Raw genomic sequence first — 54,675 nt, 5'->3', positions numbered from 1 at the left:
AAAAAGAGCGAAGAAACTAGCAATACCTGTTAAGAGAACTGGGATAGCCAAGAGTCTGCTATGTGCTTGAAAGGATCTTTCTAATGTCCAATCACTGTCCTGGTCGACAAAACGTTTGACTACGAATCCACCCATAAGAATTGAAAAGAAGAAGAGACTTGTCGCTACTAGGATGGAGAAGACCGAGAAGAGATTGAGAGACGGGAATTGTTCCATGAAGTGAGCATCGATGCTTGCCATACGACCATAGTAGCCTTGTTTGGCGTGATAAACTATAAAGAGAAAACTTGTAGCAGAAAAGATAGTTAGTAGTGCAAATGCGTTATAACTATGTTTTTTATCTGAACCAATGCTTGCTGTTGGCTCTTTGAGAGCACCTTGTAACCAGACCCAAAAATCAGCCAATTCTTCTTTGAAGATTGCAGTTTTTGTAGGGACAGGATCTGGGACAAATGGACTTTCCAAAGATTTGCTAGGCTGAGGTGCTTCCTTAACGGGTTTTTCTGCTTGGTCTGTCTTTGTTGCCAGTTCTTCTTGTTTTTCAGTCTCTACAGGTTCTTCTGACTTGTCTGTCTTTGCAACGATTTCTTCGTGTTCGTCACTCTCTACTTTCTCTAGGTCAGCTTCTTGTTCTTCAGGATTGGCTTGAAGGCTTTCTTCAACCACTGGCAATTCTTCTTTTTCTTTTAACTCTTCTTGGGGAATGACTGGGTCAGATGGGTTATCTTTTTTCTCATTGTTGGCTGTTTTCTCGAAATCAGCACTTTCGAACCATTCTTGAGTCATGATGGGACCTCCTTTTTATTTCTTGTTTGAGTAGTAATGATTAACTATTATTCATGATCTCTCGAATTAGGTGAGCGATCCGGTTCGTCTGGAATGTTGATATCTTGACCTGCCTTTGCAACGAGGAGATCTTGCGTATCTTTTTTCTCTACTTTGTAAGGATTGGAGAATTCTTCGTCATGATTTACATGATTCCCCTGGACATGATTCACTCCTTCTCGAGTTCGATGATAAATAGCTCCGTATTCTGATGAGAGATTGAGATTGATTCGTTCAAGCTCTTTTCTTGATAACATGAGCGATATGTCATTTTCTGCCTCGAGTTCTACCTTACCGTGCACTTGGATGTCGTCAGCAGAGATATGTTCATGTTCTGCTTGGATACGGCTATCTGTTAGACTTGTTCCAAATACATTGACAATTCCAGTTGTGGTCAGTTGGCTATTTTTAATCTCGCTATTAGTGATACGAAGAAGAAAGCCATTTGACTGAATTTTGGCATTGCTGAGTTTTACATCGGCAATCGAAAGGACACCGTGGTCGACCTGAGCAGTTATGTTTTTTAATTCTCTTCCTTTTGGTAGTGATAGAACGACTTCGTCATTACGTCTAGAGACTCCGTTTGCGATAAATAGGATTCCCTCGATACTAGAACCCACAGAACGACGTGTAGTTGACTTGGTGTCTGAAATCTCAAGAGTTTTTTCTTTGATAGAATTTTGAAGATTTTCTTTTTCAGAGAAGGTTGGATGATACTGGATGTGGATCTTGTCATCGCTAGATTCTCTAATGACTAACGAATGTTCTGTCAGTGACATGTTAAGATTTTCAATATCTTGATCAAAAACGAGCTCTTCCATTCGGCTCTCAAAGACTGGTTTTTGTGACATTGCAAGGAGGCTTCTGACACCATCGGTTTGGATGCCGATGATCATCATGGCAAAACCGATGATACTAGTAACAACACCAAAGATAAGAAATCCTTTTGTTAATTTACGCATGACTTTCACCTCTCTTTCCTCTATTAAGAATCCATTGAATAAGTCGAAGGATTAGTAATCCAAAGAAACGGGTTACATAGGACGTTGCCAGCAGAACTAAAGATGAAGCTCCAATAGCTAGTAAACCTCCACCAAAAATCAGCATAAAAGCAGATGTCGATTCAGCCAGAACGTAGAAGCTTTCAAATAGGAGAACGCCTCCTAGGATTAGTCCAGCTGCTGATATAGCAAAGAAGGCTAAAAGTACACTAACCGCAGCGATAAAAATCCCGATGATAGCCATGAGAAGACCAATCCCGACTGGAATCCCAATAGGTGCAGCCAGAAGTGCGAGGATTGCGATTTGTAAAACCTGACGGTTGTTCTTATTGGAATTTTCTTCGTTGATTTTCTTATCAAGAAGTGTAGTCAGGATGTCATGCGCAGCCTCTTTTGGACTACCGAGGCTAGCTATGAGTTCTTCCTCACCTTCTGGACCGGCATCATCAAAGAGTTCTTTGAAGTAGTCCATGGCTTCGATACGATCAGATTGAGGAAGCTTCATCAGATAGGCTTCAAGCTGATTCAAATATTCAGTTCTTGTCATGGCGAACGCTCCCTTCTATGATGCCGTTGATAGTGTCAGTGTAGAGTGTCCACTCTTCTCTGAGTACAAATAGTTGCTCCTCCCCAATCTCTGTTAAGGAGTAGTATTTCCGCTTCCGACCTTGGTATTCGCGAGAGTATGTAGTCAGATAGCGGTTGGTATCCAGTTTTTTCAAGATGGGGTAGAGGGTAGATTCCTTGATTTTGGCAATGAGTTTAATGGTTTGGCTAATCTCATAACCGTAGGAATCCCCTTGTTCTAGAATGGCCAAGATGAGAAATTCAATCAAAGCCGCTGATATCGGAAAATACATGGGGCACCTCCTTTTTAGTATATAAAAATTTTATATATAATTATTCTACACATACATCATACATCTAAATGGAAACGCTGTCAAGTAATATGTATAAAATTTTTACATATAAAAAATCTTCTAGTGAAAACTAGAAGATTAGAGGATTTTATCTGCTCGATCCACCATAAAGAGGGCGACTGTCATGATGATATCAATAACTAGAAGAGCCAGTACAGCTGGGATCCAGGAATGGAACATGTCAAAGCTGTAACCAAAGAGGGCTGGGCCAATGGCTGCCAAAATGTAGCCGCCGGTCTGGGCAAGTCCAGACAATTGGGCTGTCTTTTCAGGGGAGCTTGTTTTGATGGAGAAGCAAACCATGAGATAAGGGAAAAGAGCGCTACAGGCAGTACCAATCAAGAGATGCGCTACTAACCAGTAGAGGAAACTCTTGCTCGGGTATAAAAGCATGGCAATTCCAAGCAATCCAGCGATAGAGATGACTGTCAGCATGATTTGACGGTGACGATTGGACAAACGAGTCGTTAAACTTGGAATAGTCATCGAGAAGGGGATACTAGTCAGAGAAAAGATAGAAGCTAAAAGACCGGCATCTGTGTGAGATAAGCCAGCACTGATTGCCATGGTAGGTAACCAGGTCATACTGGTATAGAAGAGTAAGGACTGAAGCCCACCGAATACAATAATAGCCCAAACTTCCTTGTTTTTTAAGATATTCTCTTTTTTTTGTTTTTTCTCACTTCCTTTTAGAAAATGATTGTGACGATGATTGGGGAACCAGACAACTAAAGTTAGTAAGCAGACCAAGGATAAACAGAGAATCAAGCCTTTCCAGGATGTTGCCTGAGTAATGGGGACTGAGAGATAGGAAGCAAGAGCCGTTGTAATCCCCATAGAGGTCACATAGATGGTTGTCAGAAAGCCAATTTTTTGTGGGTGATTGGCCTGAATGGCGCTAGGAAGGAGCACGTTAAAGATTGCAATACTTGCTCCGATGAGTAAAGTCCCTAGATAGAGTAGAGGAAGATTAAAGATACGAATCACTGAACCGATGGTCAATACGATAAGACTATAGGTGAAAAGGTGCTCGAGTTCAATTTTTTGAGCCAAACGAGTCGCAAAAGAGGAGAAGAGGGCAAACATCAAGAGAGGGAGACTGGTCAAAACACCAAGTGAACTAACTTCCACGCCTAAACCTTGGGCAATATCTCCCAAAATAGTTGGTAAAGCTGTGAAAGGAGCTCTTAAGATCGCTCCAATTAAGATAATTCCTAGAATAAAAAAGAGTGATCGTTTTTTCATGTGAACCTCAATAAGCTGATTTTGATAACAGCTTATTTTAATTTTTTTTCCTAAAGATGTCAAGTTGACCTGACGTGATTCGCTACGTAGTCGATAGAAATCATAGTAAGGAAGGACAATATATTTACTAGTTTTTTTCTGGGATTCAAATAAAAATAGGAAAGTCTGAAAAATTGTGATAAAATAGTGAAAGAAAATCTATACATTGGAGAACTACTGTGTCTGAAAATCGTAAATTTAGCGTCCTGATGTCAGTCTATGTTAAAGAAAATCCAGTCTTTCTAGAAGAGGCGGTAGAGAGTATCTTACATCAAACGCTCAAACCTAGCGAAGTGGTAATCGTCGAAGATGGTCCGCTGACACCTGAACTGTATCAAGTTTTGGAGAAATTGGAAGCACAGTCAAGTATTCCAATCAAACGTTGCCCACTTGAGCAAAATCGTGGCTTAGGTTTAGCGCTTCAGTACGGTGTCTTACAGTGCCAATATGACGTCATTGCTCGTATGGATACAGATGATATTGCTGTTGAAGACCGTTTCGAACAACAGTTCGAATTGATGGAAAAAGAAAACTTGGACCTGCTAGGTGGTCATATCGCAGAGTTTATCGACCAACCTGACGAGATTGTGTCTTACCGTCGTGTACCGACTAAGCATGAGGATATCATTGTCTACCAACGTATGAGAAGTGCCTTTAATCATATGACTGTTATGTTCAAAAAAGATATGGTTCTCAAAGCTGGTAACTACGAGGATGGCCTTTATATGGAAGATGATCTTCTCTGGCTCAATATGATTAGCGCTGGAGCTCGAACTGGAAATGTGGATCAAATTCTATGTAAGGTGCGCGTGGGAGCAGGGATGTTTGAACGCCGTGGAGGTCTTCGCTATCTCAAACTCTATCGCCAAGCGCGAAAGAGAATGCACGCTCGTGGACAGATTTCTTATGGCGAATATCTGAAAAGTGTTTTAATCCAAGTTGTCGTTGCCCTATGTCCAGGATTTGTGCGACAGTTTATATTTTTGAAACTTCTAAGAAAAAGCAAGTAATGTCTAGCTGATAGGCTTTTAAAACTATATCTTATCACTGCTAGAAAATGTGATTCTGTGTAGGAGGATACCATTCACATGAATAAAAAAATAACAGATTACGTAATTGATCTGGTTGAAGTATTAAATAAACAACAGAAACAAATATTTTGGGGATTTTTTGATATTGCCAGTATGGTCTTATCAATTATTGTTTCCTATATTCTATTTTATGGCTTGATTAATCCAGCCCCGGTAGACTATGTCATTTACACAGGTCTAACCTTCCTTTTCTACCAACTGATGATTGGATTCTGGGGGCTTAATGCTAGCATTAGTCGATATAGCAAAATAACAGATTTTATGAAGATTTTCTTCGGAGTAACTATCAGTAGTATCTTATCTTATGTAATCTGCTATGCTTTCTTGCCACTCTTTTCTATCCGCTTTATCGTACTCTTTATCCTATTAACAACATTCTTGATTTTACTTCCTCGTATCACTTGGCAGTTGATTTACTCAAGACGTAAAAAGGGAAATGGAGCTGGAGAACACCGTCGTACCTTCTTGATTGGTGCTGGTGATGGTGGCGCGCTCTTTATGAACAGCTACCAACATCCTACTAGTGACCTTGAACTAGTTGGGATTTTGGATAATGATGAAAAGAAAAAAGGACAAAAACTTGGGAAAATCCCAGTTTTGGGTTCTTATGATGATCTACCAGAATTGGCTAAACGCTACAGAGTTGAAAAAGTTATCGTTGCGATTCCGTCTCTAGATCCATCTGAATACGAACGAATCCTGCAAATGTGTAACAGTATCGGTGTAAAATGCTTTAAGATGCCGATGATTGAATCAGTTGTGCAAGGTATCCAGCCTCAAGCAGGTGGTTTCCAGAAAATTGATATCACGGACCTGTTGGGACGTAAAGAGATTCAGCTTGATGAATCACGTCTGGGTTCTGAAATCACTGGCAAAACAATCTTGGTGACTGGAGCAGGAGGTTCGATTGGTTCAGAAATCTGCCGTCAAGTTAGTCGATTCAATCCCGAACGTGTCATTTTGCTCGGTCATGGAGAAAACTCTATTTATCTGATTTACCATGAATTGATTCGCAAGTTCCAGGAAATTGACTTTGTTCCTGTCATTGCTGATATTCAAGATTACGATCGTTTGCTTCAAGTTTTTGAACAGTACGAACCAGCGATTGTTTACCATGCTGCAGCCCATAAACATGTTCCGATGATGGAGCGTAATCCAAAAGAAGCCTTCAAGAATAACATCCTCGGAACTTATAATGTTGCTAAGGCAGTTGACGCTGCTCGAGTTCCAAAAATGGTCATGATTTCGACAGATAAGGCCGTTAATCCACCAAACGTAATGGGAGCAACTAAACGTGTGGCTGAGTTGATTGTCACTGGATTTAATCAACGTAGCCAATCTACCTACTGTGCGGTTCGTTTTGGTAATGTACTCGGTAGCCGTGGTAGTGTAATTCCTGTCTTTGAACGTCAGATTGCTGAAGGTGGGCCTGTAACGGTGACAGACTTCCGAATGACTCGTTACTTTATGACCATTCCAGAAGCTAGTCGCTTGGTGATTCATGCGGGCGCTTATGCAAAGGATGGAGAAGTCTTTATCCTTGATATGGGCAAACCAGTACGCATTTACGATTTGGCTAAGAAAATGGTTCTACTCAGTGGTCATACTGAAAATGAAATTCCAATCGTAGAAGTAGGTATTCGCCCAGGTGAAAAACTATACGAAGAGTTGCTTGTATCAACTGAGCTAGTTGACAATCAAGTAATGGACAAAATCTTTGTCGGTAAAGTAAATGTAATGCCTCTTGAGATGATCAATGAGAAGATTGAAGAGTTCCGTACCTTGCAAGGTTCTGAATTGAAGAGAGCAATCATAGCTTTTGCTAATGAAACAACACATGCTGACTAAAAATAGATAAGATACTATCTGCAACTTCTGTTTATGAGAAAGAGCGGATAGTATCTTTTTTCTAGATTTCGAGAGACTTTCAGAGTTTTTTGAACAAACTTGTTATTATTGAACAGATATGGTAAACTATAGTAAATAAAAAAATAGGGAGTAACTTATGATTAACGCAATTAAAAATTTCTTTAAAGGTTATGTAGATTTTTCAGGACGTTCAAGTCGCGCAGATTACTGGTGGATTTGGTTGGCAAACATTATCCTTTCTATTCCTTTCTACATGGTATACGGTGCTGCAATGGCAAATCCGGATAGCGAAGCTGCTGTTATGACTTTGGGTCTTTTCGTATTTATTTATCTCATTTTTGGGCTAGCGGTTTTATTGCCTGGACTTGCATTGACAGTTCGTCGTCTACGCGACGCTGGTTTCCATTGGGCACTCATCTTCGTTGCATTTGTTCCATTTGTTGGAAGTATCGCTCTTTTGGTACTTCTAGCTATGCCAACAAAGGAAACACTATAAGATTAACTATCTGAAGAATGCTACAAGGACGAAGAATTTTCAGCCTTGTCGAATAATTTGCTAACACTCCCAGGTCTTTTACTAGATTTGGGAGTGTTCTATAACTGTACAGTTTAGTATCTACTGATAAAAGTTGGGAGTATCATATGATTAACGCAATTAAAAATTTCTTTAAAGGTTATGTAGATTTCTCTGGACGTTCAACACGTCCTGATTACTGGTGGATTGGGTTGGCAAACATTATCCTTGCTATTCCTTTTGACATAGTCTACGGTAGTGCAATAGCAAATCCAGATAGCGAAGCTGCTATTATGACTTTGGGTCTTTTCATATTTATTTATTTCATTTTTGGTCTGGCACTTTTCTTGCCTCAACTTGCATTAACAGTTCGTCGTCTGCGTGATGCTGGTTTCCATTGGGCACTCATTTTCGTAGCATTTGTTCCATTTGTTGGAGGTATCGCTCTTATGGTACTCCTAGCTATGCCGACAAAGGATTAAATATAAGTTCAACTATCTGAAGAATGCTACAAGGACGAAGAATTTTCAGTCTTGTCGAATAATTGGCTAACACTCCTAGGCCTTTTACTAGATTTGGGAGTGTTCTATAACTGTACAGTTTAGTATCTACTGATAAAATAAAAAATGGGAGTATCATATGATTAACGCGTATAAGAATTTTTTTAAGAATTATGCAGAGTTCACCGGTCGTTCGACGCGTCCAGATTTCTGGTGGGTTTGGTTAGGAAACCTCATCCTTTCTATTCCTTTCTGGATTATCTATTTCTACATTGTATATCTTAGTACTGTGATGGATTCAGTGAGCGATTCAGCCAGCGAAGCTACTTTCATGGCTTTTGGTTTAGTTGCTATTATTTATGCAGTTTTCTACCTAGCAATCTTAGTACCGACTTTGGCTTTATCAGTTCGCCGTTTGCGTGATGCCGGATTCCACTGGGCCTTTATCTTCCTTCGCTTTGCCCCAATGGGAGGGATAGCTCTTTTGATTCTTTTCGCTATGCCGACAAAAGAAACTGAAGTGGTAAACTATAGTGAATCTCAAGCAGTCAAAAATGAAGAAGCCATCGAAGATACACCGTTCGAAGAATCAGATAAGAATTAAGAGATTCTTGTTTTACGGTTGGATCTTGTCTGGTAGTCCTTGCCCTTGTTTAAGATATAATATGGAGTATCCTATGATTAACGCTTATAAAAATTTCTTTAAAGGGTTTTTAGATTTCACAGGCCGTTCAACGCGTCCGGATTTTTGGTGGGTTTGGATAATGAATACTATTTTGTCCATTCCTCTTTATATTACCTATTTTCAGGCTGTCTTCATTGAAGAAGAAGTAGCAGACCCTATCGCAAGTGTGGGAATTCTGAGTTTTTATATCATTTTTTATCTAGTGATATTCATACCGAGTATCGCTCTAAGAGTTCGTCGTTTACGTGACGCAGGCTTTCACTGGGCCTTCATATTTCTCGCTTTCGCTCCAATGGGAGGATTTATTCTTTTAGTTCTGCTGGCAATGCCAACCAAGGAAGTAACTAGCCAATAAATGACAGATCAAAGCAAGAACAAATTAAAAACACTCCAATTTAATTGGAGTGTTTTTTGTTTAGGATTTCAATTATAGTTGACGAAAAATGTCTGCTGGTTGATGTGCAACCCAGTCAGGTTGATAGGTCATGAGATCCTTCTCGTCACCAAATCCCCAAGTAACAGCTAGTTTTTTAATGCCAGTTTCTTGGGCGCCAATCATATCAAACTTAGTATCTCCGATAAGGACCACTTTTTCTGGGTCCAAGTTATGAGTTGCCAAAGCTTGACGAATGACATCTGCCTTATGCACTGCTTGAGGACTTGAACCATAGATGCCGTCAAAGAAATGATCGATTTCAAAATTAGCTGTCATATGGACTGCTGTCGGAGTATTTTTTGTTGTCGTGATATAGAGAGGATATTGTTGAGCTAGTTCAGTGAGTAGTTCCTTGATTTGTGGAAAAAGCTGGGCTTCGTAAACTCCCTTTTCTTTATAATAGGAACGATAAAGTTGGATAGCTGTCTCGATTTGATCTGCAGGGAGACAACTAGCGAAACTAGTTTCCAAAGGAGGTCCCATAAAACCACGGATGGTTTTTGCGTCTGGACTAGGGACTCCCAGTTGTTCAAAAGTATAGGTGAAGCCATTGTGAATACCGATAGAGCTGTCCACAAGGGTTCCATCTAAGTCGAAAAAGATGGCTGATAAGGATGACATTGATTCTCCTAGTAATCTTGAAATTATTCGCCGAAGATTTCTTTTTGAAGGCGACGGCCTGTCGGTGTGGCTGCGAGACCACCTTCGGCAGTTTCACGAAAGGCAGTTGGGAGACTAGAGCCTACTTGATACATGGCATCAATGACTTCATCAACTGGGATTTTTGATTCGATACCGGCTAAAGCCATATCGGCTGCGATGAAGGCGAAGCTTGCTCCCATGGCATTACGCTTAACACATGGGACTTCAACCAAACCTGCAACTGGATCGCAGATAAGACCGAGCATATTTTTGATAACGAAGGCAATAGCCTGGCTCGCTTGGTAAGGAGTTCCACCTGCAGCTAGAGTTAGGGCAGCAGCGCTCATGGCAGAGGCAGATCCAACTTCTGCTTGACAGCCTCCTTCGGCTCCTGAGATAGAAGCGTTATTAGCAATGACGAGCCCAAAAGCACCCGCAGCAAAGAGAAAATCTAGTTGTTGTTCATGCGTTAAATTTAACTTTTGAATAGCAGATGTGAGAACTGCAGGAAGACAACCTGCGCTACCTGCGGTTGGCGTCGCACAGACAAGGCCCATCTTGGCATTGTGCTCATTAACGGCAATGGCGTTACGGGCAGCAGATAAGACAGTGAAGTCTGATAAGGTCTTTCCTTTTTTGATGTAGTGGTCGAGTTTAGCTGCATCACCACCAGTCAAACCGCTACGAGATTTATTCTCATTGAGCCCGAGCTCGACAGAAGCCTTCATGACTTCAAGATTTCGTTCCATGAGGAGGAGAACTTCTTCGCGTTCTCGGCCAGTTAGCTCATACTCAGTAGTAATCATGAGCTCAGCAACATTACCTTGAAAATCTAGTTCAGCTTGTTCAACTAATTCTTTGATAGAGTAAAACATATTTTCTCCTATTGAAAGAAATTGACATTGTGCAAATGAGGAATTTTACGAATTTCTTCGATAGATTCTTCACAGTTGCGACTATCAACTTCTATAATCATGATGGCTTTCTCCCCGGCCTTTTCTCGGGTCACATTCATTTGGGCGATGTTAATGTCAAAGCGAGACAGGGCCTCTGTCACATGAGCAATCATACCCGGGACATCCTGATGAACGATGATAATAGTAGGGGTGTTCATGTTGAGAGATACGGCAAAACCATTTAATTCTGTCACCTGGATATTTCCACCACCGATTGAAATTCCTGTTACGCTGATAGTCTTACGATCGTTCTTAACAGTGATTTTCGTAGTATTTGGGTGGGGAGCATTACTGTCCTTTTGGATGGTCCACACGATTTTAATGCCACGCTTGTGGGCGATTTCTAAACTATTTGGAATTTCAGGGTCATCCGTATCCATTCCCAAGATACCAGCTACAAGGGCAAGGTCTGTCCCGTGTCCACGATAGGTTTTTGCAAAAGAGTTAAAAAGCTGGAATTCAACCTCGGTTGGAGTATCATCAAAGATAGATGACACGATTTTACCGATACGAACAGCTCCTGCCGTGTGACTACTAGATGGCCCAATCATGACTGGTCCAATGATATCAAAGACAGATTGAAAACGAAGTGATTGCATCTGTTTCCCCTTAAAAAGATTCTTACTTCTATTATAGCAAAGATTAGATGTAAGTGCTTAATTACTTTCTGAAATATACAAAAAGATTAAAATGCTTTTATAACAAGGGTTTTGTAACAAAAAGTGGCTTTTTTAAGTAAATAAATCACAGTTCTGTAACATTTCTACACAAATTCGTTAACAAATAGTAACATTAGAAAGGTATCATGGTAGTATAAGAAAAAAGGAGAACTTTTTTAAATGAAATTAAACATTAAATCTAAACTTGCAGGATTTGCAGTTGTACTTGCTTTCCTTGCACCATCACTAACTTTTGCACAAGAAACAAAAACTTACACAGTTAAACCTGGAGACACTCTTTCAGAAATTGCTGAAACTTACAACACAACAGTTGAAAAATTAGCTAAATTGAACAACATTAAAAATGTTGACCTTATCTTTATTGACCAAGTATTGGTTATTGATGGGGCAGCTCCAGTAGCCCAAACTACAACAACAGAAGCTCCTGTAGCAGAAGTTGAAGAAACTCCAGCAGTTGCTGAAACTGTTGTAGAAGAAACTACATATGAAGCTACTTACGAAGCTCCAGCTTCAGCACCTGCAGCAGCAGAAAGCTACTCAGCTCCAGCTGCAACTGTAAGCGGATCTGAAGCAGAAGCGAAAGAATGGATCGCTCAAAAAGAATCAGGCGGTAGCTACACAGCTACAAACGGACGTTACATCGGTCGTTACCAATTGACAGATTCTTACTTGAATGGTGACTACTCAGCTGAAAACCAAGAACGTGTAGCAGACGCTTATGTTGCAGGACGTTACGGTTCATGGACAGCTGCTAAGAACTTCTGGCTTAACAACGGTTGGTACTAAGAAGATATAGAAAAGGAAGTCTCAATGACTTTCTTTTTTGTTTGCAAAGATATCAACTTCTCGCTCTAGTTCTGTTAGTAAGTGTTCATCTTCTACTAGCTTAGCTAAGGAGAGTCCATTTTGTATCAACTGAGCATCATTAGTACAAATGCCTATACGAATATAGGAAAAAGCAAGTGTGTCATACTGTTTGCTTATTTTTGCTTCCCCCAAGAGAGTGTAGCAAAGCTGTTTGCAAAGCAACTTATCACCATTGTAAAGATAAAGAGTTGAGAGATTCAAAAGCAACATCATTTTTTGTCATTTTTATTATATCTAAGCATGTCTACTAGTCCAATAATTGGACTAGTGATTGGACATACTGAAATAAATCCAATAAATTCTATTATTATAGTTCTTAGTACGATATGGGCATTAATTTTGATATTATCAAGGGTGTATAGAAAATATTTTTATAGAGACGAAGATGACTAAAGTTTTTATCAATAATTGGCTCCATAATATCTATAGGGAATTTACTTACTACAAATATCATAGAGCCCTAAAAAAGAGCCGTTTAAGGCTCTTTTTGTGTGTTTACATTTGATGAGAGATCATTATAAACATTGGTGTTGAGGGCTTACAAGTTTATGGGATTTCGCCATCTAGATTATTAATTAGACGAACTGGTTGTAACGCTATTAGACTCTGATTGAGAACCTGAAGAATCAGCAGTTTGACCTCCTGTATTAGCGCTATTATCTCCTCCACTACTAGTACTACCAGATGAAGATTGCTCAGCTGCAGGTGCTTGGGAATTAGATATGCTTCCATTTGTTTCTGGATAGCTTTGAATATAGCTACTATCTTCTGAACGGCTGGCTTCTATTCCGGCATCTCTAGTAGTCGTTTCTGTTTGGGTAGTTTTTTCTTCTTCTTTTTTGGTCAAGACTTCAACTTGTTTTTGGAATTTAGAGATTAGTTCTTGAATTGGTTTTATCTTTTCTTCAAGAGCAACTTGGTCGCTGGCAGAATTAATGTTTTTAATGATGTCTATTATTTTTTGCAAGGAAGTGATGGCTGTCTCAAGTGTTTGTTTATCTTGAAACTGGCTATCAGAATCCTTTATATCTAATTTCAAAGCTTTTTCACTATAGTGATTTGTGACTTTATCGGCTGTAGCAGTAAGAAAGTTTGCTAGTGTCTTTTTGCCTTCATCAGTAGTTGGTTTCAATTCTTGGATTTTTTTCCAATCCTCTATAATGGTTTCAGAATCGATATCGAAGTTTTTAATAGCATTTTTTACTTGTTCAACATCTTGATGATTCTTTTGATGGTTGACGAGAGCAACACTCCCTCTCTCTGCTTGGATCTTTTCTTGATGGAGGACTAAGCCTGTCAAAAGTCCAATACCTGCAATAAGTGTAATAATAAAAATAGTATTTTTTGATTTTAGAATATCTTTGAAGTTGTTCACATTAGTCCTACGCACATGGATGATGGTGTATGTATGGAATCATGTGCGCATTCCTCCTTATTACAGTATATCATTTTTAGTTGATTTTAAAAAATAAGTTTATAAAGAGAATAGAGACTTAGGTATGAATTGATTTCTTTTGTATTCTTATCTTCATGTATTTATAGAAGAGGGTGATAAATTGTCAGCCTCTTTCTTGTCTTCTCTATCTAAGCATGTTATAATGAAAACTGCTCAAACGACCTTCAATCGTGATAGCAAACACGACCTTCAATCGTGAATAAACGAATAGATGGGAGAACTACCATGAGTGATAACTCTAAAACACGTGTTGTCGTGGGGATGAGTGGTGGTGTTGATTCGTCGGTGACGGCTCTCTTGCTCAAGGAACAGGGCTACGATGTGATCGGTATCTTCATGAAGAACTGGGACGACACAGATGAAAATGGCGTCTGTACGGCGACCGAAGATTACAAGGATGTGGCTGCAGTGGCAGACCAGCTTGGCATTCCTTACTACTCTGTCAATTTTGAAAAAGAGTACTGGGACCGTGTTTTTGAGTATTTCCTAGCGGAATACCGTGCAGGACGCACGCCAAATCCAGATGTTATGTGTAACAAGGAAATCAAGTTTAAGGCCTTTTTGGACTATGCTATGACCTTGGGTGCAGACTATGTGGCAACTGGGCACTATGCCCGAGTGGCGCGTGATGAGGATGGCATCGTTCACATGCTTCGTGGCGTGGACAATGGCAAAGACCAGACCTATTTCCTCAGCCAACTTTCACAAGAACAATTACAAAAGACTATGTTCCCATTGGGACATTTGGAAAAGCCTGAAGTTCGCAGACTAGCAGAAGAAGCAGGTCTTGCGACTGCTAAGAAGAAAGATTCAACAGGGATTTGCTTTATTGGAGAAAAGAACTTTAAAGAATTTCTCAGCAACTACTTACCAGCTCAGCCTGGTCGAATGATGACTGTGGATGGTCGCGATATGGGTGAGCATGCTGGTCTGATGTACTATACGATCGGTCAGCGTGGCGGACTCGGTATCGGCGGGCAACACGGCGGGGACAATGCACCTTGGTTCGTTGTTGGAAAAGACCTGAGCAAAAATATCCTCTATGTAGGTCAAGGATTCTACCATGACTCGCTTATGTCAACTAGCTTAGAAGCCAGTCAGGTCCACTTTACTCGTGATATGCCAGAGGAATTTACATTAGAATGTACGGCTAAATTCCGCTACCGTCAGCCTGACTCTAAAGTAACTGTTCATGTCAAAGGGGATAAGGCAGAGGTCATCTTTGCGGAGCCACAGCGCGCCATCACACCAGGACAGGCAGTTGTCTTTTACGACGGTGAAGAGTGTCTCGGTGGTGGTTTGATTGACAATGCCTACCGTGATGGCAAGGTTTGTCAGTACATTTAGATTGACAAATGTTCTCAATTTGCTACAATAATAAAAGCAATAGAAATGATGGTCAAAGCTCATGGATGTTGCAGGCTTTTTTGTCCTGCACTTCTTTGGAGTTTTGACTGTTTTTGTGTCGTTTAAGGGAAAGGAAAAAAATGACTCAACAAGACTTTCGGACAAAAGTGGGAAATACGGTTTTTGGCGTTCGGGCGACAGCTTTGATTCTTCAAAACCGCAAGCTCCTAGTCACCAAAGATAAGGACAAGTATTACACTATTGGCGGTGCGATCCAAGTGAACGAAAAAACGGAAGAAGCCGTAGTCCGCGAAGTGAGGGAAGAACTGGGTATCAGAGCTCAAGCTGGGCAGCTAGCTTTTGTGGTTGAAAATCGTTTTGAACAGGACGGTGTTTCCTATCACAACATCGAATTTCATTATCTGGTGGACTTGCTTGAGGATGCTCCATTGACCATGCAGGAAGATGAGAAAAGGCAACCTTGTGAGTGGATTGACTTGGACAAGCTTGAGGATTTTCACCTAGTTCCATCCTTTTTAAAAACAGCTCTACCAGCTTGGGACGGCCAACTAAGACACATTCATCTTGAAGAATAGGAGAGAAAATGACTTATAATTTTACGGAAGAATACGATATTATTGTAATCGGTGCGGGACATGCGGGGGTCGAAGCTTCCCTAGCTGCGAGCCGTATGGGTTGCAAGGTCTTGCTTGCGACCATCAACATTGAAATGTTGGCTTTCATGCCATGTAATCCGTCTATTGGTGGTTCTGCCAAGGGGATTGTCGTGCGTGAGGTAGATGCCCTTGGTGGCGAAATGGCTAAGACCATTGATAAGACTTACATCCAGATGAAGATGCTCAACACTGGGAAGGGACCAGCTGTCCGTGCCCTTCGTGCGCAGGCTGATAAGGAACTTTACTCTAAGGAAATGCGCAAGACGGTTGAAAATCAAGAGAATCTCACTCTTCGTCAAACTATGATTGATGAGATTTTGGTGGAAGATGGCAAGGTTGTCGGTGTTCGTACAGCTACCCATCAAGAGTATGCTGCCAAGGCTGTTATCGTGACCACAGGGACAGCCCTCCGTGGGGAAATCATCATCGGAGATCTTAAGTATTCATCAGGTCCAAACCACAGTCTGGCTTCGATTAACCTAGCTGATAATCTCAAGGAACTTGGACTTGAAATCGGTCGTTTCAAAACAGGAACGCCTCCACGTGTCAAGGCTTCCTCTATCAACTATGATGTGACAGAGATTCAGCCAGGAGATGAAACACCAAATCACTTCTCTTACACTTCACGTGATGAAGATTATGTTAAAGACCAAGTTCCATGCTGGTTAACCTACACCAATGGTACTAGCCATGAGATTATCCAGAATAACCTCCACCGCGCGCCTATGTTTACAGGTGTGGTTAAGGGAGTGGGACCTCGTTACTGTCCGTCGATTGAGGACAAGATTGTGCGTTTTGCAGACAAGGAACGTCACCAGCTTTTCCTTGAGCCAGAAGGACGAAACACAGAAGAAGTTTATGTCCAAGGACTTTCAACCAGTCTTCCTGAGGATGTCCAACGTGACTTGGTTCATTCTATCAAAGGTTTGGAAAATGCAGAGATGATGCGAACTGGTTATGCTATTGAGTATGACATGGTTTTGCCTCATCAGTTGCGTGCAACGCTTGAAACCAAGAAAATCTCAGGACTTTTCACTGCTGGTCAAACAAATGGTACATCTGGATATGAAGAAGCTGCTGGTCAGGGAATTATCGCGGGTATCAACGCAGCACTGAAAATCCAAGGCAAGCCTGAGTTAATTTTGAAGCGCAGTGACGGTTATATCGGGGTTATGATTGATGACTTGGTGACCAAGGGAACCATTGAACCTTACCGTCTCTTGACCAGTCGTGCAGAATACCGTCTCATTCTCCGTCATGACAATGCCGATATGCGTTTGACTGAGATGGGGCGCGAGATTGGGCTTGTTGACGATGAACGTTGGGCTCGTTTTGAAATCAAGAAAAATCAATTTGAAAATGAAATGAAGCGTTTAGACAGCATCAAACTCAAGCCAGTCAAGGAAACAAATGCTAAGGTTGAGGAGATGGGGTTCAAGCCATTGACAGATGCGGTGACAGCTAAGGAATTCCTTCGTCGCCCAGAAGTCTCTTACCAAGATGTGGTGACTTTCATCGGACCTGCTGCTGAAGAGTTAGATGATAAGATTATCGAATTGATTGAAACAGAAATCAAGTACGAAGGCTATATCTCAAAAGCCATGGATCAGGTTGCCAAGATGAAACGCATGGAAGAAAAACGGATTCCAGCGAATATTGACTGGGATGATATTGACTCTATCGCGACTGAAGCTCGTCAGAAGTTCAAGCTCATCAATCCAGAAACCATCGGCCAAGCCAGCCGTATTTCAGGTGTAAACCCAGCAGATATTTCCATTCTTATGGTGTATCTGGAAGGGAAAAATCGAAGCATTTCTAAAAACTTAGAAAAGAAAGTTGACTAAAAATAAAAAGCTGAATTCTCTTTGGGGATTCAGTTTTTTGATAGATTTTTCCTTATTTTTCGAATAGAGAGAATAGGGGGGAAGGGATGTTAACGATAGAAGAAAAAACTTTTTTAGACACTTATAAAAAGGCTTCCTACCATCGTTTTTATGAGATTGAACGCTTTGTTACCTTGTCTGAAAAGTTGAGCGAACGTCCGCCAAAGGCTGACAAGAACTAGACTTTTTGATATACTAGAACAAATTAAAATATAGGAGAGAGCGAATGAACGTATATGGCAGATTAGAAGACGAACCAACTCCAACTTGGATGGGAAGTCAGGATGCTCCAGTAGAAAATGAGGAGCAACTCGAGGTTGAAACTCGTCAGCCTGCCCGCTTACCATTTTTGAATATCCTCTTTTTGAGTACTCTAGTGGTTCTTGTGTCCGTAATTTTACCCTTCTTCTTAGGGTTAATAAGTCCGGAGCAGTCTCAGGATTTTTATATTGGATGGGCTATGCATCAGAGCGGAGATGTCTACACAGATTATTTTGGAACTAGTGGTCTCCTCTATTACTTTTTACAGTATTTAACCAAGGGCAGTATTTTATTTGCTGTTTTTAATTGGTTGGCCTTAGTAGGCGCGGGATTCTTTCTTTTCCGTTCGGCTTACAATCTGACGGAACAAAACAAGCAATCGCAACAAGTGTTGACGGTCTTTTATGTCCTGGCTAGTGCTCTTAGTTTTGGTGGGGGATATGCAACTATTCTAGCCCTCCCATTCTTGTTCTATGCCTTGAGTTTAGTAACAGCTTATTTGTCAGAACCGAGTCATGACAAAGGGTTTATCCGGATTGGAACTAGCTTGGCTCTAGCATTTTTCTTTGCACCCTTGGTCACAGCTTTGTACGCCTTTGTTTTGCTTTTTGCTCTAACAGCTTTTAATGTTGGTCGCAATAACTTGAATCATGGTCTCTATCAATTTTTTGCAGCGGGCCTTGGTTTTTCAATCTTCTTTTATCCAATTGGATACTACACAGCTTATAAAGGCAGTTTTGGAAATGCCATTAGTCAAATCCTTTATCCATTAGATAGTTTAAACTTTACGTCTAACTCGGGATTACTCGACAATATCCTCTTTTATGGATTGTTAGCAATTGCTCTTGGAGCATTGACGCTAGCATTTACAGGTCTCTTCCAATCTAAACCATTGAAACAGTCAGTCTTATCAATCTCTGCTTCAATAGCTGTCATTTTGGTATTGATTTTAGAGATTTTTTCTACAGATCTTATCCATGGTAGTCGTATGATTGAGTTCCTTCCTTTCTTATCGCTTCTTTTGCTGACACGAATTCCAACAGAGAAAGCGGAAGGAGCGAATCGCCGTAGACGATCTAGAGAAGAAACTTCGGTATGGGGAGCTTTTGTAAAAGGAAATGTCTATCTACCAATTTTAGCTCTTGCTTACCTATTCTTAGCACCTGTAGTATCACGATATTTACTTCATGCAGAACTATATCAAGAACGTACAGCCATCGAAACTAAGGTAAAAGGGGAAACTCAAGCTACAGATCGTATCTATGTTTGGGATAATCTGACAAGTAGTTATAAGGCTAGTGAACGTTTAGCTGCGAGTCAGTTGCTTTCGCCTAGATTGCATACAGGACTTGGTGAAAATCGTACCAAACTTGTTAATGATCTGAGAGATAATCAACCAAAGATGATTGTAGTGAATACAAAAACATCTCTTTGGACAGAAGTTGAGCAGCTTTTAGCTGAAAATTATCAAGTCGTTCCAAGTGAATTCAAAGATTTTAAACTCTATAAATTAAAATAAAAACTATCAATATCTTGTGTAATTTTAAAAAAATTTTATTTTTTGACACAAGATATTGATTTTTATTTTTTTAGTGATATAATACTTTTTAGAATCAATATTATATTTAAGAAAAGGGTATGGATATGATTGTATTGGAAGAGAAGGCTGTCCCTGATCCGACTTTATTTGTCGAAAAACGCGACGGCAGACGTGTAATTTTTGATGTAGACAAGATTGACAAAGCGCTTCATAAGGCTGCTGAAAAGGTTATGGATGTAACTCCTTTGGTTGAAAAACGACTTAGTACCCTAGTTGAACGTATCGTCGAAGAGATTCATAGCCGTTTCCCACAAGGCGTAAAAATCTATGAAATCCAAAACATCGTAGAGCACGAATTGTTGGAAGCTAAAGAATACGCCTTGGCCGAGGAGTACATCACCTATCGAACTCAAAGGGATTTTGAGCGCTCAAAAGCGACAGATATCAACTTTAGTATTCATAAACTTCTCAATAAAGATCAGGCGGTTGTCAATGAAAATGCCAATAAAGACAGTGATGTCTTTAACACTCAGCGTGATTTGACGGCAGGGATTGTTGGAAAATCAATCGGACTTCAAATGCTTCCTAAACATGTGGCTAATGCCCATCAAAAAGGGGATATCCACTATCATGATTTGGACTACAGTCCCTATACCCCGATGACCAACTGCTGTTTGATTGATTTCAAGGGCATGTTGGAAAATGGTTTTAAGATTGGGAATGCTGAGGTAGAGAGTCCCAAGTCTATCCAGACTGCGACAGCGCAGATTTCACAAATCATCGCAAACGTTGCTTCTAGCCAGTACGGGGGCTGTTCAGCTGACCGTATCGATGAAGTATTGGCTCCTTATGCAGAGAAAAATTACCAAAAGCACCTCAAGGATGCGGAAGAATGGGTTTTGCCTGACAAGCGCCAAGAATATGCCTGGAAGAAAACCCAAAAAGACATCTACGATGCCATGCAATCTCTAGAGTACGAGATTAATACCCTCTTTACATCAAATGGACAAACGCCATTTACCTCTCTTGGTTTCGGTCTAGGAACTAGTCGTTTTGAACGTGAAATTCAAAAGGCAATCCTGAACATTCGTATCAAGGGGCTTGGTTCAGAACACCGTACAGCCATCTTCCCTAAACTCATCTTTACTCTTAAAAGAGGTCTTAACTTAGAGGAAGGCTCACCTAACTACGACATCAAGCAGTTGGCTCTTGAGTGTGCAACTAAGCGCATGTACCCGGATGTCTTGTCTTATGATAAGATTGTCGAGTTGACTGGTTCTTTCAAAGTTCCGATGGGATGCCGTTCATTCCTTCAAGGATGGAAGGATGAAAATGGAGTAGAAGTCAATTCGGGCCGTATGAACCTAGGAGTTGTGACGGTCAATCTTCCTCGTATCGCTCTTGAGTCCGAAGGAGACATGAATAAGTTCTGGGAAATCTTCAACGAGCGCATGAACATCGCGGAAGATGCTTTGGTTTACCGTGTGGAAAGAACCAAGGAAGCCACTCCAGCTAATGCACCAATTCTTTATCAATATGGGGCCTTCGGACGTCGTCTTGGAAAAGAAGAAAGTGTTGATCAACTCTTTAAGAATCGTCGTGCAACTATTTCTCTGGGCTATATTGGCTTGTACGAAGTAGCGACAGTCTTCTTTGGTAATAATTGGGAAAATAATCCAGAAGCCAAAGAGTTCACCCTTGATATTATTCGCGATATGAAACGTAGAGTAGAAGAATGGTCTGACCAATATGGTTACCATTTCTCTATCTATTCAACGCCGTCTGAAAGTTTGACAGACCGTTTCTGTCGCTTGGATACGGAGAAATTCGGCTCTATTCCAGACATTACTGATAAAGAATACTACACAAATTCCTTCCATTATGATGTCCGCAAAAATCCAACACCTTTTGAAAAATTGGACTTTGAGAAAGTCTACCCAGAAGCGGGTGCATCTGGTGGCTTTATCCACTACTGCGAGTACCCAGTTCTCCAACAAAATCCAAAGGCTTTGGAAGCTGTTTGGGATTATGCTTATGACCGTGTAGGTTATCTCGGAACCAATACTCCGATCGACCGTTGCTACAAGTGTGATTTTGAAGGAGATTTTGAACCTACTGAGAGAGGATTTGCTTGTCCTAACTGTGGAAATAAGGATCCTAAAACAGTAGATGTGGTTAAACGGACCTGTGGCTATCTTGGGAACCCACAAGCGCGTCCGATGGTTATTGGACGTCATAAGGAAATTGCTGCGCGTGTCAAACACATGAACGGTTCTACTATTAAAACGGCAGGACATGAAGTAAGAAATTAGAAAGAGATAGAATGGGAAAATATCAATTAGATGATAAAGGCAAGGCCTTGGTTCAACGATTCCACGAAAAACATTCAAAGGGTGGAGTCAATAAAAAAGACCGAGTAGCTAGCCTTAGAGAACAATTTTTAAACAAGAACAAGAAAAAGTGAGAGTTGCCTCTCGCTTTTCTTATAGCGGGGAGGGGAATATGGAACTACGCAGACCAAGATTGGCAGATAAAGAAACGGTTTTAGAGATGATGGCAGAGTTTGAACAGACTCAATCAGCCCACGATGGCGGATTTTGGGATGCTGAGAATTTTGTTTATGAAGAGTGGTTAGAAAGTAATCAGGATCAGGAAATGGGGATTAATCTGCCTGAAGGGTGGGTGCCTGCTATTCAATTAGTCGCTTTTGCAAAAGATGGACAAGCCGTAGGGTTCCTCAATCTGAGATTGCGTCTTAGTGACTATTTGCTGGAGGTAGGTGGTCATATTGGCTATTCCATTCGTCCATCTGAAAGAGGTAAGGGTTATGCGAAAGAATCCCTCCAACAAGGTCTACAAGTTGCTAAGGGAAAGAATATCAAACGAGCTTTAGTGACTTGTAGCACAGAAAACCCAGAAAGTCGAGCTGTTATCTTAGCTAATGGTGGGGAGTTGAAGGATGTTCGAAACGGAACGGAGCGCTATTGGATAGACTTGGAGTAGACAGCATGACATGGAATACACCAAAACCAGGCGAGTGGAAAAGTGAAGAACTCAGTCAGGGGCGCATCATTGACTATAAGGCTTTTAACTTTGTCGATGGAGAAGGGGTGCGCAACTCCCTTTACGTAGCAGGTTGTATGTTTCACTGTGAGGGCTGTTACAACGTAGCGACCTGGTCCTTTAATGCAGGCATACCTTATACCCCAGAGTTGGAAGAGCAAATCATAGCAGACCTAGCCCACCCCTATGTTCAAGGCTTGACTTTATTAGGAGGAGAACCCTTCCTCAATACGGGTATTCTCTTGCCTCTCGTAAAACGCATTCGGAAGGAATTACCAGATAAAGACATCTGGTCCTGGACAGGTTATACTTGGGAAGAAATGATGTTGGAGACTCCAGACAAACTGGAACTCTTGTCACTGATTGATATCTTGGTTGATGGACGGTATGATAAAAGCAAGCGTAATCTCATGCTTCAATTCCGTGGCTCTTCCAATCAACGAATTATCGATGTACAAAAATCACTTAAAGAAGGCAAAGTCATCATCTGGGATAAATTGAATGACGGGAAAGAAAGTTACGAGCAAGTGAAGAGAGAATAAAAAAACAATTGCAGAAACTGTATCTATAATAAACTGTATCTATAATATAGAAGAAAAAATAAAAATTCGTTCTTCATTTTTGCTTTTTTGCTTTTTTGAGATAAGGAGCGATAAGAAAACAGTTTCATTCGAAAAATTAAAAAAATCCTGTCAAATCCCTTGCAATCGCAGGGGCTTTGTGTTATTCTATTATGGTGCTGTAAATTACAGCCTTAGCTTTGATGCAAGAGGTTGCGACACGCTCGGTTGCATTGCCACGCAACGCGCGTCGGTTTTCTTGTGGAGCTAGCCTATTATCTTAAATAGACGAAAAGGAGAAAAAGATGGCAAACAAAAAAATCCGTATCCGTTTGAAAGCTTACGAACACCGTACGCTTGACACAGCGGCTGCTAAAATCGTAGAATCAGCTACTCGTACAGGTGCAGAAGTTGCAGGTCCAATCCCACTTCCAACTGAACGTAGCCTCTACACAATTATTCGTGCGACTCACAAATATAAAGACTCTCGCGAACAATTCGAAATGCGTACACACAAACGTTTGATCGATATCATCAACCCAACTCAAAAAACAGTTGACGCTTTGATGAAATTGGATCTTCCAAGTGGTGTAAACGTAGAAATCAAACTTTAATTTAAAGCTTGATACCTTGAGCATAAAAAACGCTCGTTAAAAACTTTTTGAATAAAAAATATAGAAAAGGAACTATTTTCTCATGACAAAAGGAATCTTAGGGAAAAAAGTGGGAATGACTCAAATCTTCACTGAAGCTGGCGAATTGATCCCTGTAACAGTTATCGAAGCAACTCCAAACGTTGTTCTTCAAGTTAAAACTGTTGAAACAGATGGTTACAACGCTATCCAAGTTGGTTTCGATGACAAACGCGAAGTATTGAGCAACAAACCTGCTAAAGGACATGTAGCAAAAGCTAACACGGCTCCTAAGCGCTTCATTCGTGAATTCAAAAACGTTGAAGGCTTGGAAGTTGGTGCTGAAATCACAGTTGAAACTTTCGCAGCTGGAGACATTGTTGATGTAACTGGTACATCTAAAGGTAAAGGTTTCCAAGGTGTTATCAAACGCCACGGACAATCACGTGGACCTATGGCTCACGGTTCTCGTTACCACCGTCGTCCAGGTTCTATGGGACCTGTTGCACCTAACCGCGTATTCAAAGGTAAAAACCTTGCAGGACGTATGGGTGGCGACCGTGTAACAATTCAAAACCTTGAAGTTGTACAAGTTGTTCCAGAAAAGAACGTTATCCTTATCAAAGGTAACGTACCAGGTGCTAAGAAATCTCTTATCACTATCAAGTCAGCAGTTAAAGCTGGTAAATAATAAGGAAAGGGGAATACAGTCAAAATGGCAAATGTAACATTATTCGACCAAACTGGTAAACAAGCGGGCGAAGTTGTTCTTAACGATGCAATCTTTGGTATCGAACCAAACCAATCTGTTGTGTTTGATGTGATCATCAGCCAACGTGCTAGCCTTCGTCAAGGAACTCACGCAGTTAAAAACCGCTCAGCTGTTTCAGGTGGCGGACGCAAACCATGGCGTCAAAAAGGAACTGGACGTGCTCGTCAAGGTTCTATCCGCTCTCCACAATGGCGTGGTGGTGGAATCGTCTTCGGACCAACTCCACGTAGCTATGCGTACAAACTTCCTCAAAAAGTTCGTCGCCTTGCGCTTAAATCTGTTTACTCAGAAAAAGTTGCTGAAAACAAATTTGTAGCCGTTGATTCTCTTGAATTTACAGCTCCAAAAACTGCTGAATTTGCAAAAGTTCTTGCAGCTTTGAGCATCGATTCTAAAGTCCTTGTTATTCTTGAAGAAGGAAACGAATTCGCAGCTCTCTCAGCTCGTAACCTTCCAAATGTGAAAGTTGCGACTGCTACAACTGCAAGTGTTCTTGACATCGCAAATAGTGACAAACTTCTTGTTACTCAAGCAGCTATCTCTAAAATCGAGGAGGTTCTTGCATAATGAATTTGTATGATGTTATCAAAAAACCTGTTATCACTGAAAGCTCAATGGCTCAACTTGAAGCAGGCAAATATGTATTTGAAGTTGACACTCGTGCACACAAACTTTTGATCAAGCAAGCCGTTGAAGCTGCTTTCGAAGGTGTTAAAGTTGCAAATGTTAACACAATCAACGTAAAACCTAAAGCTAAACGTGTTGGACGTTACACTGGTTTTACTAACAAAACTAAAAAAGCTATCATCACTCTTACAGCTGATTCAAAAGCAATCGAGTTGTTTGCAGCTGAAGCTGAATAATCTAAGGAGGAAATATCGTGGGAATTCGTGTTTATAAACCAACAACAAACGGTCGCCGTAATATGACTTCTTTGGATTTCGCTGAAATCACAACAAGCACTCCTGAAAAATCATTGCTTGTTGCATTGAAGAGCAAGGCTGGTCGTAACAACAACGGTCGTATCACAGTTCGTCACCAAGGTGGTGGACACAAACGTTTCTACCGTTTGGTTGACTTCAAACGTAACAAAGACAATGTTGAAGCAGTTGTTAAAACTATCGAGTACGATCCAAACCGTTCTGCAAACATCGCTCTTGTACACTACACTGACGGAGTGAAAGCATACATCATCGCTCCAAAAGGTCTTGAAGTAGGTCAACGTATCGTTTCAGGTCCAGAAGCAGATATCAAAGTCGGAAACGCTCTTCCACTTGCTAACATCCCAGTTGGTACTTTGATCCACAACATCGAATTGAAACCAGGTCGTGGTGGAGAATTGGTACGTGCTGCTGGAGCTTCTGCTCAAGTATTGGGTCAAGAAGGTAAATACGTTCTTGTTCGTCTTCAATCTGGTGAAGTTCGTATGATCCTTGGAACTTGTCGTGCTACAGTTGGTGTTGTCGGAAACGAACAACATGGACTTGTAAACCTTGGTAAAGCAGGACGTAGCCGTTGGAAAGGTATCCGCCCAACAGTTCGTGGTTCTGTAATGAACCCTAACGATCACCCACACGGTGGTGGTGAAGGTAAAGCACCAGTTGGTCGTAAAGCACCATCAACTCCATGGGGCAAACCTGCTCTTGGTCTTAAAACTCGTAACAAGAAAGCGAAATCTGACAAACTTATCGTTCGTCGTCGCAACGAGAAATAATTTAAAATTAGTCGCTTAAGCGCTAGATAATCCGCCAGCTCGGTAGCGCTCGTTGAGAGCGCAAGCCGCTGTGGTACTATATTTAAAGGAGAAAATATAAAAATGGGACGCAGTCTTAAAAAAGGACCTTTCGTCGATGAGCATTTGATGAAAAAAGTTGAAGCTCAAGCTAACGACGAAAAGAAAAAAGTTATCAAAACTTGGTCACGTCGTTCAACGATCTTCCCAAGTTTCATTGGTTACACTATCGCAGTTTATGATGGACGTAAACACGTACCTGTTTACATCCAAGAAGACATGGTAGGTCACAAGCTTGGTGAATTTGCACCAACTCGTACTTACAAAGGTCACGCCGCAGACGACAAGAAGACACGTAGAAAATAAGGAGAACATAAATGGCAGAAATTACTTCAGCTAAAGCAATGGCTCGCACAGTACGTGTTTCACCTCGTAAATCACGTCTTGTTCTTGACAACATCCGTGGTAAAAGCGTAGCCGATGCAATCGCAATTTTGACATTCACTCCAAACAAAGCTGCTGAAATCATCTTGAAAGTTTTGAACTCAGCTGTAGCTAACGCTGAAAACAACTTTGGTTTGGATAAAGCTAACTTGGTAGTATCTGAAGCATTCGCAAACGAAGGACCAACTATGAAACGTTTCCGTCCACGTGCGAAAGGTTCAGCTTCACCAATCAACAAACGTACAGCTCACATCACTGTAGCTGTTGCAGAAAAATAAGGAGGTAAAATCGTGGGTCAAAAAGTACATCCAATTGGTATGCGTGTCGGCATCATCCGTGATTGGGATGCCAAATGGTATGCTGAAAAAGAATACGCGGATTACCTTCATGAAGATCTTGCAATCCGTAAATTCGTTCAAAAAGAACTTGCTGACGCAGCAGTTTCAACTATTGAAATCGAACGCGCAGTAAACAAAGTTAACGTTTCACTTCACACTGCTAAACCAGGTATGGTTATCGGTAAAGGTGGTGCTAACGTTGATGCACTCCGTGCAAAACTTAACAAATTGACTGGAAAACAAGTACACATCAACATCATCGAAATCAAACAACCTGATTTGGATGCTCACCTTGTTGGTGAAGGAATTGCTCGTCAATTGGAGCAACGTGTTGCTTTCCGTCGTGCACAAAAACAAGCAATCCAACGTGCTATGCGTGCTGGAGCTAAAGGAATTAAAACTCAAGTATCAGGTCGTTTGAACGGTGCAGATATTGCCCGTGCTGAAGGATACTCTGAAGGAACAGTTCCGCTTCACACACTTCGTGCAGATATCGATTACTCTTGGGAAGAAGCAGATACTACATACGGTAAACTTGGTGTTAAAGTATGGATCTACCGTGGTGAAGTTCTTCCAGCTCGTAAAAACACTAAAGGAGGTAAATAACCAATGTTAGTACCTAAACGTGTTAAACACCGTCGTGAATTCCGTGGTAAAATGCGCGGTGAAGCTAAAGGTGGGAAAGAAGTAGCATTCGGTGAATACGGTCTTCAAGCTACAACTAGCCACTGGATCACTAACCGCCAAATCGAAGCTGCTCGTATCGCCATGACTCGTTACATGAAACGTGGTGGTAAAGTTTGGATTAAAATCTTCCCACACAAATCTTACACAGCTAAAGCTATCGGGGTTCGTATGGGATCTGGTAAAGGGGCACCTGAAGGTTGGGTAGCACCAGTTAAACGTGGTAAAGTAATGTTTGAAGTTGCTGGTGTATCTGAAGAGATCGCTCGCGAAGCGCTTCGTCTTGCAAGCCACAAATTGCCAGTTAAATGTAAATTCGTAAAACGTGAAGCAGAATAAGGAGAAGGCATGAAACTTAATGAAGTAAAAGAATTTGTTAAAGAACTTCGTGGTCTTTCTCAAGAAGAACTCGCGAAGCGCGAAAACGAATTGAAAAAAGAATTGTTCGAACTTCGTTTCCAAGCTGCTACTGGTCAATTAGAACAAACAGCTCGCTTGAAAGAAGTTAAAAAACAAATCGCTCGTATCAAAACAGTTCAATCTGAAGCGAAATAATAGACTAGGGAAGGAGAAATTTCAATGGAACGCAATAATCGTAAAGTTCTTGTTGGACGTGTTGTATCTGACAAAATGGACAAGACAATCACAGTTGTAGTTGAAACAAAACGTAACCACCCAGTCTATGGTAAACGTATTAACTACTCTAAAAAATACAAAGCACATGATGAAAACAATGTTGCCAAAGAAGGCGATATCGTACGTATCATGGAAACTCGCCCGCTTTCAGCTACAAAACGTTTCCGTCTTGTAGAAGTTGTTGAAGAAGCGGTAATCATCTAATCAAACCTGAAAGGAGAAAACTGAAATGATTCAAACAGAAACTCGTTTGAAAGTCGCAGACAACAGCGGTGCTCGCGAAATCTTGACTATCAAAGTTCTTGGTGGTTCAGGACGTAAATTTGCAAACATCGGTGATGTTATTGTGGCATCTGTAAAACAAGCTACTCCTGGTGGTGCGGTTAAAAAAGGTGACGTTGTTAAAGCAGTTATCGTTCGTACTAAATCAGGTGCTCGTCGTGCTGATGGTTCATACATCAAATTTGACGAAAACGCAGCAGTTATCATCCGTGACGACAAAACTCCTCGCGGAACACGTATCTTTGGCCCAGTTGCACGTGAATTGCGTGAAGGTGGCTTCATGAAGATCGTGTCACTTGCTCCAGAAGTACTTTAATCAATAAAAACAAACACAGTCCCCTGGCCTAGCCAGGGTGCCCATTGGGCGTAAGAATAAAAGGAGAAAAAAATGTTTGTAAAAAAAGGCGACAAAGTTCGCGTAATCGCTGGTAAAGATAAGGGAACAGAAGCTGTTGTCCTTACTGCCCTTCCAAAAGTAAACAAAGTTATCGTTGAAGGTGTTAACATCGTTAAGAAACACCAACGTCCAACTAACGAACTTCCTCAAGGTGGTATCATCGAGAAGGAAGCAGCTATCCACGTATCAAACGTTCAAGTTTTGGACAAAAATGGTGTAGCTGGTCGTGTTGGTTACAAATTTGTAGACGGTAAAAAAGTTCGCTACAACAAAAAATCAGGCGAAGTGCTTGATTAATCACGAAGGAAAGGAGAAGTATAATGGCAAATCGTTTAAAAGAAAAATATCTTAATGAAGTAGTTCCTGCTTTGACAGAACAATTTAACTACTCATCAGTGATGGCTGTTCCTAAAGTGGATAAGATCGTTTTGAACATGGGTGTTGGTGAAGCAGTATCAAACGCTAAAAGCCTTGAAAAAGCTGCTGAAGAATTGGCGCTTATCTCGGGTCAAAAACCACTTATCACTAAAGCTAAAAAATCTATCGCCGGCTTCCGTCTTCGTGAAGGTGTTGCGATCGGTGCAAAAGTTACCCTTCGTGGTGAACGTATGTACGAATTCTTGGATAAATTGGTTTCAGTATCACTTCCACGTGTACGTGACTTCCACGGTGTTCCAACAAAATCATTTGACGGACGCGGGAACTACACACTTGGTGTGAAAGAGCAATTGATTTTCCCAGAAATCAACTTTGATGACGTTGACAAAACTCGTGGTCTTGACATCGTTATCGTAACTACTGCTAACACTGACGAAGAGTCACGTGCATTGCTTACAGGCCTTGGAATGCCTTTTGCAAAATAATATAGGAGGTATAACTAATGGCTAAAAAATCTATGATTGCTAAGAACAAACGCCCAGCGAAGTTCTCTACTCAAGCATACACTCGCTGTGAACGTTGTGGACGTCCACACTCAGTTTACCGCAAGTTTAAACTTTGCCGTGTTTGCTTCCGTGAATTGGCATATAAAGGTCAAATCCCTGGTGTAACAAAAGCATCTTGGTAATTTAAGATATCAAGGGCGTCAAAACTCCAAGTGAAAATAGGAAACTTGGCGAAGAAACTTTAGTTTCTAGAAAAGTTTATCTTTTTCACACAGAGTTTAGCCCGGGTTCAGTTGGGCTAGCCAATTTGAACACGAGCTACAGCCTTGGCAAAAAAGATCAATTTACTTTGGAGCATGGCTCCTGCATTAAATTGTCTATTTTTGCTTGTGCTGTTACGCTCTCTGTATCATGTATTAACTAGCAAGTGCAACTTGCAAACTACTAGTAAGAGGAGAAAAATAAAATGGTTATGACTGACCCAATCGCAGACTTCCTAACTCGTGTTCGTAACGCTAACCAAGCAAAACACGAAGTACTTGAAGTACCTGCATCAAACATCAAAAAAGGGATTGCTGAAATCCTTAAACGCGAAGGTTTTGTTAAGAACGTAGAAATCATTGAAGATGACAAACAAGGCATCATCCGTGTATTCCTTAAATACGGAGCAAACGGTGAACGAGTTATCACTAACTTGAAACGCGTTTCTAAACCAGGACTTCGTGTCTACAAAAAACGTGAAGATCTTCCAAAAGTACTTAACGGTCTTGGAATTGCTATCCTTTCAACTTCAGAAGGTTTGCTTACTGATAAAGAAGCTCGCCAAAAGAATGTTGGTGGTGAGGTTATCGCTTACGTTTGGTAATATTTAGCTCCCAATTTCTTTGTGACTCTTCGTTATCGTCTCTAGCCTAACCAAAAGTTATGCCTGCGAGACGATGCCTAGATTCACTTTGAAATTGAAATCTAAATATTCCTTTAAATCGAGAAATCGATTTAACCCCGTGAAAACTGGCCTTTATGGCCTGACAATTTAACAGGAGAATAAAAACATGTCACGTATTGGTAATAAAGTTATCGTGTTGCCTGCTGGTGTTGAACTCACTAACAATGACAACGTTGTAACTGTAAAAGGACCTAAAGGAGAACTTACTCGTGAGTTCTCAAAAGATATTGAAATCCGTGTGGAAGGTACTGAAGTAACTCTTCACCGTCCAAACGATTCAAAAGAAATGAAAACTATCCACGGAACTACTCGTGCCCTCTTGAACAACATGGTTATTGGTGTTTCAGAAGGATTCAAGAAAGAACTTGAAATGCGTGGGGTTGGTTACCGTGCTCAACTTCAAGGAAACAAACTTGTTTTGGCTGTTGGTAAATCACATCCAGATGAAGTTGAAGCTCCAGAAGGAATTACTTTTGAACTTCCAAACCCAACGACTATCGTTATCAGCGGAATTTCAAAAGAAAAAGTTGGTCAAACAGCTGCTTACGTACGTAGCCTTCGTTCACCAGAACCATACAAAGGTAAAGGTATCCGTTACGTTGGCGAATATGTTCGTCTTAAAGAAGGTAAAACTGGTAAATAATGTTGAGTGGTTGATTTTCAACCACCAACCTCATTACCAACTTTGTGCATAGCACACGATTTAAAATTAAAGAGGTGAAAACTGTGATTTCTAAACCAGATAAAAACAAACTCCGCCAAAAACGCCACCGTCGCGTTCGCGGAAAACTCTCTGGAACTGCTGATCGCCCACGTTTGAACGTATTCCGTTCTAATACAGGCATCTACGCTCAAGTGATTGATGACGTAGCGGGTGTAACGCTCGCAAGTGCTTCAACTCTTGACAAAGAAGTTTCAAAAGGAACTAAAACTGAACAAGCCGTTGCTGTCGGTAAACTCGTTGCAGAACGTGCAAGTGCTAAAGGTATTTCAGAAGTGGTGTTCGACCGCGGTGGATATCTATATCACGGACGTGTGAAAGCTTTGGCTGATGCAGCTCGTGAAAACGGATTGAAATTCTAATAGGAGGACACTAGAAAATGGCATTTAAAGACAATGCAGTAGAACTTGAAGAACGCGTAGTTGCTGTTAACCGTGTTACAAAAGTTGTTAAAGGTGGACGTCGTCTTCGTTTCGCAGCTCTTGTAGTTGTTGGTGACCGCAACGGTCGTGTAGGATTTGGTACTGGTAAAGCTCAAGAAGTTCCAGAAGCAATCCGCAAAGCAGTAGAAGATGCTAAGAAAAACTTGATCGAAGTTCCTATGGTTGGAACAACAATCCCACATGAAGTTCTTTCAGAATTCGGTGGAGCTAAAGTATTGTTGAAACCAGCTGTAGAAGGTTCTGGAGTTGCCGCAGGTGGTGCAGTTCGTGCCGTTGTGGAATTGGCAGGTGTGGCAGATATTACATCTAAATCACTTGGCTCTAACACTCCAATCAACATTGTTCGTGCAACTGTTGAAGGTTTGAAACAATTGAAACGCGCTGAAGAAGTTGCTGCCCTTCGTGGTATTTCAGTTTCTGATTTGGCATAAGAAAGGGGATAAAATGGCTCAAATTAAAATTACTTTGACTAAGTCTCCAATCGGACGCATTCCATCACAACGTAAAACTGTTGTAGCACTTGGACTTGGCAAATTGAACAGCTCTGTTATTAAAGAAGATAACGCTGCTATCCGTGGTATGATCACTGCAGTATCTCACTTGGTAACAGTTGAAGAAGTAAACTAATAAAATTTTAGGGGATGTGCATAAGACCATCCCCTAAAACTAGATATAGTCATCTTAGATGACTCAGTATAGGCGAGTTGATAGGAGAGACAACCTTTTCTCTCTTATCGGCGCTAGCATTTTACAAAAGAGGAGAAAATATATAATGAAACTTCATGAATTGAAACCTGCAGAAGGTTCTCGTAAAACTCGTAACCGTGTTGGTCGTGGTACTTCATCAGGTAACGGTAAAACATCTGGTCGTGGTCAAAAAGGTCAAAAAGCTCGTAGCGGTGGCGGAGTACGCCTTGGTTTTGAAGGTGGACAAACTCCATTGTTCCGTCGTCTTCCAAAACGTGGATTCACTAACATCAACGCTAAAGAATACGCAATTGTTAACCTTGACCAATTGAACATCTTTGAAGATGGTGCAGAAGTAACTCCAGTTGTTCTTATCGAAGCAGGGATTGTGAAAGCTGAAAAATCAGGTATCAAGATTCTTGGTAACGGTGAGTTGACTAAGAAGTTGACTGTTAAAGCTGCTAAATTCTCTAAATCAGCTGAAGAAGCTATCACTGCTAAAGGTGGTTCAGTTGAAGTCATCTAAGTGAGGTGACCTATGTTTTTTAAATTATTGAGAGAAGCACTCAAAGTTAAGCAGGTTCGATCAAAGATTTTATTCACAATTTTTATCGTATTTGTTTTTCGTATCGGTACTAGTATTACTGTACCGTGGGTAAATGCAAATAGCTTGAATGCTTTGAGTGGACTATCCTTCTTGAATATGTTGAGCTTGGTGTCAGGGAATGCCATGAAAAACTTTTCAGTTTTTGCTCTTGGAGTTAGCCCTTACATTACAGCATCAATCGTCGTCCAACTCTTGCAAATGGATTTATTACCAAAGTTTGTGGAGTGGGGCAAACAAGGGGAAGTTGGTCGTAGAAAGTTAAACCAAGCGACTCGATACATTGCACTAGTGCTTGCATTTGTTCAATCAGTCGGTATTACTGCTGGTTTTAACGCTCTGTCTGGAGCTAAACTTTTGACTGTACCACTTACACCACAAGTTTTCCTTGTGATTGGAGGAATCTTAACAGCAGGTAGCATGATTGTAACCTGGCTGGGAGAGCAAATCACAGATAAGGGATATGGTAATGGTGTTTCAATGATTATCTTTGCAGGGATTGTTGCTTCAATTCCTGATATGGTTAAGGGCATCTACGTGGACTACTTTGTCAATGTACCAAGTAGTCGATTGACATCGTCTCTCATTTTCGTTGCCATCTTAATCATTGCTGTTTTGTTAATTGTATACTTTACAACTTACGTTGAACAAGCTAAATACAAGATTCCAATTCAGTATACAAAGGTAGCTCAAGGTGCGCCGTCAAGCTCCTATCTTCCATTGAAGATTAACCCTGCTGGGGTTATCCCAGTTATCTTTGCTAGCTCTATTACAGCAGCGCCGGCAGCAATTTTACAATTCGTAAGTGCGTCTGGCCTTAATTGGGAATGGGTAAAAACAGCTCAAGAGTTGGTATCTACTTCAACCCCAACAGGTGTTGCTTTGTATGCTCTGTTGATTATTCTCTTTACATTCTTCTATACATTTGTACAGATCAATCCAGAGAAAGCAGCAGAAAATTTACAAAAGAGTGGAGCTTATATCCATGGTGTTCGTCCTGGTAAAGGGACAGAAGAATATATGTCAAAACTTCTTCGTCGTCTCGCAACAGTCGGATCAATCTTCCTAGGTGTGATTTCTATCCTACCTATTGTAGCTAAAGATTTATTTGGTCTTTCAGAAGTTGTCGCTTTTGGGGGAACAAGTTTGCTAATCATTATCTCTACAGGTATCGAAGGAATTAAACAATTGGAAGGTTATCTATTGAAACGTAAGTATGTTGGTTTCTTAGATACAACAGAATAATTGTAATAGAAAATAAAATTCACTATTGCTCAGAGAGTGGAGTGTAAAAATCAAAGACATTGTCAGATTTTTATCTCCTCTCTTCTATTTTGTTTTTAAATAGGAGTTGAAATGAATTTTTGCTTCTATTTAAATACAAAAAAGGAGTTTGAATCATGAATCTTTTGATTATGGGTTTACCTGGTGCAGGTAAAGGGACACAAGCAGCGAAAATTGTTGAACAGTTTCACGTTGCCCACATCTCAACAGGGGACATGTTCCGTGCAGCAATGGCTAACCAAACTGAAATGGGTGTACTAGCTAAGTCATATATTGACAAAGGCGAATTGGTTCCAGATGAAGTAACAAATGGAATTGTTAAAGAACGTCTTTCTCAAGATGATATTAAAGAAACTGGTTTCTTGTTGGATGGATACCCACGTACAATTGAGCAAGCTCATGCCTTAGATAAAACATTGGCTGAACTTGGAATTAAACTTGAAGGTGTTATCAACATCGAAGTAGATCCATCTTGCCTACTTGAACGTTTGAGTGGTCGTATCATTCATCGTGAAACTGGCGAAACTTTCCATAAAGTATTCAACCCACCAGTTGATTACAAAGAGGAAGATTACTACCAACGTGAAGATGATAAACCTGAGACAGTAAAACGTCGTTTGGATGTCAATATTGCTCAAGGTGAACCAATCATTGCTCACTATCGTGCTAAAGGTCTAGTACATGATATCGAAGGCAACCAAGATATCAATGATGTCTTTAAAGATATCGAAAAGGTATTGACAAATTTGGAATAAAAGCGTTTTTCAGACTTGCAAAATGTCTTGACAAATGTTATACTGAGTTAGTCTGACTTATAATTGTTGTCTCTGTGTCTAGAGGCATCAAATCGAAATTTAGGGAGGTACTTTTGCGTGGCAAAAGACGATGTGATTGAAGTTGAAGGCAAAGTAGTCGATACGATGCCGAATGCAATGTTTACGGTTGAACTTGAAAATGGACATCAGATTTTAGCAACAGTTTCTGGTAAAATTCGTAAAAACTATATTCGTATTTTAGCGGGAGATCGTGTTACTGTTGAAATGAGTCCATATGACTTGACACGTGGACGTATCACTTACCGCTTTAAATAATCGAAAAACTTGGAGGGATAAGAAATGAAAGTAAGACCATCGGTCAAACCAATTTGCGAATACTGTAAAGTAATTCGTCGTAATGGTCGTGTTATGGTAATTTGCCCAGCAAATCCAAAACACAAACAACGTCAAGGATAAGATAGAAAGGAGAAAACATGGCTCGTATTGCTGGAGTTGATATTCCAAATGACAAACGCGTAGTTATCTCATTGACTTATGTCTATGGTATCGGACTTGCAACATCTCAAAAGATTTTGGCAGCTGCTGGAGTTTCAGAAGATATTCGTGTTCGTGACCTTACATCAGATCAAGAAGATGCTATCCGTCGTGAAGTGGATGCAATTAAAGTTGAAGGTGACCTTCGTCGTGAAGTGAACTTGAACATCAAACGTTTGATGGAAATCGGTTCATACCGTGGTATCCGTCACCGTCGTGGACTTCCTGTCCGTGGACAAAATACTAAAAACAACGCTCGCACTCGTAAAGGTAAAGCTGTTGCGATTGCTGGTAAGAAAAAATAATATAGGAGGTAAAAGTCTTGGCTAAACCAACACGTAAACGTCGTGTGAAAAAGAATATCGAATCTGGTATTGCTCATATTCACGCTACATTTAATAACACTATTGTTATGATTACTGATGTGCATGGTAATGCAATCGCTTGGTCATCAGCTGGTGCTCTTGGTTTCAAAGGTTCTCGTAAATCTACACCATTTGCTGCTCAAATGGCTTCAGAAGCTGCTGCTAAATCTGCACAAGAACACGGTCTTAAATCAGTTGAAGTTACTGTAAAAGGTCCAGGTTCTGGTCGTGAGTCAGCTATTCGTGCTCTTGCTGCCGCTGGTCTTGAAGTAACAGCAATTCGTGATGTGACTCCAGTGCCACACAATGGTGCTCGTCCTCCAAAACGTCGCCGTGTATAATCATTACCTTTACACTGCTTTTCGTTTAAGAGGGAGTAACTAAATGATCGAGTTTGAAAAACCAAATATAACAAAAATTGATGAAAATAAAGATTATGGCAAGTTTGTAATCGAACCACTAGAACGTGGATACGGTACAACACTTGGTAACTCTCTTCGTCGTGTACTTCTTGCTTCTCTTCCAGGAGCAGCTGTTACATCTATCGATATCGATGGAGTATTACATGAATTTGATACAATTCCTGGTGTTCGCGAAGACGTGATGCAAATCATTCTGAACATTAAAGGTATTGCAGTTAAATCATATGTAAAAGACGAAAAGACTATTGAACTTGATGTTGAAGGTCCTGCTGAAGTGACAGCCGGAGATATTTTAACTGATAGTGATATTGAAATCGTAAATCCAGATCATTATCTTTTTACAATCGGAGAAGGTGCTTCATTTAAAGCAACTATGACTGTAAACACTGGTCGTGGTTATGTACCTGCAGATGAAAATAAAAAAGATAATGCCCCAGTTGGAACACTTGCTGTAGATTCTATTTATACACCAGTTACAAAAGTTAACTATCAAGTTGAACCTGCTCGTGTAGGAAGCAATGATGGTTTCGACAAATTAACCCTTGAAATCTTGACAAATGGAACTATTATTCCAGAAGATGCTTTAGGGCTTTCAGCACGTATTTTGACAGAACATCTTGATTTGTTTACAAATCTTACAGAGATTGCTAAATCTGCAGAAGTGATGAAAGAAGCTGATACTGAATCGGACGACCGTATTTTGGAACGTACGATTGAGGAACTTGACTTGTCTGTACGCTCATATAACTGTTTGAAACGTGCTGGTATCAATACTGTGCATGATTTGACAGAAAAATCTGAAGCAGAGATGATGAAAGTAAGAAATCTTGGACGCAAGAGTTTGGAAGAAGTGAAACTCAAACTCATTGATTTGGGTCTTGGATTAAAAGATAAATAAAGGAGGAATACATGGCTTACCGTAAACTAGGACGCACTAGCTCACAACGTAAAGCAATGCTTCGCGATTTGACAACTGACCTTTTGATCAACGAATCAATCGTGACAACTGAAGCTCGTGCTAAAGAAATCCGTAAAACTGTTGAAAAAATGATTACTCTAGGTAAACGTGGTGATTTGCATGCACGTCGTCAAGCTGCTGCTTTCGTGCGTAATGAAATCGCATCTGAAAACTATGATGAAGCAACTGATAAGTACACTTCTACTACAGCACTTCAAAAATTGTTCTCAGAAATCGCACCTCGTTACGCAGAACGTAACGGTGGATACACTCGTATCCTTAAAACTGAACCACGTCGTGGTGATGCAGCGCCAATGGCGATCATCGAATTAGTATAGAATCATCAATTTTGTTGAGTGTTATGATGATGGAGCCCTGTGCTCTTAGTCTAGCTCTGGTCTACCGCTAGGACTTTTGTCCTAGCGGGAACACTCATCATAAGATGGTAGGGTAGACGCTTGTTTACGAAATTGTTTTTCTTTTAAGAACAATTTCGTAAGCAGGCGTTTTTTAGTTTTTTTGAAGTAAATGTGCTATACTGAGAAAAAAGAAAAATATAGATATGGTTATTTTTCTATGATTTCAAAGATGGAGGACCAATATGAAAGCTATTATAACTGTTGTTGGAAAAGATAAGGGTGGTATTGTTGCAGGTGTTGCGACTAAGATTGCTGAATTAGGATTAAATATTGATGATATTTCACAAACTGTCTTGGATGAGTTCTTCACCATGATGGCTGTAGTATCCAGTGATGAAAAACATGATTTTACTCAACTAAGAAATGAGTTTGAAGCCTTTGGCCAGACCTTGAATGTCAAAATCAATATTCAGAGCGCGGCTATTTTCGATGCTATGTATAATATCTAGGAGGTGCTTATGGATATTAGACAAGTTACCGAAACTATTGCAATGATTGAAGAGCAGAATTTTGATATTCGTACCATTACCATGGGGATTTCTCTACTTGATTGTATTGATCCAGATATTGATAAGGCTGCAGATAAAATATATGAAAAAGTTACGACTAAGGCGGCAAATTTAGTGGCTGTCGGTGATGAAATTGCTGCTGAGTTAGGTATACCTATTGTCAATAAACGTGTATCAGTAACACCGATTTCTCTAATTGGTGCTGCTACAAATGCAAGGGACTATGTACCGTTAGCCAAAGCTTTAGATAGAGCAGCAAAAGAAATTGGTGTCGATTTTATTGGTGGCTTTTCTGCCTTAGTTCAAAAAGGCTACCAAAAAGGAGATGAAATACTCATCAATTCGATTCCACGTGCTTTAGCTGAAACTGATAAAGTTTGCTCTTCAGTAAATATTGGTTCAACCAAGTCAGGAATCAACATGACTGCTGTAGCTGATATGGGTCGAATTATCAAGGAGACAGCTGAGCTTTCAGATATGGGGGCTGCAAAACTTGTCGTTTTTGCCAATGCAGTTGAGGACAATCCTTTTATGGCCGGAGCTTTTCATGGTGTTGGTGAAGCTGATGTTATTATCAACGTAGGTGTTTCAGGGCCTGGTGTAGTCAAACGTGCCCTAGAAAAAGTTCGAGGCCAAAGCTTTGATGTAGTTGCTGAAACTGTTAAAAAGACAGCCTTCAAGATTACTCGGATTGGTCAATTAGTTGGCCAGATGGCTAGTGAAAGACTAGGTGTTGATTTTGGGATTGTTGATTTGAGTTTAGCACCTACTCCTGCAGTGGGGGATTCTGTAGCTCGGGTTTTGGAAGAAATGGGACTGGAAACAGTTGGGACTCATGGGACGACTGCCGCTTTAGCTCTTTTAAATGACCAAGTAAAAAAAGGCGGAGTAATGGCTTGCAACCAAGTCGGTGGTCTGTCAGGTGCTTTCATCCCAGTTTCAGAAGATGAGGGTATGATAGCAGCAGTGCAAAATGGTTCCCTAAATCTTGAGAAATTAGAAGCCATGACTGCTATCTGTTCAGTTGGATTGGATATGATTGCCATTCCAGAAGATACCCCGGCAGAAACGATTGCGGCTATGATTGCGGATGAGGCAGCAATTGGTGTTATTAATATGAAAACCACAGCTGTCCGTATCATTCCAAAGGGTAAAGAAGGCGATATGATTGAGTTTGGTGGCTTGCTAGGAACTGCCCCAGTTATGAAAGTCAATGGAGCTTCTTCGGCTGATTTCATTGCTCGTGGAGGACAGATTCCAGCTCCAATTCATAGTTTTAAAAATTAATAAAAAAATAAAATGATTTAAGTTCAATTTAAGGATAGGTGTGTATACTCTAATCATTAAATAAAGACCTCCTAACTTTATTTAATAGAAATCCTAAACTTTTTCATAATAATCTCCTACAAAAGTCGCTCGTAAGAGTGGCTTTTGTTTTGTATTCTTTAAAAAACTAGTAAAATTTCATTGATTCTGGTCAAATTTTTTAAGAATGGCTACTTTTTTCGAAGTCAAACCAGCCTAAAACCTTGCCATGATTGGTTTTTTGAAAAATTATGGTATAATAGTAGTAGTTTTATTAGATGGAGTAGAATTTTTGAGAAAAAGCTTTCGTGTAAAAAAAGAGAAAGATTTCGACGCCATATTTAAAAAGGGAACAAGTGTAGCTAATCGAAAATTTGTTATTTATCGATTAGAAAACAATGAAACACATTTTCGAGTAGGTTTATCAGTCAGTAAAAAATTAGGAAATGCTGTGACAAGAAACCAAATCAAGAGAAGAATCCGGCATGTTCTCATTCAAAATAGTAATCAACTTGTTGATAATGTCGATTTTGTTGTGATTGCTCGAAAAGGCGTTGAACTACTAGAATATGCAGAAATTGAAAAAAACTTACTTCATGTTTTGAGATTAGCAAAGATTTACCAGGAAGGAAATAAGAGTGAAGAAGAAATTACAATTGACTAGTTTGTTAGGTTTGTCCTTATTGGTAATGACTGCTTGTGCAACTAGTGAAGTGTCTGCAGATTCTGCAGACTTTTGGAGTAAGCTTGTTTATTTTTTTGCTGAAACTATTCGATTTTTGTCATTTGATGTCAGCATTGGTTTAGGGATTATTCTGTTCACAGTCTTGATTAGAACAATACTGTTACCAGTCTTTCAAACACAAATGGTGGCTTCCAGAAAAATGCAAGAGGCGCAACCTCTTATCAAAGAATTGCGCGAACGTTATCCAGGTCGCGATATGGAAAGTCGTACTAAGCTAGATCAGGAAACACGTAAATTATTTAAAGAATTAGGCATTAAGCAATCTGCATCCTTCTGGCCACTTTTGATTCAAATGCCAATTCTATTGGCTCTTTTCCAAGCTTTATCAAACGTAGATTTTTTGAAGACAGGCCACTTCTTATGGTTCAATCTAGGTGGAGCTGATGGCACTTTCGTACTACCTATTTTAGCTGCCCTATTCACCTTCCTCAGTAGCTGGCTTTCAAATAAAGCTTTGCCTGAGAAAAATGGTGCAATGACAGGTATGATGTATGGGATGCCTGTTATAATCTTCTTTTTTGCAATATCTGCTCCAAGTGGGGTCGCTCTTTACTGGGCGGTTTCAAATGCTTATCAAGTATTGCAAACTTACCTTTTGAACAACCCCTTCAAAATCATTGCAGAGCGTGAAGCTGATGTGCAAGCTAAGAAGGATTTAGAAGTTAAGAAAAGAAAAGCTCTAAAGAAAGCACAGAAAAAGAAAAAGTAAGGAGAAATCTGATAATGGTATTATTTACAGGTTCAACAGTTGAAGAAGCAATCCAAAAGGGATTGAATGAATTAAATATTCCGAGAATGAAAGCTCATATCAAAGTTGTTTCGAGAGAGAAAAAGGGATTTTTTGGACTTTTTGGTACAAAACCAGCTCAAGTTGATATCGAAGCAATCAGTGAAACAACTGTTGTAAAAGCAAATCAGCAGGCGATCAAGGGTGTTCCAAAAGAAATTAATGATCAAAATGATCCAGTTAAAACAGTTAGCGAAGCGACCGTTGATTTGGGACATGTAGTTGCAGCTATCAAGAAAATTGAAGAAGAAGGCCAAGAAATTTCTGAAGAAGTCAAGGCTGAAATTCTTAAGAATGATAAAGAAGCCAGCACGATTTTAGAAGAAACAGGCCATATTGAAGTTTTAAAAGAATTGCAACCTGAAGAAACTCAAGATGAAGTTGAGCCTGAAAAAGGCAGCGACTTAGAAAATCTTGGTTTGAAAGTCGAGCCAACATACAACACCGAAAAGGTTGTTGAAGAAGTAACCAATTATGTTCAAGCAATCATCGATGATATGGATGTTGAGGGAACTATTTCTAGCACCTCTAACCGTCGCTCTATCAACATGCAAATCGATACAAATGAGCCAGGTCGTATCATTGGTTACCATGGTAAGGTTTTGAAATCTCTTCAACTTTTGGCACAAAATTACCTCTACAATCGTTATTCAAAAACTTTCTACATTACTATCAACGTGAATGATTATGTAGAACATCGTGCAGAAGTGTTACAGAGTTATGCTCAAAAATTAGCTACACGTGTCTTGGAAGAAGGCCGTAGTCAGATGACAGATCCAATGTCAAGCAGCGAGCGTAAAATTATCCATCGTATCATCTCACGAATGGAAGGTGTTACTAGCTACTCTGAAGGTGACGAACCAAATCGTTACGTTGTTGTTGACACAGAATAAAAAATGAAAAATCAGGGGAAACCTGATTTTTTTCTAACTGAAGAAGGAATAAAATGAAAGAAATCAAGGACTATCTTGCTTATCAAGGGGAACAGTACCGGAATCCTGAAAAAGCAGGAGCTGAAAAGGATAAAATGCTAGACCTGCGTCAAAAAGGGCAGGAAGCGCGAAAGGCATTTACTCACCTAGCGAAATGTTTTCAAGCTAGGCATTCCGATTGGAATTTACACCCAACCAGTCAATGGATGAATCAAGCGCAGAGATTACGACCACATTTCTGGGTATATTTACAGAGAGAGGGGCATGTAACAGAGCCCATGATGGCTCTTCGTTTGTATGGAAATCAGAATAATTGGGGAATCTCTATAGAAGTCAGCTTTGTAGAGAGAAAGAAAGATGAGACTACCTTGTCAAAACAGGCTAAAATATTGGATATCCCAGTGGTTGATGGAATCTATTATTGGGTTCAGAAAAACGATGAAAGCTATAGAGTACAAGCTACTGAGGAGAATAGGCAACTTTTAAGACAACAATTATCCAATCAGGAGATTCGTAAGGTTTTAGTAAAAGTTGATATTCCAGTAGCCGATGAAGATACTATAGATAAGCTTCTAGATAAACTTGATAGAGGTTTTGAAAAACTATCACCTTACTATCAAGTGACTAGAGATTAGTATAATCGGCTGAGTCATTTTATAGTAAATTGTTTTATTGCTATTCTATCTGTTTTTTCATATAATAGTAGAATAGGATATGTGATAAACTTATCACCTTAAATAGAAAGGAAATTCTATGTCAAATCTATCTGTTAATGCTATTCGTTTCTTGGGTATTGACGCTATTAATAAAGCGAATTCAGGTCACCCAGGGGTGGTAATGGGTGCAGCACCGATGGCTTACAGCCTTTTCACTAAAGAACTTCGTATCAATCCAGTTCAACCAAACTGGATCAACCGCGACCGTTTTATTCTTTCAGCGGGTCACGGATCAATGCTTCTCTATGCCCTTCTTCACCTTTCTGGATTTGAAGATGTGAGCATGGATGAAGTGAAGAGCTTCCGTCAATGGGGTTCTAAAACTCCAGGTCACCCAGAATTTGGTCATACAGCAGGGGTTGATGCAACAACAGGTCCTCTAGGACAAGGGATTGCAACTGCGACAGGTTTTGCACAAGCAGAACGTTTCCTTGCAGCCAAGTATAACCGCGAAGGTTATAACATCTTTGATCACTACACATATGTTATCTGTGGAGATGGTGACTTGATGGAAGGTGTATCAAGTGAAGCTGCTTCTTATGCAGGTTTGCAGAAACTTGACAAATTGGTTGTTCTCTATGATTCAAATGATATCAACTTGGACGGTGAGACAAAAGATTCATTCACAGAGAGTGTTCGCGATCGTTACAATGCTTACGGTTGGCATACAGCCTTGGTTGAAGATGGGACAGACTTAGAAGCTATTCAAGCAGCTATTGAAGAAGCTAAGGTTTCAGGGAAACCATCTTTGATTGAAGTAAAAACTGTTATTGGTTATGGTTCCCCAAACAAACAAGGAACTAATGCCGTACATGGTGCTCCTCTTGGTGCAGACGAAACGGCTGCAACTCGTCAAGCCCTTGGTTGGGACTACGAACCATTTGAAATCCCAGCAGAAGTTTATGCTGATTTCAAAGAAAATGTTGCGGACCGAGGTGCATCAGCATATGAAGCATGGACAAAACTAGTTGCAGATTATAAAGAAGCTTACCCAGAGCTTGTTGCAGAAGTGGAAGCCATTATCGACGGACGCGATCCAGTTGAATTGACTCCAGAAGACTTCCCAGCTTTAGAAAATGGCTTCTCTCAAGCAACTCGTAATTCTAGCCAAGATGCTTTGAATGTTATAGCAGAAAAAATGCCAAACTTTTTAGGTGGTTCTGCCGATCTTGCTCATTCAAATATGACTTACATCAAAACGGACGGACTTCAGGACGATGCCAATCGCTTGAACCGTAATATCCAATTTGGTGTTCGTGAATTTGCAATGGGTACAGTTTTGAACGGAATGGCTCTTCACGGTGGACTTCGAGTTTACGGTGGAACTTTCTTCGTATTCTCAGACTATCTTAAAGCAGCAGTTCGTTTGTCAGCCTTACAAGGTCTTCCTGTAACCTATGTCTTTACTCACGATTCAATCGCAGTTGGTGAAGATGGACCAACTCATGAACCGATTGAGCACTTGGCAGGACTTCGCGCGATTCCAAACCTTAATGTTTTCCGTCCAGCAGATGCGCGTGAAACTCAAGCAGCTTGGTATCTTGCAGTGAATAGTGAGAAAACACCAACTGCCCTCGTCTTGACTCGTCAAAACTTGACTGTTGAGGAAGGGACAAACTTTGATAAGGTTGCGAAAGGTGCTTATGTTGTCTATGAAAATGCTACAGACTTTGACACGATTTTGATTGCAACAGGTTCAGAGGTTAATCTAGCTGTTGCAGCTGCTAAAGAATTGGCAAGTCAAGGTGGAAAAGTTCGCGTAGTCAGCATGCCATCTACGGATGTCTTTGATGCACAAGATGCCGCATACAAAGAAGAAATCCTACCAAATGCAGTTCGTCGCCGTGTGGCGGTTGAAATGGGAGCGACTCAAAACTGGTACAAATACGTTGGTCTTGATGGAGCAGTTCTCGGTATTGATACTTTTGGAGCATCTGCCCCAGCTTCAAAAGTGTTGGCAGAGTATGGATTTACAGTTGAAAACTTAGTGGAAATCGTAAACAACTTGAAATAAGAAAAATCAGAGCTTTGCTCTGGTTTTTTATTGATCTAAAACTAAGGTGCAATCTTGTAAAAAATAGTGAAATTTGATATAGTAGTCCTATGTAAAATACAAAGGAGAAAATACTATGGAAAATATTAGTCCAAATTTAACATTTGTGATCATGCTTGTAGGAATGTTTGCCTTGATGTTCTTTATGCAACGTTCTCAAAAGAAACAAGCGCAAAAGCGTATGGAGAGTCTCAATAAACTTCAAAAAGGCTATGAAGTCATTACTATCGGTGGTTTATACGGTACAGTTGATGAAGTTGATACCGAAAACAGAACGATCGTACTTGATGTAGACGGAGTTTACTTGACTTTTGAACTTGGAGCTATCAAATCTGTCTTGCCACTTAAAGAGGCTGTTACATCAGAAGGTACAGTTGTCGATGGTGAAAGCGCGATTGAAGAATAAAACGGGGTGGATCTCATACCCCTTTTTCTATGAAGATGAGGAACAATAATGAAGAAAGTTGTTTTTGTATGTCTTGGTAATATTTGCCGTAGTCCTATGGCAGAATTTGTTATGAAATCTTTAACCGATGATTATGAGATTGAAAGTAGAGCAACTTCTTCTTGGGAACATGGCAACCCAATTCACAAAGGAACTCAGAAAATTTTTAAAGCTCACGAGATTCCTTACGATTCATCAAAAACATCACAGCAAATTTCTAAGGATGATTTTGAATATTTTGATTATGTCATTGGAATGGACGAGTCCAATCTTCTAGATTTGACTCGGATGTGTCCTCAAGACCAACAACACAAGCTAGAGGCATTTGCTTCTGAGGGTGTTCCTGATCCATGGTATACAGGTGATTTTGATGAAACTTACGATCGAGTTTTAACTGGTTGCCAAGCTTGGCTAACACGTTTAGAAAATGAGGCAAAAAATGGATAATTTAAAGAAATTCTATGATAAGTACAGTGTCTATATAACGCGTCCTCGTTTGGAAATTGCAACAGTAGTAGTCATAGCTCTTTGTGCTATATTTGTATTTGTAGGGAATATGCCTAAGCAAGGAGTTTTGAAACTGGATGGCGATTCACTTGTATATGATGGAAGTATTGTACGTGGAAAGATGAATGGCAAAGGCACAATGACCTTCTCAAATGGCGACACTTATACTGGTGAATTTAAAAATGGAGCATTTAATGGTAAAGGGACCTACCAAGCTAAAGAAGGCTGGGTTTATGAAGGTGACTTTGTTAATGGCCAAGCTGAAGGAAAAGGAAAACTGACTACAGAGCAAGAAGTTGTCTATGAAGGTGACTTTAAACAAGGGCTCTTCCAACAAGCACAATAACCTCCTCTTAGAGGGGGTTATATACCGCACTCATAGAAAGCGCTTACATGGAAATTGAGACACCTTTCAATGCCTTTTTACAATGAAGTTTGTGAAAAATAAAAGTTTTATGGGATTATTCACAAAGTATAAGCTAAAAAGCGTATGGGTAGGGCTGTGCAAAATTATTTTCACAAGCGAATAAAAAAAGTTTGTGAAATTTCTATGAAACTGTTTACAAATCTTGAAAAAAGAGTTATAATAAGATTGTGAAAAAATTAACAAAGGACTTACAATCCTTGAAAGCTATGGAGGAAAATATGGCTGATAAAAAAACTGTAACACCAGAGGAAAAGAAACTCGCTGCTGAAAAGCATGTTGATGGTTTGGTGCAAAAAGCTTTGGTTGCCCTTGAAGAAATGCGTAAACTTGACCAAGATCAAGTCGATTATATCGTAGCAAAAGCTTCAGTTGCAGCACTTGATGCTCACGGAGAATTGGCTTTACATGCCTTTGAAGAAACAGGACGTGGAGTATTTGAAGATAAAGCGACTAAGAACTTGTTTGCCTGTGAGCACGTAGTAAACAACATGCGCCACACTAAAACAGTTGGTGTTATTGAAGAAGACGATGTGACAGGATTGACTCTTATCGCTGAACCAGTTGGTGTTGTTTGTGGTATCACTCCAACAACTAACCCAACTTCAACAGCAATCTTTAAAGCTTTGATTTCATTGAAGACTCGTAATCCTATTGTCTTTGCATTCCACCCATCAGCTCAAGAATCATCAGCTCACGCTGCTCAAATCGTGCGTGATGCAGCGATTAAAGCAGGAGCTCCTGAAAACTGTGTACAGTGGATTACTGAACCATCTATGGAAGCAACTAGCGCATTGATGAACCACGAAGGTATTGCAACAATCCTTGCAACAGGTGGAAATGCCATGGTTAAAGCTGCATACTCATGTGGTAAACCAGCTCTTGGGGTAGGTGCCGGAAACGTTCCAGCTTATGTTGAAAAATCAGCCAACATTCGCCAAGCTGCTCACGATATCGTAATGTCTAAATCATTTGATAATGGTATGGTCTGTGCATCTGAACAAGCGGTTATTATTGATAAAGAAATTTATGATGAATTTGTAGCAGAGTTCAAATCTTACCACACTTACTTTGTAAACAAAAAAGAAAAAGCTCTTCTTGAAGAGTTCTGCTTCGGCGTGAAAGCAAACAGCAAAAACTGTGCTGGTGCAAAATTGAACGCTGACATCGTTGGGAAACCAGCAACTTGGATCGCAGAACAAGCAGGATTTACTGTTCCAGAAGGAACAAACATTCTTGCTGCAGAATGTAAAGAAGTTGGCGAAAACGAGCCGTTGACTCGTGAAAAATTGTCACCAGTTATCGCAGTTTTGAAATCTGAAAGTCGCGAAGATGGTATTTCTAAAGCTCGTCAAATGGTTGAATTTAACGGTCTTGGACACTCAGCTGCCATCCATACTGCTGATGAAGAACTGACTAAAGAATTTGGTAAAGCTGTTAAAGCTATTCGTGTTATCTGTAACTCACCTTCTACTTTCGGTGGTATCGGGGATGTTTATAATGCCTTCTTGCCATCATTGACACTCGGATGTGGTTCTTACGGACGTAACTCAGTTGGGGATAACGTTAGCGCCATTAACCTCTTGAATATCAAAAAAGTCGGAAGACGGAGAAATAACATGCAATGGATGAAACTTCCTTCAAAAACATACTTTGAACGTGATTCAATTCAATACCTTCAAAAATGTCGTGACGTTGAGCGTGTCATGATCGTTACTGACCACGCTATGGTAGAGCTTGGCTTCCTTGATCGTATCATCGAACAACTTGACCTTCGTCGCAATAAGGTTGTTTACCAAATCTTTGCAGATGTAGAACCAGATCCAGATATCACTACAGTTGAACGTGGTACTGAGATTATGCGTTCCTTCAAACCAGATACAATCATTGCTCTTGGTGGTGGATCACCAATGGACGCTGCTAAAGTAATGTGGCTCTTCTACGAGCAACCAGAAGTGGACTTCCGTGACCTTGTACAAAAATTCATGGATATCCGTAAACGTGCCTTCAAATTCCCATTGCTTGGTAAGAAGACTAAATTCATCGCGATCCCAACTACATCTGGTACAGGATCTGAAGTAACTCCATTTGCCGTTATCTCTGATAAAGCAAACAACCGTAAATACCCAATCGCTGACTACTCATTGACACCAACCGTGGCAATCGTAGACCCTGCCTTGGTATTGACAGTTCCTGGATTTGTTGCCGCTGATACTGGTATGGACGTATTGACTCACGCAACTGAAGCTTACGTATCACAAATGGCTAGCGACTACACTGATGGACTTGCTCTTCAAGCGATCAAACTCGTATTTGAAAACCTTGAAAGCTCAGTTAAGAATGCAGACTTCCACTCACGTGAGAAAATGCATAACGCTTCAACTATTGCTGGTATGGCCTTTGCTAATGCCTTCCTAGGTATTTCTCACTCAATGGCTCACAAGATTGGTGCACAATTCCACACAGTTCACGGACGTACAAATGCAATCTTGCTTCCATACGTTATCCGTTACAATGGTACACGCCCAGCTAAGACAGCTACATGGCCTAAGTACAACTACTACCGTGCAGATGAGAAATATCAAGATATCGCTCGTATGCTTGGACTTCCAGCTTCTACTCCAGAAGAAGGAGTTGCATCTTATGCTAAAGCTGTTTACGAACTCGGTGAGCGCGTAGGTATCGAAATGAACTTCAAAGCACAAGGTGTTGACGAGAAAGAATGGAAAGAACATTCACGTGAATTGGCCTTCCTTGCTTATGAAGATCAATGTTCGCCTGCAAACCCACGTCTTCCAATGGTTGACCATATGCAAGAAATCATCGAAGATGCTTACTATGGTTACAAAGAAAGACCAGGACGTCTTAAATAATTGGTTACCAGTCAGAGACAGGAGGTATCCTGTCTCTTTTTATAGTTTTTCAAAATAGAAGAGGTTAAAAGTTTAACAAAAAAGTTTAGTAAATAACTATAAAGATGCATGTTGATAGACTTTTGACAAAGGGAATCTATATAAAATTGTGTATCTAGAAAGTAGAAAACTGAAGTGAAAATCAACGTCAGCGCTTGCAATAAAACTAAAATAGTTATATAATAGGTTTGTTGAAAGGTGATTTGTAGTGATTCAAGTTACTCTTTTCACAATAAAATTTTCATGATTTTCATAAGGAGGAAATCACTAATGGTAGTTAAAGTTGGTATTAACGGTTTCGGTCGTATCGGTCGTCTTGCTTTCCGTCGTATCCAAAACGTAGAAGGTGTTGAAGTTACTCGCATCAACGACCTTACAGATCCAGTTATGCTTGCACACTTGTTGAAATATGACACAACTCAAGGTCGTTTCGACGGAACTGTGGAAGTTAAAGAAGGTGGATTCGAAGTTAACGGTAAATTCGTTAAAGTTTCTGCTGAACGTGATCCAGAACAAATCGACTGGGCTAACGACGGTGTAGAAATCGTTCTTGAAGCGACTGGTTTCTTTGCTAAGAAAGAAGCTGCTGAAAAACACTTGCATGCAGGTGGCGCTAAGAAAGTTGTTATCACTGCTCCTGGTGGAAATGACGTTAAAACAGTTGTATTTAACACTAACCACGACGTTCTTGATGGTACTGAAACAGTTATCTCAGGTGCTTCATGTACTACAAACTGCTTGGCTCCAATGGCTAAAGCTCTTCAAGATAACTTCGGTGTTGTAGAAGGATTGATGACTACTATCCACGCTTACACTGGTGACCAAATGATCCTTGACGGACCACACCGTGGTGGTGACCTTCGTCGTGCTCGCGCTGGTGCTGCAAACATCGTTCCTAACTCAACTGGTGCTGCTAAAGCTATCGGTCTTGTAATTCCAGAATTGAATGGTAAACTTGACGGATCTGCACAACGCGTTCCAACTCCAACTGGATCAGTTACTGAATTGGTAGCTGTTCTTGAAAAGAACGTTACTGTTGATGAAGTGAACGCAGCTATGAAAGCAGCTTCAAACGAATCATACGGTTACACAGAAGATCCAATCGTATCTTCAGATATCGTAGGTATGTCATACGGTTCATTGTTTGACGCAACTCAAACTAAAGTTCTTGACGTTGACGGTAAACAATTGGTTAAAGTTGTATCATGGTACGACAACGAAATGTCATACACTGCACAACTTGTACGTACTCTTGAATACTTCGCAAAAATTGCTAAATAATTTCTGAGTCGAAAAAGCAAGACCAATCGGTCTTGCTTTTTGTATCTATAAAAATGGATGATAAAATCATCCATTTTGTTTTAATTCTCTTTCAAATGTATCTGAGAGTGCAGTAAAGCTTAATTTATTTAAAGTCAGAGGGTGGATAAAGGATAGTTTAAATGCGTGAAGCATCAGTCTCTTGCTTTTTGAGTGTGGGTTGTAGAGAGGGTCCCCGAGGATTGGATGTCCGTGGCGAGATAGGTGGACTCGAATCTGATGAGTACGTCCTGTTTTTAATCTACACCGAACGAGACTGGTTTTGTTTTGAAACAGCTTTAATCGAGTTACATGAGTTTCGGCGTATTGACCATTTTTTTGATCCACAATTCTTTTTCTACGATCGTGACGATTGCGACCGATTTTATCTCGGAAGATCAAGTCCTTAGCCTCTAATCTTCCATCAACCAGAGCCCAGTATTCTCGAGAAATCTCTTTTTTCTCTAATAAGCGATTAAGGATAGGAAGAATGAATGGATTCTTAGCAAACAATACGAGACCACTTGTTTCCATATCCAAGCGATGAACAACATAGCAGGTTTGGCCGACATAGGCGCTGACATGATTGAGAAGAGCTATCTCGTCTGGCTGATTACCATGTGTCTTCATACCCTCAGGTTTATTGACGATAATTAAATGTTGGTCTTGATAGACTTCTTCGACAAGTTTGGGATTTCCCCAGAGAATTTTTTTTGTAGGATAATCTTCCTCGTCGAAAATCAATTGGCACTCATCTCCAGCCTTGACCGTTTGATGCCAGTGGACTTCTTCTTGATTAATGAGGATGTGTTTCTTGATTCTCAAAAAGTGCCTTATTTTTCTAGGTATTAACAGCTGTTCTTCTAGAAAATGTTTGACAGTCATTTCGGGTAGAGAGTTGGGGATCGTAAAGGTAAATTTCATACTGATATTGTAACAAAAATCAATTTATTTGGACAGGGGAACTAGCAAAATTCTTGTCTTCCTATGGGGAAGATGATAAAATATACGCATGAAATTAGATACCTTATTTGAAAAATTTCTTTCTTTATTTAAAAAAGAAGAATCTGAAATTGAAAAAACAGAAATGAATGGAACTGAACAAGAAGAAAGTGTGTCGAGCAATTTACGGCGTTCAAGAGCAGGACGAAAGAAAGCGGGGGCAATTGGCCCTGTTCGAAAATTTTGGCGTCGCTATCATCTGACAAAAATCTTTTTGATTCTTGGGCTTAGTGCTAGCTTGTTTGTTGGGGTCTATTTGTTTGCTCTAGCAAAATCGACAAATGTTACCGACCTACAAAACGCTTTAAAAACTCGTACTCTGATTTTTGACAGAGAGGAAAAAGAAGCAGGCGCTTTGTCAGGTCAAAAAGGCACCTATGTCGAACTTTCGGACATCAGTGAAGACTTACAAAATGCCGTCATTGCTACAGAAGATAGAAGTTTCTATAAGAACGATGGTATTAACTATGCTCGTTTTTTCCTAGCGATAGTGACGGCTGGACGCTCGGGTGGTGGTTCTACAATTACTCAGCAGTTGGCGAAGAATGCCTATCTTTCTCAAGATCAGACTGTACAGAGAAAGGCGAAAGAATTCTTTTTAGCTTTGGAGCTAACAAAAAAATATAGCAAGAAAGAAATTCTGACTATGTACTTGAACAATGCCTACTTCGGAAATGGAGTTTGGGGTGTTGAAGATGCAAGTAAAAAATATTTTGGGGTTTCAGCCTCTCAACTGACACTTGATGAAGCTGCAACTTTAGCTGGAATGCTCAAAGGACCAGAATTGTATAACCCTTTGAATTCTATTGAAGATTCTACTAATCGTAGAGACACCGTTCTCCAAAACATGGTCGCTGCTGGCTATATTGATAAAGACAAAGAAGCGGAAGCTTCGGGTGTTGATATGGCCTCTCAACTGCAAGATGCTTATGAAGGTAAAGTTTCAGACTACCGATATCCATCCTATTTTGATGCTGTTGTTAATGAAGCAATTGAAAAGTATAATTTAACTGAAGAAGAAATTGTGAACAACGGCTATCGTATATATACGGAATTAGATCAGAATTACCAGGCTAATATGCAGGTCATTTATGAAAACACAGCTCTCTTTCCAACCGCAGAAGATGGAACTCATGCTGAGTCGGGCAGTGTTGCTCTAGAACCAAAAACAGGAGGAGTTCGAGGAGTTGTTGGTCGTGTAGCAGGAGATGATAAAGCTGGTTTCCGAAATTTCAACTATGCAACTCAATCAAAAAGAAGCCCAGGTTCAACTATTAAGCCCTTAGTTGTCTATACCCCAGCAGTCGAAGCTGGTTGGCCTCTAAATAAAGAGTTGGACAATCATACTATGGAGTATGGTGATTACAAGGTAGATAACTACGCAGGAATTAAAACATCTCCAGAAGTTCCAATGTACCAGGCTTTAGCTGAATCCCTAAACCTTCCTGCAGTAGCCACGGTTAAGGAACTTGGTATTGACAAGGCTTTTGAATCAGGCGAAAGATTCGGGCTTAACTTAACCAATGTAGATCGTGTGTTGGGTGTTGCACTGGGCGGTGGTGTGGAAACTAGTCCACTGCAAATGGCGCAAGCTTATGCAGCATTTGCGAACGAAGGTTTGATGCCTGAAGCACATTTCATTACACGTATTGAAAATGCAAGTGGTCAAGTCATTGCTACCCATAAGAATTCTCAAAAACGAGTGATAGATAAATCCGTAGTGGATAAAATGACTAGCATGATGCTAGGGACATTCACAAACGGTACAGGGATAAGTTCATCACCAGATGGTTATGTTATGGCCGGAAAAACAGGTACAACAGAAGCAGCCTTCAACCCGGTGTATACGAGTGACCAGTGGGTTATCGGCTATACGCCAGATGTAGTCATTAGTCACTGGCTTGGTTTCCCGACAACCGATGAAAATCATTATCTAGCAGGTTCGACATCAAATGGCGCCGCTCATATTTTTAGAAGTATGGCAGAAACAATTCTTCCTTATACACCAGGAAGCACATTTACAGTTGAAAATGCCTATAAAATAAATGGGATTGCTCCTGAAAATGTTCCGAATCAGTCAACTGACAATGGTGGTGGGCAGTCAAATGACTCTATAAATGATATCCAAAGTAGAGCTCAGAACCTTATTGATGAGGCAGAAAAAGCTATTTCAGATGCAAAAATTAAAGAAAAGGCAAAAACCGTCTGGGATACAATTGTAGATTTGTTCCAATAAATTGTTTAAAAGACAAGAGCATAACTCTTGTCTCTTTTTATATCCTAAAAAGTCTAAAAAGATATCCCAACGAAATATCAAACATTCAAAAAAATAAAATCAGACAAGATAAATAACAAAATAGAAGAAATGTCATAATTCGTCCCTACCTCTGCTATACTAATGGCAGAAAAGGAGAACAACTATGTTAGACATGAATTACCACGAAGTAAAAGCTATTGTACATAAGTGTAGAAAAGAATACTACCTTCATTTATGGGAAAAAGAAGATTGGGATCAAGAGGGAATGATTTGCCTACATGAATTATTAGAAAATCACCCTGATTTTAAGGAAAATAAAAATAAGGAATTTTATACCTACTTCAAAACAAAGTTTCGAAATCGAATTTTGGATGCAGTCAGGAAACAAGAAAGTTACAAAAGAAGATTGGATCGACAAGCTTATGAAGAAGTGAGCGAGATTAGCCATCGATTAGGCGAAGGGGGATTGTTGATAGATGAGTCTTACGCATTACAAGAAGTGCTTAAAGAGTATCGGGCAGGATTAGGGAAAGAAAAATTGGAGTTATTTGAACGACTGTTAGCTGATGAGCGATTCAAAGGAAGAAAAGCAATGTTAAAAGAACTAAAGCATGTGCTAAGAGATTTTTCTCCAAAAAGATAAAAAAATAAACCCAATATCTTGACAAGATTCTAAAAGTGGGTATAATAGAAAGAGTTGAAAAAGCTCAGGTCCGTTGGTCAAGGGGTTAAGACACCGCCTTTTCACGGCGGTAACACGGGTTC

71 protein-coding genes (1 of these 71 only partly in view) are annotated in these 54,675 nt (G+C 40.2%); 60 read left to right on the top strand and 11 right to left on the bottom strand.

Annotation, left to right across the window (positions count from 1 at the left end; translation table 11 throughout):
* The 5 genes from M1F91_RS06485 to M1F91_RS06465 all read right to left on the bottom strand — a co-directional run.
* Positions 1–786, bottom strand: partial view of a DUF6574 domain-containing protein gene (locus tag M1F91_RS06485; protein ID WP_247913053.1) — the 5' portion only. It extends 219 nt beyond the left edge of the window; only the first 786 of its 1,005 coding nucleotides appear in the window; it begins with the start codon at positions 784–786; its stop codon lies off the left edge, out of view.
* A 47-nt stretch (positions 787–833) separates the two neighbouring features.
* Entirely contained in the window at positions 834–1,787 is a 954-nt protein-coding gene (locus M1F91_RS06480; RefSeq protein ID WP_247913052.1) for a DUF4097 family beta strand repeat-containing protein, read from the bottom strand.
* Complete coding sequence (locus M1F91_RS06475; protein WP_247913051.1) at positions 1,780–2,373, bottom strand: DUF1700 domain-containing protein; 594 nt, start codon at positions 2,371–2,373, stop codon at positions 1,780–1,782. The genes M1F91_RS06480 and M1F91_RS06475 overlap by 8 nt, the downstream gene beginning before the upstream one ends.
* Positions 2,360–2,686, bottom strand: coding sequence for a PadR family transcriptional regulator (locus tag M1F91_RS06470; protein ID WP_247913050.1), 327 nt, complete (start codon positions 2,684–2,686; stop codon positions 2,360–2,362). The genes M1F91_RS06475 and M1F91_RS06470 overlap by 14 nt, the downstream gene beginning before the upstream one ends.
* A 138-nt stretch (positions 2,687–2,824) precedes the next feature.
* Positions 2,825–3,991, bottom strand: a complete 1,167-nt coding sequence (locus tag M1F91_RS06465; protein ID WP_247913049.1) for an MFS transporter — start codon at positions 3,989–3,991, stop codon at positions 2,825–2,827.
* A gap of 218 nt (positions 3,992–4,209) precedes the next feature.
* Between M1F91_RS06465 and M1F91_RS06460 the strand changes: the two genes are divergently transcribed.
* The 6 genes from M1F91_RS06460 to M1F91_RS06435 all read left to right on the top strand — a co-directional run bounded on the left by M1F91_RS06460 (position 4,210) and on the right by M1F91_RS06435 (position 9,044).
* A complete protein-coding gene (locus M1F91_RS06460; RefSeq protein ID WP_247913048.1) occupies positions 4,210–5,040 on the top strand; it encodes a glycosyltransferase in 831 nt (276 codons plus the stop codon).
* A 78-nt stretch (positions 5,041–5,118) separates the two neighbouring features.
* On the top strand, positions 5,119–6,969 hold the full coding sequence (locus M1F91_RS06455) for a nucleoside-diphosphate sugar epimerase/dehydratase (RefSeq protein ID WP_247913047.1): 1,851 nt from the start codon (positions 5,119–5,121) through the stop codon (positions 6,967–6,969).
* 157 nt (positions 6,970–7,126) lie between these two features.
* Positions 7,127–7,486 carry a DUF805 domain-containing protein gene (locus tag M1F91_RS06450; RefSeq protein WP_036756309.1) on the top strand — a complete coding sequence of 120 codons (360 nt, stop codon included), beginning with the start codon at positions 7,127–7,129 and terminating at the stop codon, positions 7,484–7,486.
* Positions 7,487–7,632: 146 nt separating this feature from the next.
* A complete protein-coding gene (locus M1F91_RS06445; protein ID WP_247913046.1) occupies positions 7,633–7,986 on the top strand; it encodes a DUF805 domain-containing protein in 354 nt (117 codons plus the stop codon).
* A gap of 157 nt (positions 7,987–8,143) precedes the next feature.
* Entirely contained in the window at positions 8,144–8,608 is a 465-nt protein-coding gene (locus M1F91_RS06440; RefSeq protein WP_247913045.1) for a DUF805 domain-containing protein, read from the top strand.
* A 73-nt stretch (positions 8,609–8,681) separates the two neighbouring features.
* A complete protein-coding gene (locus M1F91_RS06435; protein WP_247913044.1) occupies positions 8,682–9,044 on the top strand; it encodes a DUF805 domain-containing protein in 363 nt (120 codons plus the stop codon).
* 72 nt (positions 9,045–9,116) lie between these two features.
* Here the strand turns inward: M1F91_RS06435 and M1F91_RS06430 are convergent, their stop codons facing one another.
* Genes M1F91_RS06430 through sdaAB form a run of 3 tightly spaced genes read right to left on the bottom strand, consistent with a single transcriptional unit; the run spans position 9,117 to position 11,322 of the window.
* Positions 9,117–9,746, bottom strand: coding sequence for an HAD hydrolase-like protein (locus M1F91_RS06430; protein ID WP_247913043.1), 630 nt, complete (start codon positions 9,744–9,746; stop codon positions 9,117–9,119).
* Positions 9,747–9,769: 23 nt separating this feature from the next.
* Entirely contained in the window at positions 9,770–10,642 is an 873-nt protein-coding gene (sdaAA, locus tag M1F91_RS06425) for an L-serine ammonia-lyase, iron-sulfur-dependent, subunit alpha (RefSeq protein WP_247913042.1), read from the bottom strand.
* An 8-nt stretch (positions 10,643–10,650) separates the two neighbouring features.
* Entirely contained in the window at positions 10,651–11,322 is a 672-nt protein-coding gene (gene sdaAB / locus M1F91_RS06420) for an L-serine ammonia-lyase, iron-sulfur-dependent subunit beta (protein ID WP_006151069.1), read from the bottom strand.
* Positions 11,323–11,562: 240 nt separating this feature from the next.
* On the opposite strand from sdaAB, the gene M1F91_RS06415 reads away from it, so the two are divergent.
* Positions 11,563–12,189, top strand: a complete 627-nt coding sequence (locus M1F91_RS06415; RefSeq protein WP_247913041.1) for a LysM peptidoglycan-binding domain-containing protein — start codon at positions 11,563–11,565, stop codon at positions 12,187–12,189.
* Positions 12,190–12,210: 21 nt separating this feature from the next.
* Here M1F91_RS06415 and M1F91_RS06410 read toward each other — a convergent pair whose 3' ends face one another.
* Positions 12,211–12,402: a DNA-binding protein gene (locus M1F91_RS06410; RefSeq protein ID WP_247913040.1), complete on the bottom strand. Its 192-nt coding sequence runs from the start codon at positions 12,400–12,402 to the stop codon at positions 12,211–12,213.
* Positions 12,403–12,465: 63 nt separating this feature from the next.
* On the opposite strand from M1F91_RS06410, the gene M1F91_RS09145 reads away from it, so the two are divergent.
* Positions 12,466–12,663 (top strand): hypothetical protein, encoded by a 198-nt coding sequence (locus M1F91_RS09145; RefSeq protein WP_247913102.1) that lies wholly within the window; start codon positions 12,466–12,468, stop codon positions 12,661–12,663.
* A 178-nt stretch (positions 12,664–12,841) separates the two neighbouring features.
* Here M1F91_RS09145 and M1F91_RS06400 read toward each other — a convergent pair whose 3' ends face one another.
* Positions 12,842–13,645, bottom strand: a complete 804-nt coding sequence (locus M1F91_RS06400) for a hypothetical protein (protein WP_247913039.1) — start codon at positions 13,643–13,645, stop codon at positions 12,842–12,844.
* 306 nt (positions 13,646–13,951) lie between these two features.
* Between M1F91_RS06400 and mnmA the strand changes: the two genes are divergently transcribed.
* From mnmA to gap, 50 genes are all read left to right on the top strand, one after another.
* Positions 13,952–15,073: a tRNA 2-thiouridine(34) synthase MnmA gene (gene mnmA / locus M1F91_RS06395; RefSeq protein WP_070677838.1), complete on the top strand. Its 1,122-nt coding sequence runs from the start codon at positions 13,952–13,954 to the stop codon at positions 15,071–15,073.
* A gap of 140 nt (positions 15,074–15,213) precedes the next feature.
* Positions 15,214–15,669 (top strand): NUDIX hydrolase, encoded by a 456-nt coding sequence (locus M1F91_RS06390; RefSeq protein ID WP_247913038.1) that lies wholly within the window; start codon positions 15,214–15,216, stop codon positions 15,667–15,669.
* A gap of 8 nt (positions 15,670–15,677) precedes the next feature.
* Positions 15,678–17,594, top strand: a complete 1,917-nt coding sequence (mnmG, locus tag M1F91_RS06385; protein ID WP_247913037.1) for a tRNA uridine-5-carboxymethylaminomethyl(34) synthesis enzyme MnmG — start codon at positions 15,678–15,680, stop codon at positions 17,592–17,594.
* A gap of 86 nt (positions 17,595–17,680) precedes the next feature.
* Complete coding sequence (locus M1F91_RS09120) at positions 17,681–17,815, top strand: hypothetical protein (protein ID WP_282185027.1); 135 nt, start codon at positions 17,681–17,683, stop codon at positions 17,813–17,815.
* A gap of 44 nt (positions 17,816–17,859) precedes the next feature.
* Positions 17,860–19,413, top strand: coding sequence for a damage-inducible protein CinA (locus M1F91_RS06380; RefSeq protein ID WP_247913036.1), 1,554 nt, complete (start codon positions 17,860–17,862; stop codon positions 19,411–19,413).
* A gap of 125 nt (positions 19,414–19,538) precedes the next feature.
* Positions 19,539–21,746: an anaerobic ribonucleoside-triphosphate reductase gene (gene nrdD, locus M1F91_RS06375; protein ID WP_247913101.1), complete on the top strand. Its 2,208-nt coding sequence runs from the start codon at positions 19,539–19,541 to the stop codon at positions 21,744–21,746.
* An 11-nt stretch (positions 21,747–21,757) separates the two neighbouring features.
* A complete protein-coding gene (locus tag M1F91_RS06370) occupies positions 21,758–21,898 on the top strand; it encodes a hypothetical protein (RefSeq protein WP_000521611.1) in 141 nt (46 codons plus the stop codon).
* Between the two features lie 38 nt (positions 21,899–21,936).
* Positions 21,937–22,437, top strand: a complete 501-nt coding sequence (locus M1F91_RS06365) for a GNAT family N-acetyltransferase (RefSeq protein WP_247913035.1) — start codon at positions 21,937–21,939, stop codon at positions 22,435–22,437.
* Between the two features lie 5 nt (positions 22,438–22,442).
* The gene (nrdG, locus tag M1F91_RS06360) at positions 22,443–23,039 is read left to right on the top strand and encodes an anaerobic ribonucleoside-triphosphate reductase activating protein (protein WP_247913034.1); all 597 of its coding nucleotides are present in this window, start codon (positions 22,443–22,445) and stop codon (positions 23,037–23,039) included.
* Between the two features lie 323 nt (positions 23,040–23,362).
* Positions 23,363–23,671, top strand: coding sequence for a 30S ribosomal protein S10 (rpsJ, locus tag M1F91_RS06355; protein WP_001284511.1), 309 nt, complete (start codon positions 23,363–23,365; stop codon positions 23,669–23,671).
* A gap of 82 nt (positions 23,672–23,753) precedes the next feature.
* On the top strand, positions 23,754–24,380 hold the full coding sequence (gene rplC / locus M1F91_RS06350; RefSeq protein ID WP_004251088.1) for a 50S ribosomal protein L3: 627 nt from the start codon (positions 23,754–23,756) through the stop codon (positions 24,378–24,380).
* Positions 24,381–24,404: 24 nt separating this feature from the next.
* Positions 24,405–25,028 carry a 50S ribosomal protein L4 gene (rplD, locus tag M1F91_RS06345; protein WP_000024549.1) on the top strand — a complete coding sequence of 208 codons (624 nt, stop codon included), beginning with the start codon at positions 24,405–24,407 and terminating at the stop codon, positions 25,026–25,028.
* On the top strand, positions 25,028–25,324 hold the full coding sequence (locus M1F91_RS06340) for a 50S ribosomal protein L23 (RefSeq protein WP_001055347.1): 297 nt from the start codon (positions 25,028–25,030) through the stop codon (positions 25,322–25,324). The genes rplD and M1F91_RS06340 overlap by 1 nt, the downstream gene beginning before the upstream one ends.
* A 17-nt stretch (positions 25,325–25,341) precedes the next feature.
* Positions 25,342–26,175, top strand: a complete 834-nt coding sequence (gene rplB / locus M1F91_RS06335) for a 50S ribosomal protein L2 (RefSeq protein ID WP_000512910.1) — start codon at positions 25,342–25,344, stop codon at positions 26,173–26,175.
* A 102-nt stretch (positions 26,176–26,277) separates the two neighbouring features.
* Positions 26,278–26,559 carry a 30S ribosomal protein S19 gene (rpsS, locus tag M1F91_RS06330; protein WP_000533766.1) on the top strand — a complete coding sequence of 94 codons (282 nt, stop codon included), beginning with the start codon at positions 26,278–26,280 and terminating at the stop codon, positions 26,557–26,559.
* 11 nt (positions 26,560–26,570) lie between these two features.
* Positions 26,571–26,915: a 50S ribosomal protein L22 gene (rplV, locus tag M1F91_RS06325; protein ID WP_000818137.1), complete on the top strand. Its 345-nt coding sequence runs from the start codon at positions 26,571–26,573 to the stop codon at positions 26,913–26,915.
* Between the two features lie 12 nt (positions 26,916–26,927).
* Complete coding sequence (gene rpsC, locus M1F91_RS06320; protein WP_247913033.1) at positions 26,928–27,581, top strand: 30S ribosomal protein S3; 654 nt, start codon at positions 26,928–26,930, stop codon at positions 27,579–27,581.
* Between the two features lie 3 nt (positions 27,582–27,584).
* Positions 27,585–27,998, top strand: a complete 414-nt coding sequence (gene rplP / locus M1F91_RS06315; protein WP_000960948.1) for a 50S ribosomal protein L16 — start codon at positions 27,585–27,587, stop codon at positions 27,996–27,998.
* A 9-nt stretch (positions 27,999–28,007) separates the two neighbouring features.
* Positions 28,008–28,214, top strand: coding sequence for a 50S ribosomal protein L29 (gene rpmC, locus M1F91_RS06310; protein WP_000772918.1), 207 nt, complete (start codon positions 28,008–28,010; stop codon positions 28,212–28,214).
* Positions 28,215–28,238: 24 nt separating this feature from the next.
* Positions 28,239–28,499: a 30S ribosomal protein S17 gene (gene rpsQ, locus M1F91_RS06305; protein WP_000440801.1), complete on the top strand. Its 261-nt coding sequence runs from the start codon at positions 28,239–28,241 to the stop codon at positions 28,497–28,499.
* A 25-nt stretch (positions 28,500–28,524) separates the two neighbouring features.
* Positions 28,525–28,893, top strand: a complete 369-nt coding sequence (gene rplN, locus M1F91_RS06300; RefSeq protein WP_002928796.1) for a 50S ribosomal protein L14 — start codon at positions 28,525–28,527, stop codon at positions 28,891–28,893.
* 72 nt (positions 28,894–28,965) lie between these two features.
* A complete protein-coding gene (gene rplX / locus M1F91_RS06295; RefSeq protein WP_000497691.1) occupies positions 28,966–29,271 on the top strand; it encodes a 50S ribosomal protein L24 in 306 nt (101 codons plus the stop codon).
* A gap of 23 nt (positions 29,272–29,294) precedes the next feature.
* Positions 29,295–29,837: a 50S ribosomal protein L5 gene (gene rplE, locus M1F91_RS06290; protein ID WP_000013542.1), complete on the top strand. Its 543-nt coding sequence runs from the start codon at positions 29,295–29,297 to the stop codon at positions 29,835–29,837.
* 17 nt (positions 29,838–29,854) lie between these two features.
* A complete protein-coding gene (locus tag M1F91_RS06285; protein WP_001085699.1) occupies positions 29,855–30,040 on the top strand; it encodes a type Z 30S ribosomal protein S14 in 186 nt (61 codons plus the stop codon).
* A gap of 284 nt (positions 30,041–30,324) precedes the next feature.
* Positions 30,325–30,723 (top strand): 30S ribosomal protein S8, encoded by a 399-nt coding sequence (gene rpsH / locus M1F91_RS06280; RefSeq protein ID WP_247913032.1) that lies wholly within the window; start codon positions 30,325–30,327, stop codon positions 30,721–30,723.
* A 187-nt stretch (positions 30,724–30,910) separates the two neighbouring features.
* Complete coding sequence (gene rplF, locus M1F91_RS06275) at positions 30,911–31,447, top strand: 50S ribosomal protein L6 (protein WP_016466460.1); 537 nt, start codon at positions 30,911–30,913, stop codon at positions 31,445–31,447.
* Between the two features lie 83 nt (positions 31,448–31,530).
* Positions 31,531–31,887, top strand: coding sequence for a 50S ribosomal protein L18 (gene rplR, locus M1F91_RS06270; RefSeq protein WP_004251098.1), 357 nt, complete (start codon positions 31,531–31,533; stop codon positions 31,885–31,887).
* Positions 31,888–31,904: 17 nt separating this feature from the next.
* Positions 31,905–32,399 carry a 30S ribosomal protein S5 gene (gene rpsE / locus M1F91_RS06265; protein ID WP_004251100.1) on the top strand — a complete coding sequence of 165 codons (495 nt, stop codon included), beginning with the start codon at positions 31,905–31,907 and terminating at the stop codon, positions 32,397–32,399.
* Positions 32,400–32,412: 13 nt separating this feature from the next.
* Entirely contained in the window at positions 32,413–32,595 is a 183-nt protein-coding gene (gene rpmD / locus M1F91_RS06260) for a 50S ribosomal protein L30 (protein WP_000057241.1), read from the top strand.
* Between the two features lie 145 nt (positions 32,596–32,740).
* Entirely contained in the window at positions 32,741–33,181 is a 441-nt protein-coding gene (gene rplO, locus M1F91_RS06255; RefSeq protein ID WP_195183501.1) for a 50S ribosomal protein L15, read from the top strand.
* 12 nt (positions 33,182–33,193) lie between these two features.
* Positions 33,194–34,504: a preprotein translocase subunit SecY gene (gene secY / locus M1F91_RS06250; RefSeq protein ID WP_004251112.1), complete on the top strand. Its 1,311-nt coding sequence runs from the start codon at positions 33,194–33,196 to the stop codon at positions 34,502–34,504.
* Positions 34,505–34,659: 155 nt separating this feature from the next.
* The gene (locus M1F91_RS06245) at positions 34,660–35,298 is read left to right on the top strand and encodes an adenylate kinase (protein ID WP_247913031.1); all 639 of its coding nucleotides are present in this window, start codon (positions 34,660–34,662) and stop codon (positions 35,296–35,298) included.
* A gap of 117 nt (positions 35,299–35,415) precedes the next feature.
* Complete coding sequence (gene infA, locus M1F91_RS06240; protein WP_001029883.1) at positions 35,416–35,634, top strand: translation initiation factor IF-1; 219 nt, start codon at positions 35,416–35,418, stop codon at positions 35,632–35,634.
* A gap of 24 nt (positions 35,635–35,658) precedes the next feature.
* Entirely contained in the window at positions 35,659–35,775 is a 117-nt protein-coding gene (rpmJ, locus tag M1F91_RS06235; protein ID WP_001808836.1) for a 50S ribosomal protein L36, read from the top strand.
* 17 nt (positions 35,776–35,792) lie between these two features.
* Entirely contained in the window at positions 35,793–36,158 is a 366-nt protein-coding gene (gene rpsM, locus M1F91_RS06230; RefSeq protein ID WP_004251117.1) for a 30S ribosomal protein S13, read from the top strand.
* Positions 36,159–36,175: 17 nt separating this feature from the next.
* On the top strand, positions 36,176–36,559 hold the full coding sequence (rpsK, locus tag M1F91_RS06225) for a 30S ribosomal protein S11 (RefSeq protein WP_001118385.1): 384 nt from the start codon (positions 36,176–36,178) through the stop codon (positions 36,557–36,559).
* Between the two features lie 43 nt (positions 36,560–36,602).
* Positions 36,603–37,538: a DNA-directed RNA polymerase subunit alpha gene (locus tag M1F91_RS06220; RefSeq protein WP_004251121.1), complete on the top strand. Its 936-nt coding sequence runs from the start codon at positions 36,603–36,605 to the stop codon at positions 37,536–37,538.
* An 11-nt stretch (positions 37,539–37,549) separates the two neighbouring features.
* On the top strand, positions 37,550–37,936 hold the full coding sequence (gene rplQ, locus M1F91_RS06215) for a 50S ribosomal protein L17 (protein WP_000331493.1): 387 nt from the start codon (positions 37,550–37,552) through the stop codon (positions 37,934–37,936).
* A gap of 263 nt (positions 37,937–38,199) precedes the next feature.
* Positions 38,200–38,466, top strand: a complete 267-nt coding sequence (locus M1F91_RS06210) for an ACT domain-containing protein (RefSeq protein ID WP_006149010.1) — start codon at positions 38,200–38,202, stop codon at positions 38,464–38,466.
* A 9-nt stretch (positions 38,467–38,475) separates the two neighbouring features.
* Positions 38,476–39,813: a PFL family protein gene (locus M1F91_RS06205; protein WP_036756204.1), complete on the top strand. Its 1,338-nt coding sequence runs from the start codon at positions 38,476–38,478 to the stop codon at positions 39,811–39,813.
* 310 nt (positions 39,814–40,123) lie between these two features.
* Positions 40,124–40,495: a ribonuclease P protein component gene (gene rnpA, locus M1F91_RS06200; RefSeq protein WP_247913100.1), complete on the top strand. Its 372-nt coding sequence runs from the start codon at positions 40,124–40,126 to the stop codon at positions 40,493–40,495.
* The gene (locus M1F91_RS06195; RefSeq protein WP_247913030.1) at positions 40,470–41,285 is read left to right on the top strand and encodes a YidC/Oxa1 family membrane protein insertase; all 816 of its coding nucleotides are present in this window, start codon (positions 40,470–40,472) and stop codon (positions 41,283–41,285) included. The genes rnpA and M1F91_RS06195 overlap by 26 nt, the downstream gene beginning before the upstream one ends.
* A 14-nt stretch (positions 41,286–41,299) precedes the next feature.
* A complete protein-coding gene (jag, locus tag M1F91_RS06190; RefSeq protein WP_247913029.1) occupies positions 41,300–42,256 on the top strand; it encodes an RNA-binding cell elongation regulator Jag/EloR in 957 nt (318 codons plus the stop codon).
* A gap of 53 nt (positions 42,257–42,309) precedes the next feature.
* Positions 42,310–42,930: a ribonuclease P gene (locus M1F91_RS06185; protein WP_247913028.1), complete on the top strand. Its 621-nt coding sequence runs from the start codon at positions 42,310–42,312 to the stop codon at positions 42,928–42,930.
* A gap of 118 nt (positions 42,931–43,048) precedes the next feature.
* Positions 43,049–45,025 (top strand): transketolase, encoded by a 1,977-nt coding sequence (gene tkt, locus M1F91_RS06180; RefSeq protein ID WP_247913027.1) that lies wholly within the window; start codon positions 43,049–43,051, stop codon positions 45,023–45,025.
* Positions 45,026–45,149: 124 nt separating this feature from the next.
* Positions 45,150–45,470, top strand: a complete 321-nt coding sequence (gene yajC / locus M1F91_RS06175) for a preprotein translocase subunit YajC (RefSeq protein ID WP_247913099.1) — start codon at positions 45,150–45,152, stop codon at positions 45,468–45,470.
* A gap of 48 nt (positions 45,471–45,518) precedes the next feature.
* Positions 45,519–45,956: a low molecular weight protein-tyrosine-phosphatase gene (locus M1F91_RS06170; protein ID WP_006153398.1), complete on the top strand. Its 438-nt coding sequence runs from the start codon at positions 45,519–45,521 to the stop codon at positions 45,954–45,956.
* Positions 45,949–46,362 carry an MORN repeat-containing protein gene (locus M1F91_RS06165; RefSeq protein ID WP_024056349.1) on the top strand — a complete coding sequence of 138 codons (414 nt, stop codon included), beginning with the start codon at positions 45,949–45,951 and terminating at the stop codon, positions 46,360–46,362. Before M1F91_RS06170 ends, M1F91_RS06165 begins: the two co-directional genes overlap by 8 nt.
* A gap of 299 nt (positions 46,363–46,661) precedes the next feature.
* A complete protein-coding gene (gene adhE, locus M1F91_RS06160) occupies positions 46,662–49,313 on the top strand; it encodes a bifunctional acetaldehyde-CoA/alcohol dehydrogenase (RefSeq protein WP_247913026.1) in 2,652 nt (883 codons plus the stop codon).
* Positions 49,314–49,622: 309 nt separating this feature from the next.
* Complete coding sequence (gap, locus tag M1F91_RS06155; protein ID WP_004251141.1) at positions 49,623–50,633, top strand: type I glyceraldehyde-3-phosphate dehydrogenase; 1,011 nt, start codon at positions 49,623–49,625, stop codon at positions 50,631–50,633.
* Between the two features lie 66 nt (positions 50,634–50,699).
* On the opposite strand, the gene M1F91_RS06150 is transcribed toward gap, so the two are convergent.
* The gene (locus M1F91_RS06150; RefSeq protein ID WP_348982808.1) at positions 50,700–51,575 is read right to left on the bottom strand and encodes an RluA family pseudouridine synthase; all 876 of its coding nucleotides are present in this window, start codon (positions 51,573–51,575) and stop codon (positions 50,700–50,702) included.
* Between the two features lie 88 nt (positions 51,576–51,663).
* Between M1F91_RS06150 and pbp2a the strand changes: the two genes are divergently transcribed.
* Entirely contained in the window at positions 51,664–53,889 is a 2,226-nt protein-coding gene (gene pbp2a, locus M1F91_RS06145; RefSeq protein ID WP_247913025.1) for a penicillin-binding protein PBP2A, read from the top strand.
* Between the two features lie 184 nt (positions 53,890–54,073).
* Positions 54,074–54,553: a sigma factor gene (locus tag M1F91_RS06140; RefSeq protein ID WP_036756170.1), complete on the top strand. Its 480-nt coding sequence runs from the start codon at positions 54,074–54,076 to the stop codon at positions 54,551–54,553.
* Positions 54,554–54,675: the final 122 nt, after the last annotated feature.

The sequence above is a fragment of the Streptococcus sp. oral taxon 431 genome, assembly GCF_023110115.1.
Lineage (GTDB): Bacteria > Bacillota > Bacilli > Lactobacillales > Streptococcaceae > Streptococcus.
This window is presented reverse-complemented; position numbering and strand designations above follow the sequence as displayed.

What these genes read in the sequence shown, in the direction of transcription:
- rplX (WP_000497691.1), top strand. Translation starts at nt 28,966, where the DNA reads ATGTTTGTAAAAAAAGGCGACAAAGTTCGCGTAATCGCTGGTAAAGAT.
- adhE (WP_247913026.1), top strand. Translation starts at nt 46,662, where the DNA reads ATGGCTGATAAAAAAACTGTAACACCAGAGGAAAAGAAACTCGCTGCT.
- M1F91_RS06380 (WP_247913036.1), top strand. Translation starts at nt 17,860, where the DNA reads ATGAACGTATATGGCAGATTAGAAGACGAACCAACTCCAACTTGGATG.
- mnmA (WP_070677838.1), top strand. Translation starts at nt 13,952, where the DNA reads ATGAGTGATAACTCTAAAACACGTGTTGTCGTGGGGATGAGTGGTGGT.
- rplO (WP_195183501.1), top strand. Translation starts at nt 32,741, where the DNA reads ATGAAACTTCATGAATTGAAACCTGCAGAAGGTTCTCGTAAAACTCGT.
- M1F91_RS06170 (WP_006153398.1), top strand. Translation starts at nt 45,519, where the DNA reads ATGAAGAAAGTTGTTTTTGTATGTCTTGGTAATATTTGCCGTAGTCCT.
- rpsM (WP_004251117.1), top strand. Translation starts at nt 35,793, where the DNA reads ATGGCTCGTATTGCTGGAGTTGATATTCCAAATGACAAACGCGTAGTT.
- M1F91_RS06480 (WP_247913052.1), bottom strand. Translation starts at nt 1,787, where the DNA reads ATGCGTAAATTAACAAAAGGATTTCTTATCTTTGGTGTTGTTACTAGT.
- M1F91_RS06370 (WP_000521611.1), top strand. Translation starts at nt 21,758, where the DNA reads ATGGGAAAATATCAATTAGATGATAAAGGCAAGGCCTTGGTTCAACGA.
- rplQ (WP_000331493.1), top strand. Translation starts at nt 37,550, where the DNA reads ATGGCTTACCGTAAACTAGGACGCACTAGCTCACAACGTAAAGCAATG.
- M1F91_RS06340 (WP_001055347.1), top strand. Translation starts at nt 25,028, where the DNA reads ATGAATTTGTATGATGTTATCAAAAAACCTGTTATCACTGAAAGCTCA.
- M1F91_RS06165 (WP_024056349.1), top strand. Translation starts at nt 45,949, where the DNA reads ATGGATAATTTAAAGAAATTCTATGATAAGTACAGTGTCTATATAACG.
- rpsS (WP_000533766.1), top strand. Translation starts at nt 26,278, where the DNA reads ATGGGACGCAGTCTTAAAAAAGGACCTTTCGTCGATGAGCATTTGATG.
- M1F91_RS06205 (WP_036756204.1), top strand. Translation starts at nt 38,476, where the DNA reads ATGGATATTAGACAAGTTACCGAAACTATTGCAATGATTGAAGAGCAG.
- M1F91_RS06435 (WP_247913044.1), top strand. Translation starts at nt 8,682, where the DNA reads ATGATTAACGCTTATAAAAATTTCTTTAAAGGGTTTTTAGATTTCACA.
- sdaAA (WP_247913042.1), bottom strand. Translation starts at nt 10,642, where the DNA reads ATGTTTTACTCTATCAAAGAATTAGTTGAACAAGCTGAACTAGATTTT.
- sdaAB (WP_006151069.1), bottom strand. Translation starts at nt 11,322, where the DNA reads ATGCAATCACTTCGTTTTCAATCTGTCTTTGATATCATTGGACCAGTC.
- jag (WP_247913029.1), top strand. Translation starts at nt 41,300, where the DNA reads ATGGTATTATTTACAGGTTCAACAGTTGAAGAAGCAATCCAAAAGGGA.
- rpsJ (WP_001284511.1), top strand. Translation starts at nt 23,363, where the DNA reads ATGGCAAACAAAAAAATCCGTATCCGTTTGAAAGCTTACGAACACCGT.
- rpsH (WP_247913032.1), top strand. Translation starts at nt 30,325, where the DNA reads ATGGTTATGACTGACCCAATCGCAGACTTCCTAACTCGTGTTCGTAAC.
- M1F91_RS06455 (WP_247913047.1), top strand. Translation starts at nt 5,119, where the DNA reads ATGAATAAAAAAATAACAGATTACGTAATTGATCTGGTTGAAGTATTA.
- M1F91_RS06415 (WP_247913041.1), top strand. Translation starts at nt 11,563, where the DNA reads ATGAAATTAAACATTAAATCTAAACTTGCAGGATTTGCAGTTGTACTT.
- M1F91_RS06150 (WP_348982808.1), bottom strand. Translation starts at nt 51,575, where the DNA reads ATGAAATTTACCTTTACGATCCCCAACTCTCTACCCGAAATGACTGTC.
- M1F91_RS06450 (WP_036756309.1), top strand. Translation starts at nt 7,127, where the DNA reads ATGATTAACGCAATTAAAAATTTCTTTAAAGGTTATGTAGATTTTTCA.
- M1F91_RS06285 (WP_001085699.1), top strand. Translation starts at nt 29,855, where the DNA reads ATGGCTAAAAAATCTATGATTGCTAAGAACAAACGCCCAGCGAAGTTC.
- tkt (WP_247913027.1), top strand. Translation starts at nt 43,049, where the DNA reads ATGTCAAATCTATCTGTTAATGCTATTCGTTTCTTGGGTATTGACGCT.
- rplP (WP_000960948.1), top strand. Translation starts at nt 27,585, where the DNA reads ATGTTAGTACCTAAACGTGTTAAACACCGTCGTGAATTCCGTGGTAAA.
- M1F91_RS06470 (WP_247913050.1), bottom strand. Translation starts at nt 2,686, where the DNA reads ATGTATTTTCCGATATCAGCGGCTTTGATTGAATTTCTCATCTTGGCC.
- rpsQ (WP_000440801.1), top strand. Translation starts at nt 28,239, where the DNA reads ATGGAACGCAATAATCGTAAAGTTCTTGTTGGACGTGTTGTATCTGAC.
- nrdD (WP_247913101.1), top strand. Translation starts at nt 19,539, where the DNA reads ATGATTGTATTGGAAGAGAAGGCTGTCCCTGATCCGACTTTATTTGTC.
- M1F91_RS09120 (WP_282185027.1), top strand. Translation starts at nt 17,681, where the DNA reads ATGTTAACGATAGAAGAAAAAACTTTTTTAGACACTTATAAAAAGGCT.
- M1F91_RS06210 (WP_006149010.1), top strand. Translation starts at nt 38,200, where the DNA reads ATGAAAGCTATTATAACTGTTGTTGGAAAAGATAAGGGTGGTATTGTT.
- rpmC (WP_000772918.1), top strand. Translation starts at nt 28,008, where the DNA reads ATGAAACTTAATGAAGTAAAAGAATTTGTTAAAGAACTTCGTGGTCTT.
- M1F91_RS06475 (WP_247913051.1), bottom strand. Translation starts at nt 2,373, where the DNA reads ATGACAAGAACTGAATATTTGAATCAGCTTGAAGCCTATCTGATGAAG.
- rpmJ (WP_001808836.1), top strand. Translation starts at nt 35,659, where the DNA reads ATGAAAGTAAGACCATCGGTCAAACCAATTTGCGAATACTGTAAAGTA.
- rplC (WP_004251088.1), top strand. Translation starts at nt 23,754, where the DNA reads ATGACAAAAGGAATCTTAGGGAAAAAAGTGGGAATGACTCAAATCTTC.
- rpsE (WP_004251100.1), top strand. Translation starts at nt 31,905, where the DNA reads ATGGCATTTAAAGACAATGCAGTAGAACTTGAAGAACGCGTAGTTGCT.
- rplF (WP_016466460.1), top strand. Translation starts at nt 30,911, where the DNA reads ATGTCACGTATTGGTAATAAAGTTATCGTGTTGCCTGCTGGTGTTGAA.
- M1F91_RS06245 (WP_247913031.1), top strand. Translation starts at nt 34,660, where the DNA reads ATGAATCTTTTGATTATGGGTTTACCTGGTGCAGGTAAAGGGACACAA.
- gap (WP_004251141.1), top strand. Translation starts at nt 49,623, where the DNA reads ATGGTAGTTAAAGTTGGTATTAACGGTTTCGGTCGTATCGGTCGTCTT.
- M1F91_RS06220 (WP_004251121.1), top strand. Translation starts at nt 36,603, where the DNA reads ATGATCGAGTTTGAAAAACCAAATATAACAAAAATTGATGAAAATAAA.
- M1F91_RS06465 (WP_247913049.1), bottom strand. Translation starts at nt 3,991, where the DNA reads ATGAAAAAACGATCACTCTTTTTTATTCTAGGAATTATCTTAATTGGA.
- mnmG (WP_247913037.1), top strand. Translation starts at nt 15,678, where the DNA reads ATGACTTATAATTTTACGGAAGAATACGATATTATTGTAATCGGTGCG.
- M1F91_RS06140 (WP_036756170.1), top strand. Translation starts at nt 54,074, where the DNA reads ATGTTAGACATGAATTACCACGAAGTAAAAGCTATTGTACATAAGTGT.
- M1F91_RS06365 (WP_247913035.1), top strand. Translation starts at nt 21,937, where the DNA reads ATGGAACTACGCAGACCAAGATTGGCAGATAAAGAAACGGTTTTAGAG.
- rplE (WP_000013542.1), top strand. Translation starts at nt 29,295, where the DNA reads ATGGCAAATCGTTTAAAAGAAAAATATCTTAATGAAGTAGTTCCTGCT.
- secY (WP_004251112.1), top strand. Translation starts at nt 33,194, where the DNA reads ATGTTTTTTAAATTATTGAGAGAAGCACTCAAAGTTAAGCAGGTTCGA.
- M1F91_RS06445 (WP_247913046.1), top strand. Translation starts at nt 7,633, where the DNA reads ATGATTAACGCAATTAAAAATTTCTTTAAAGGTTATGTAGATTTCTCT.
- rplN (WP_002928796.1), top strand. Translation starts at nt 28,525, where the DNA reads ATGATTCAAACAGAAACTCGTTTGAAAGTCGCAGACAACAGCGGTGCT.
- M1F91_RS06185 (WP_247913028.1), top strand. Translation starts at nt 42,310, where the DNA reads ATGAAAGAAATCAAGGACTATCTTGCTTATCAAGGGGAACAGTACCGG.
- pbp2a (WP_247913025.1), top strand. Translation starts at nt 51,664, where the DNA reads ATGAAATTAGATACCTTATTTGAAAAATTTCTTTCTTTATTTAAAAAA.
- rpmD (WP_000057241.1), top strand. Translation starts at nt 32,413, where the DNA reads ATGGCTCAAATTAAAATTACTTTGACTAAGTCTCCAATCGGACGCATT.
- M1F91_RS06440 (WP_247913045.1), top strand. Translation starts at nt 8,144, where the DNA reads ATGATTAACGCGTATAAGAATTTTTTTAAGAATTATGCAGAGTTCACC.
- M1F91_RS06430 (WP_247913043.1), bottom strand. Translation starts at nt 9,746, where the DNA reads ATGTCATCCTTATCAGCCATCTTTTTCGACTTAGATGGAACCCTTGTG.
- M1F91_RS06390 (WP_247913038.1), top strand. Translation starts at nt 15,214, where the DNA reads ATGACTCAACAAGACTTTCGGACAAAAGTGGGAAATACGGTTTTTGGC.
- rplD (WP_000024549.1), top strand. Translation starts at nt 24,405, where the DNA reads ATGGCAAATGTAACATTATTCGACCAAACTGGTAAACAAGCGGGCGAA.
- nrdG (WP_247913034.1), top strand. Translation starts at nt 22,443, where the DNA reads ATGACATGGAATACACCAAAACCAGGCGAGTGGAAAAGTGAAGAACTC.
- rplV (WP_000818137.1), top strand. Translation starts at nt 26,571, where the DNA reads ATGGCAGAAATTACTTCAGCTAAAGCAATGGCTCGCACAGTACGTGTT.